This is a genomic window from Clostridioides mangenotii TR, from assembly GCF_000498755.1.
Lineage (GTDB): Bacteria > Bacillota > Clostridia > Peptostreptococcales > Peptostreptococcaceae > Metaclostridioides > Metaclostridioides mangenotii_A.
In genome coordinates, this window is record NZ_AXUS01000004.1 from 115343 (window position 1) to 165710 (window position 50368).

46 protein-coding genes and 4 pseudogenes (1 of these 50 only partly in view) are annotated in these 50368 nt (G+C 30.6%); 19 read left to right on the forward strand and 31 right to left on the reverse strand.

Translation table 11 applies throughout. The features are described 5' to 3' along the window. From pgsA to T473_RS0103380, 4 genes are all read right to left on the reverse strand, one after another. Nucleotides 1–97 carry the 5' end (the start) of a CDP-diacylglycerol--glycerol-3-phosphate 3-phosphatidyltransferase gene (gene pgsA / locus T473_RS0103365; protein ID WP_024620632.1) on the reverse strand. 446 nt of this gene lie to the left of the window's left edge, so the window shows 97 of its 543 coding nt (coding positions 1–97); it begins with the start codon at nt 95–97; its stop codon lies beyond the left edge, outside the window. Nucleotides 98–135: 38 nt separating this feature from the next. After that, nucleotides 136–1185 carry a tRNA 2-selenouridine(34) synthase MnmH gene (mnmH, locus tag T473_RS0103370; RefSeq protein WP_024620633.1) on the reverse strand — a complete coding sequence of 350 codons (1050 nt, stop codon included), beginning with the start codon at nt 1183–1185 and terminating at the stop codon, nt 136–138. After that, the gene (locus tag T473_RS0103375; RefSeq protein WP_024620634.1) at nt 1186–3627 is read right to left on the reverse strand and encodes an FtsK/SpoIIIE family DNA translocase; all 2442 of its coding nucleotides are present in this window, start codon (nt 3625–3627) and stop codon (nt 1186–1188) included. It abuts the gene before it with no gap. 151 nt (nt 3628–3778) lie between these two features. Further along, the gene (locus T473_RS0103380; protein ID WP_024620635.1) at nt 3779–4489 is read right to left on the reverse strand and encodes a ClpP family protease; all 711 of its coding nucleotides are present in this window, start codon (nt 4487–4489) and stop codon (nt 3779–3781) included. A 149-nt stretch (nt 4490–4638) separates the two neighbouring features. Between T473_RS0103380 and T473_RS0103385 the strand changes: the two genes are divergently transcribed. Beyond that, nucleotides 4639–5286, forward strand: coding sequence for a TetR/AcrR family transcriptional regulator (locus tag T473_RS0103385; RefSeq protein ID WP_024620636.1), 648 nt, complete (start codon nt 4639–4641; stop codon nt 5284–5286). A gap of 113 nt (nt 5287–5399) precedes the next feature. Continuing rightward, entirely contained in the window at nt 5400–5666 is a 267-nt protein-coding gene (locus tag T473_RS0103390; RefSeq protein WP_024620637.1) for a hypothetical protein, read from the forward strand. A gap of 120 nt (nt 5667–5786) precedes the next feature. Here T473_RS0103390 and dapG read toward each other — a convergent pair whose 3' ends face one another. The 23 genes and pseudogenes from dapG to T473_RS17140 all read right to left on the reverse strand — a co-directional run bounded on the left by dapG (nt 5787) and on the right by T473_RS17140 (nt 30907). Beyond that, complete coding sequence (gene dapG / locus T473_RS0103395) at nt 5787–7001, reverse strand: aspartate kinase (protein ID WP_024620638.1); 1215 nt, start codon at nt 6999–7001, stop codon at nt 5787–5789. A 9-nt stretch (nt 7002–7010) separates the two neighbouring features. Further along, the gene (locus T473_RS0103400) at nt 7011–7256 is read right to left on the reverse strand and encodes a YlmC/YmxH family sporulation protein (protein WP_024620639.1); all 246 of its coding nucleotides are present in this window, start codon (nt 7254–7256) and stop codon (nt 7011–7013) included. Between the two features lie 29 nt (nt 7257–7285). Next, nucleotides 7286–8533, reverse strand: coding sequence for a M16 family metallopeptidase (locus T473_RS0103405; RefSeq protein WP_024620640.1), 1248 nt, complete (start codon nt 8531–8533; stop codon nt 7286–7288). Nucleotides 8534–8625: 92 nt separating this feature from the next. After that, nucleotides 8626–9282, reverse strand: a complete 657-nt coding sequence (locus T473_RS16100) for a polysaccharide deacetylase family protein (RefSeq protein ID WP_242825847.1) — start codon at nt 9280–9282, stop codon at nt 8626–8628. 476 nt (nt 9283–9758) lie between these two features. After that, entirely contained in the window at nt 9759–9989 is a 231-nt protein-coding gene (locus tag T473_RS0103415; protein ID WP_024620641.1) for a PH domain-containing protein, read from the reverse strand. A 401-nt stretch (nt 9990–10390) separates the two neighbouring features. Next, nucleotides 10391–11122 (reverse strand): Rossmann-like domain-containing protein, encoded by a 732-nt coding sequence (locus T473_RS0103420; RefSeq protein WP_024620642.1) that lies wholly within the window; start codon nt 11120–11122, stop codon nt 10391–10393. Beyond that, a complete protein-coding gene (locus tag T473_RS0103425) occupies nt 11109–11804 on the reverse strand; it encodes an ABC transporter ATP-binding protein (protein WP_024620643.1) in 696 nt (231 codons plus the stop codon). The genes T473_RS0103420 and T473_RS0103425 overlap by 14 nt, the downstream gene beginning before the upstream one ends. After that, nucleotides 11804–12595 (reverse strand): ABC transporter permease, encoded by a 792-nt coding sequence (locus tag T473_RS0103430; protein WP_024620644.1) that lies wholly within the window; start codon nt 12593–12595, stop codon nt 11804–11806. The genes T473_RS0103425 and T473_RS0103430 overlap by 1 nt, the downstream gene beginning before the upstream one ends. Before the next feature lie 11 nt (nt 12596–12606). Beyond that, the gene (gene modA / locus T473_RS0103435) at nt 12607–13434 is read right to left on the reverse strand and encodes a molybdate ABC transporter substrate-binding protein (protein ID WP_024620645.1); all 828 of its coding nucleotides are present in this window, start codon (nt 13432–13434) and stop codon (nt 12607–12609) included. A gap of 433 nt (nt 13435–13867) precedes the next feature. Next, nucleotides 13868–15970, reverse strand: coding sequence for a polyribonucleotide nucleotidyltransferase (gene pnp, locus T473_RS0103440; RefSeq protein ID WP_024620646.1), 2103 nt, complete (start codon nt 15968–15970; stop codon nt 13868–13870). Nucleotides 15971–16079: 109 nt separating this feature from the next. Then, nucleotides 16080–16925, reverse strand: coding sequence for a DegV family protein (locus tag T473_RS0103445; RefSeq protein ID WP_024620647.1), 846 nt, complete (start codon nt 16923–16925; stop codon nt 16080–16082). 234 nt (nt 16926–17159) lie between these two features. Beyond that, the gene (rpsO, locus tag T473_RS0103450; protein WP_077065764.1) at nt 17160–17414 is read right to left on the reverse strand and encodes a 30S ribosomal protein S15; all 255 of its coding nucleotides are present in this window, start codon (nt 17412–17414) and stop codon (nt 17160–17162) included. A gap of 103 nt (nt 17415–17517) precedes the next feature. Further along, a complete protein-coding gene (locus tag T473_RS0103455) occupies nt 17518–18447 on the reverse strand; it encodes a bifunctional riboflavin kinase/FAD synthetase (RefSeq protein WP_024620649.1) in 930 nt (309 codons plus the stop codon). A gap of 25 nt (nt 18448–18472) precedes the next feature. Next, nucleotides 18473–19384 (reverse strand): tRNA pseudouridine(55) synthase TruB, encoded by a 912-nt coding sequence (gene truB / locus T473_RS0103460; RefSeq protein ID WP_024620650.1) that lies wholly within the window; start codon nt 19382–19384, stop codon nt 18473–18475. After that, entirely contained in the window at nt 19377–20369 is a 993-nt protein-coding gene (locus tag T473_RS0103465; RefSeq protein ID WP_024620651.1) for a DHH family phosphoesterase, read from the reverse strand. Before T473_RS0103465 ends, truB begins: the two co-directional genes overlap by 8 nt. Beyond that, entirely contained in the window at nt 20359–20739 is a 381-nt protein-coding gene (gene rbfA, locus T473_RS0103470) for a 30S ribosome-binding factor RbfA (protein WP_024620652.1), read from the reverse strand. Before rbfA ends, T473_RS0103465 begins: the two co-directional genes overlap by 11 nt. A 116-nt stretch (nt 20740–20855) precedes the next feature. After that, entirely contained in the window at nt 20856–22790 is a 1935-nt protein-coding gene (gene infB, locus T473_RS0103475; protein WP_024620653.1) for a translation initiation factor IF-2, read from the reverse strand. A 21-nt stretch (nt 22791–22811) separates the two neighbouring features. Beyond that, nucleotides 22812–23132 (reverse strand): L7Ae/L30e/S12e/Gadd45 family ribosomal protein, encoded by a 321-nt coding sequence (locus T473_RS0103480; protein ID WP_024620654.1) that lies wholly within the window; start codon nt 23130–23132, stop codon nt 22812–22814. Next, on the reverse strand, nt 23122–23397 hold the full coding sequence (rnpM, locus tag T473_RS0103485; protein ID WP_024620655.1) for an RNase P modulator RnpM: 276 nt from the start codon (nt 23395–23397) through the stop codon (nt 23122–23124). The genes T473_RS0103480 and rnpM overlap by 11 nt, the downstream gene beginning before the upstream one ends. A 22-nt stretch (nt 23398–23419) precedes the next feature. Then, nucleotides 23420–24652, reverse strand: a complete 1233-nt coding sequence (gene nusA, locus T473_RS0103490; protein WP_024620656.1) for a transcription termination factor NusA — start codon at nt 24650–24652, stop codon at nt 23420–23422. A gap of 33 nt (nt 24653–24685) precedes the next feature. After that, complete coding sequence (locus T473_RS0103495) at nt 24686–25147, reverse strand: ribosome maturation factor RimP (RefSeq protein ID WP_024620657.1); 462 nt, start codon at nt 25145–25147, stop codon at nt 24686–24688. A 139-nt stretch (nt 25148–25286) separates the two neighbouring features. Beyond that, nucleotides 25287–29583: pseudogene (locus tag T473_RS16105) on the reverse strand (PolC-type DNA polymerase III). A gap of 268 nt (nt 29584–29851) precedes the next feature. After that, complete coding sequence (locus T473_RS17140) at nt 29852–30907, reverse strand: N-acetylglucosaminidase (RefSeq protein ID WP_024620658.1); 1056 nt, start codon at nt 30905–30907, stop codon at nt 29852–29854. Between the two features lie 225 nt (nt 30908–31132). Between T473_RS17140 and T473_RS0103510 the strand changes: the two genes are divergently transcribed. Both T473_RS0103510 and T473_RS0103515 read left to right on the forward strand, forming a co-directional pair. Continuing rightward, entirely contained in the window at nt 31133–31870 is a 738-nt protein-coding gene (locus T473_RS0103510) for an NAD-dependent protein deacylase (RefSeq protein WP_024620659.1), read from the forward strand. An 86-nt stretch (nt 31871–31956) separates the two neighbouring features. Continuing rightward, on the forward strand, nt 31957–32274 hold the full coding sequence (locus T473_RS0103515; RefSeq protein ID WP_024620660.1) for a MazG-like family protein: 318 nt from the start codon (nt 31957–31959) through the stop codon (nt 32272–32274). 94 nt (nt 32275–32368) lie between these two features. On the opposite strand, the gene T473_RS0103520 is transcribed toward T473_RS0103515, so the two are convergent. Then, complete coding sequence (locus T473_RS0103520; protein ID WP_024620661.1) at nt 32369–32569, reverse strand: hypothetical protein; 201 nt, start codon at nt 32567–32569, stop codon at nt 32369–32371. A gap of 239 nt (nt 32570–32808) precedes the next feature. On the opposite strand from T473_RS0103520, the gene T473_RS17145 reads away from it, so the two are divergent. From T473_RS17145 to T473_RS0103535, 3 genes are all read left to right on the forward strand, one after another. Then, complete coding sequence (locus T473_RS17145) at nt 32809–34815, forward strand: cell wall-binding repeat-containing protein (RefSeq protein ID WP_051365859.1); 2007 nt, start codon at nt 32809–32811, stop codon at nt 34813–34815. Between the two features lie 180 nt (nt 34816–34995). Continuing rightward, on the forward strand, nt 34996–37875 hold the full coding sequence (locus T473_RS17150) for a cell wall-binding repeat-containing protein (RefSeq protein WP_051365860.1): 2880 nt from the start codon (nt 34996–34998) through the stop codon (nt 37873–37875). Nucleotides 37876–38534: 659 nt separating this feature from the next. After that, the gene (locus tag T473_RS0103535) at nt 38535–38921 is read left to right on the forward strand and encodes a VOC family protein (RefSeq protein WP_024620662.1); all 387 of its coding nucleotides are present in this window, start codon (nt 38535–38537) and stop codon (nt 38919–38921) included. A gap of 439 nt (nt 38922–39360) precedes the next feature. On the opposite strand, the pseudogene T473_RS16125 reads toward T473_RS0103535, so the two are convergent. Then, nucleotides 39361–39573 (reverse strand): annotated as a pseudogene (locus T473_RS16125) (helix-turn-helix transcriptional regulator). Nucleotides 39574–39577: 4 nt separating this feature from the next. After that, complete coding sequence (locus T473_RS0103550; protein WP_024620663.1) at nt 39578–39889, reverse strand: DUF6442 family protein; 312 nt, start codon at nt 39887–39889, stop codon at nt 39578–39580. A 491-nt stretch (nt 39890–40380) separates the two neighbouring features. Between T473_RS0103550 and T473_RS20065 the strand changes: the two genes are divergently transcribed. The 5 genes and pseudogenes from T473_RS20065 (at nt 40381) to T473_RS20215 (ending at nt 41644) form a co-directional block, all read left to right on the forward strand. Further along, on the forward strand, nt 40381–40593 hold the full coding sequence (locus T473_RS20065; protein WP_416386990.1) for a hypothetical protein: 213 nt from the start codon (nt 40381–40383) through the stop codon (nt 40591–40593). Between the two features lie 17 nt (nt 40594–40610). Continuing rightward, nucleotides 40611–40676: pseudogene (locus T473_RS20070) on the forward strand (SHOCT domain-containing protein); the annotation flags it as partial. 195 nt (nt 40677–40871) lie between these two features. After that, on the forward strand, nt 40872–41060 hold the full coding sequence (locus T473_RS0103555; protein ID WP_024620664.1) for a DUF6440 family protein: 189 nt from the start codon (nt 40872–40874) through the stop codon (nt 41058–41060). Nucleotides 41061–41275: 215 nt separating this feature from the next. After that, nucleotides 41276–41434 carry a hemolysin XhlA family protein gene (locus tag T473_RS16130; protein ID WP_242825848.1) on the forward strand — a complete coding sequence of 53 codons (159 nt, stop codon included), beginning with the start codon at nt 41276–41278 and terminating at the stop codon, nt 41432–41434. A gap of 120 nt (nt 41435–41554) precedes the next feature. Then, nucleotides 41555–41644 (forward strand): phage holin family protein, encoded by a 90-nt coding sequence (locus T473_RS20215; RefSeq protein WP_465220252.1) that lies wholly within the window; start codon nt 41555–41557, stop codon nt 41642–41644. A 41-nt stretch (nt 41645–41685) separates the two neighbouring features. Here the strand turns inward: T473_RS20215 and T473_RS16135 are convergent, their stop codons facing one another. Next, the gene (locus T473_RS16135; protein ID WP_024620665.1) at nt 41686–41898 is read right to left on the reverse strand and encodes a helix-turn-helix transcriptional regulator; all 213 of its coding nucleotides are present in this window, start codon (nt 41896–41898) and stop codon (nt 41686–41688) included. A gap of 1544 nt (nt 41899–43442) precedes the next feature. Here T473_RS16135 and T473_RS18430 point away from each other — a divergent pair. The 7 genes and pseudogenes from T473_RS18430 to T473_RS0103610 all read left to right on the forward strand — a co-directional run bounded on the left by T473_RS18430 (nt 43443) and on the right by T473_RS0103610 (nt 50270). Next, on the forward strand, nt 43443–43610 hold the full coding sequence (locus tag T473_RS18430) for a hypothetical protein (RefSeq protein WP_161627531.1): 168 nt from the start codon (nt 43443–43445) through the stop codon (nt 43608–43610). Further along, nucleotides 43567–44187 carry a hypothetical protein gene (locus T473_RS0103585; protein ID WP_024620667.1) on the forward strand — a complete coding sequence of 207 codons (621 nt, stop codon included), beginning with the start codon at nt 43567–43569 and terminating at the stop codon, nt 44185–44187. The genes T473_RS18430 and T473_RS0103585 overlap by 44 nt, the downstream gene beginning before the upstream one ends. Next, nucleotides 44169–44393: pseudogene (locus tag T473_RS17640) on the forward strand (ABC transporter ATP-binding protein); the annotation flags it as partial. The gene T473_RS0103585 and the pseudogene T473_RS17640, both read left to right, overlap by 19 nt. 342 nt (nt 44394–44735) lie before the next feature. After that, nucleotides 44736–45446 (forward strand): LytR/AlgR family response regulator transcription factor, encoded by a 711-nt coding sequence (locus T473_RS0103595; RefSeq protein WP_024620668.1) that lies wholly within the window; start codon nt 44736–44738, stop codon nt 45444–45446. Between the two features lie 578 nt (nt 45447–46024). Next, nucleotides 46025–46780, forward strand: coding sequence for a sensor histidine kinase (locus T473_RS19005; RefSeq protein ID WP_242825849.1), 756 nt, complete (start codon nt 46025–46027; stop codon nt 46778–46780). Nucleotides 46781–46960: 180 nt separating this feature from the next. Then, nucleotides 46961–49537, forward strand: coding sequence for an ABC transporter permease (locus T473_RS0103605; protein WP_024620670.1), 2577 nt, complete (start codon nt 46961–46963; stop codon nt 49535–49537). A 64-nt stretch (nt 49538–49601) separates the two neighbouring features. Continuing rightward, entirely contained in the window at nt 49602–50270 is a 669-nt protein-coding gene (locus tag T473_RS0103610) for an ABC transporter ATP-binding protein (protein ID WP_024620671.1), read from the forward strand. The last annotated feature ends 98 nt before the right edge of the window (nt 50271–50368 follow it).

Below are 50368 nucleotides of genomic sequence, written 5' to 3' on the forward strand. Positions count from 1 at the left end.
ATATAAGGAATCTATTTGGAACTTCTAATAGAATTAATAATACTAATACTGGTATCAATAAGATTCTAAATAAGGTCAACTTATTGGGTAAGTTCATATAAACATCTCCTCAAATTTACAATAATATCTTAAATTCTAATTATCTTTAACAATTAATCGATTGTAGTAATCTAATACTTTATCTAAAGCTTTAGATTCATCATCAAAATTTATAACTTCGTCGTATTCATACTTTTCTATAGAGTGCGTGTAAAGCGGATCGTAGTATTCAAGTAAATACCTCTCTACTACTTCTTCATATTTTTTAGTCTCTAAAAGTTCAATGTACTCATCTACTACTTTATTGCTTAGTCTTTTTCTAAATTTGTTTATGCACTCTTTAAGATCATCTATATTATCCTCATTTTTAGAATAAATATAATCTCTACACAACCTATCTACCCTGTTTTTTAGGCTGACTTCAAGTATTATATGTTGACAATCGCCTATCATAGACTCATATACCTCGTTTGGTACAGAGTTATGACCTACACGCTTACTTTCACTTTCAACAAAAATAAAATCTTTTTTTGAAAAATATAGTTTTTCAAATATCTCTGTCTCAAATAACTTTTGGGATGGAGATTTCTCATCAAACGTTATAAATCCAAAAATAGATCCGCTATTTCTAGCTATTCCTTCAAGATCTAGTACGTCTATATTTTTTTCTTCCAACATATGAAGTAAATCCGTTTTACCTACACCTGTAAGTCCATGTACTGATACAAGTTTCTTTTTCTCCATAGCAGTCTTAAAATAATCTAAAACGAGGTTTCTGTAAGACTTGTATCCACCTTCTAGTTGGTAGACATTTACGCCTAGAGATGATATGACATTGGTAATACTTCCGCTCCTCATTCCACCTCTTGCACAGTAAACAACCATATTATCGTATTCATTTGCAAGCTTAGAAAGCTCTAAGTACATATCTTTAAGTTTATATGATACGTAATCAAAGCCTTTCTGTATAGCTTCATGTTTCCCAAGCATCTTGTATATAGTACCTACTTCTTTGTGCTCATTGTCCATAAATAGAGGCATGTTTATAGCATTTAATATATGGTCTTCCTCATACTCGCTTTCCGTTCTTACATCTACAAAAATTACTTTTTCTAAGTTTAGAGCTTCTTCGATCTCTACTGTCATCTAATTTTCACCTTCTAAATCCTCTTTACTTATTAATACTTTTCTAGGTTTGCTTCCTTCACTTTGACCGACTATTCCTCTTTCTTCCATTGAGTCTATAAGTCTAGCAGCTCTGTTGAATCCTATTTTAAACCTTCTCTGTAACATAGACGCTGATGCTTGACCGCTATCTACTACAAGTTCTATAGCCTCATGTAGAAACTCATCTTCATCATCTATTTTAGAAGTAGTGACCTTAGAAATTGTCTCAATTATGTCTTCTTCATACTGTACTTCGTCTTTAACTTGATCTTTAACGAAATCTATAACTCTCTCAGATTCGCCTTCAGATATAAATGCACCTTGAAGTCTTACCGGTTTTGCTGCACCTAACGGGTAGAATAGCATATCTCCCTTTCCTAGAAGTTTTTCAGCTCCACCTGTATCTAGTATAGTTCTTGAATCTGTCTGCGATGAAACAGCAAAAGCTATTCTAGATGGTATATTTGCTTTGATTACACCTGTGATTACATCTACTGATGGTCTTTGAGTAGCTACAATTAAATGCATTCCAGCGGCTCTTGCCATCTGAGCTAATCTACATATATAATCCTCAACATCATTTGCACTCGCCATCATTAAATCTGCAAGCTCATCAATTATTATTACTATCTTAGGTAGTTTATCATCTACTACCTTCTCATTGTATCCGCCTATATCTTTAACTTGGTTTTCTGCAAATAGCTTGTATCTTCTATTCATCTCTACTACCGCCCAGTTAAGAGCATTTGCAGCTTTCTTTGGATCAGTTACAACTGGTATGAGTAAATGTGGTATACCGTTGTAGTTTGCAAGTTCAACAACTTTTGGATCTATTAAAAGAAGTTTTACTTCATCAGGATTTGCCTTGTAAAGTATACTACTTATTAGCGTATTTACGCACACACTCTTACCTGATCCAGTAGAACCAGCTATAAGAAGGTGAGGCATCTTTCCTATATCTCCAATTATTATATTTCCTGCAACATCTTTACCAAGACCCATTGCTAATGGAGAATTGAAGTTATTAAATTCATCACTCTCTAGTATCTCTCTAGCAGTTACCATTTGAGCCTCTTCATTTGGAACTTCTATTCCTATTGCGCTTTTTCCAGGTATAGGAGCTTCTATTCTTATACTCTTTGCAGCTAAGCTAAGAGCTATATCATCTGTCAGGTTAACTATCTTGCTAACTTTTACACCAGGACTTGGCTGTATTTCGTATCTAGTTATTGTAGGTCCAACAGTTACTTGATTGATTTTGGCTTCTACTCCGAAATCAGCAAGCGTCTTTTCAAGCAGGGCAGCATTTTTTAATACTTTCTTCTTGCCGTTTTCATCTGCTTTTTTAGGAGCCTTGTTTAAAAGATCTACGCTAGGCTTTTTGTAATCATCATAATTTGTTTTTTCAACTCCCATAGGTTGAGTTGCATCAAAGATCTTAATATCATCAGTACTGTTACTTTTTCTTGTTTTATTTAAATCAGCAGCTGTTGCATTATTTTTCTCTTCAACTTTGGCTGGTTTATCCCCAGCTTTTTGCAATTCTTTGAGTACATCTAATTCTGGCATACTTGCTGTTCCCTCTAATATTTCAAGGTATTCATCTTCTGCCTTATTAAATCCAACAATCTTAATAGTTTTATCATCTACATTGTCTTCTAAATCATCATCTACTACATCACTATCATCTACAGTTGTTCCTTCTTTATCTTTGTTTTTAGAAAACTTCTTCTTGAAAAAACCTGTCTTTTGAGGAACAGTAGCATCATCAACTTCATCTGTCATAATATTTACGGCTGACTTTTTCATACTAGCCATTTTTTCTTTAAAGCTAATCTTACTAGTTTCTGGATTGTTTGACATAAATTTAAGTCCATTTATCATATCTTTTATAGATATATTGAAGATAAATAAAACTGCTAATATAAGCATAAATAAACTTATAAGCCATGCACCAAATATGCCAAATACTTTAGTCATATAAAATGAAATTGTACTTGAAATAAGTCCACAACCTGTGCCCTTTACACCCATATCCATAACATCGCTTATCATGCTAGCCTTAAGTGGACTATCCACTGGAAGACTTCGCACATTTAATAAACCATAAAATACGAATATAAACAATATTGCTACATAGTATAGTTTAGTCTTTCTAAATCTGTATATGTATTCGTTGCCATCGAAAAATCCCAATATCCCTGTAAGGATAAATAAAAGAGGAATTACTATAGAAAGCCCACCAAATAGACCTTTAAATAGACTCTGCATCACTGATGGCAGCCATCCGTTCGTATTAGAATTTAAACTATATAAAAGAAAAATTCCTATAAATATTGTAATCAGATTATGGTATTCAGAATTAAAGCCTAACTTACTGCCTTTCTTTTTTTTCTTTTTCTTCTTAGTGTTAGTGGCCATAAAAAATCACTCCCCATTTTTACATGTTTAAGACTTAAAAACAAAAAGTGCTAATGTTTAAACACTAACACCTCAGTTTTGCTTACATAATTATAGCATAAAGTATCTAAAATAAACAAACTTATTTGATTTCGTTACAAATTAGTAATCTTTAAACCTCTTCTTCATTTATTAATTCTCTTAGTTTATTTATTGCGTCTTTAAGCCCACCGACCTCATCAATTAATCCATACTCTACTGCTTCTTTTCCAATTAGTACACTTCCTACATCGCTAACGAGTTCATCTCTAGAATGCATAAGTCCTTCTATATCCTCTTTCTTTATATTTGAAGTTCTTGTGATAAATTGTGTGATTCTCTCCTGCATCTTTTTAAAATACTCAAAGGTCTCATTTACACCTATTACTAGACCTGTTGTCCTAACTGGATGAATTACCATAGTTGCTGTTGGCGCAATAAAAGAGTAATCCCCAGCTGTAGCTAACGGGACACCTATGCTGTGGCTTCCTCCTAGTACGAGCGATACAACTTTTTTTGATAAACTGTTTATTAACTCTGCAATCGCAAGTCCAGCTTCGATATCTCCACCCATGGTATTTAATATAACAAGAACCCCCTTTGTTTCATCACTCTCTTCAACTGCATACAGAAGTGGGATTAGATGTTCATATTTTGTAGCTTTTTTTTGAGGGTTGTTCATATAATGCCCCTCTATTTCTCCGATTATAGTAATGCACTCTATATCTCTACTTGTTTCTGGGATTCCATTTGGCCTACCAAGTTCCTTTATATTCTCCAAATCTTCATCTCCGAAAGTATCCTCGGATTCATCTTCATTAAAATTATTCTTATAATTCTCCATAATAAATGCTCCTATCAATAAATATATTTAACTTAGTTTTACCAAAATCGCTAAATATATCTACTAAAAAATATATCTATTGACATTATTTAATTAGAATGTTAAATTAAACATACCAACGGTTGGTATAAAGGAGGCATTATAAAGCTATGGCAAGAAATAAATATCCAGAGCAAACTGTAGAGCAGATATTGTCTATATCTACTTCTCTATTTAATAAAAACGGCTACGAAAAAACTACTATACAAGATATTTTAAATGAGTTAAAGATGTCAAAAGGCGCTATATATCATCACTTTAAATCAAAAGAAGATATATTAAATGCGATTATAGAGAGGCGTTCTAGTTACGCGAAAGAACTTCTAAATAGATTGATTGTAAATACAAAAGCAGAAAATGCAAAAGAAAAGTTAAAAAAGATCATACTAGAAATTTCAAAAGATAAGGAGAACCATTCAATTGATAGCATTTTATCATCTCAAATAAAAAATCCTCAATTTGTAGTTGCTGGTATTCAAGCTTCTGTTATTGATGACGCTCAGATTATTTCTAAGTTATTTATAGAAGGGACAGAAGATGGCTCAATTAAAACCGAGTATCCTCTTGAATGTAGTGAAGTTTTTATGCTTCTTATTAATATTTGGATAAATCCAATTATATATAAACGATCCATTGTAGAAACAAAACAGAGGTTAATCGTACTACAAAACCTAATGAAACAACTTGGTGCTGATATAATAACTGATGAAATAATCGATATATTCGTTAATGCCTATAAAAATATGAATGCTTTTTAAAAATTAATCAATTTTCAATTATTCTTTTTGTAAAACTATAATTTTATGAAAAGAATATATTTTTCTTTTATACATACCAACGGTTGGTATAATAAATATACAACGGAGGCAAAATGAAAAATTATAACAAAAACTTAATAGATAAAACAAAAGACATATCTCAAAAGGCATTAGAAAAATCTTTTAACAAGGTTAATATTTTAACTTCTCCAACAGATCAGATCAATAGAATAGGCTGTAATGTGGGTAAAACTCTTGGTGTTATCATGATCGTGGTTGGAGCTATCGAAATAGTTAAGGGTAAGGCATTATTGGGCTCTGGTAGCTGTATAGCGGGTGTATCTACAATAGTTTCAAATTTTATAGCTCAGAATAAATAAAGAGCTTATACAAAATGGATTGAGTAATCGACTATATAATACATATATTAAATCTACAACTTTAATATATTATAAATAATCGAATACTCAATCCATTTTTATATTCTTTCTAAAAGTATTTTATTTTATATAAAACTCATGGTGAATTGCATGAACTGCTTTTTTCATATCTTCTCTGTTTACTAAGCACGAAATAGTCATATGAGAATCAGATGTCTGAAGTAGAGAAATTCCATCTTTAGATAAACCTCTCACTATTTTAGACATTATTCCAGGAACTGCAACTATCTTAGAACCTATAAGCGTTACCTTAGCACAGTCTCTTATTATCTCATAATCAAGGTCAAAACTATCAAGCACAACCTTTAATTCCTCGATATTTACTTCATCTATTACAAAAGTCTTTTCCTTTATAAAGAAGTTTATCATATCTATACTTATATGTTTATTTACTATCTCATCTAGTATCTCTGTAAACTTGTCTTCCTCAGTTTTAATTCTAACCTGTGCAATATTATCTTTATGAGCTACTGCTACTTTAAGTTCATTTTCTTCTTCGTACGCATCATCATTTAAAGTGTAGCTATTCATATATCCAATCTTAGTTCCTTTGTAAGTTGGATTCATGGCATTTTTAATGGCTAGCGTTATATTTCCACTCTTAGCAAGTTGAACTGCTCTTGGATGTATAACTTTCGCTCCTTTATCTGCCATTTGGAAAACTTCTTCATAATCTATAAAGTCTAATATCTTAGCCTCAGGCTCTATCCTCGGATCTGCAGTCATTATACCATCTACATCTGTGTAGATTTCTACAGTATCACATTCAAGTGCCTTTCCTATAGCAACAGCCGAAGTGTCGCTTCCACCTCTTCCAAGTGTAGTAATCTCACCTTCATCTGTAACTCCTTGGAATCCTGCAATAACTACAACCTTATCTTGTTTAAGAGCTTGTTTTATTCTACTAGGATTTATGTATTTTATTCTAGCATCTGAATAAGTATCTGTAGTTAAAATCCCTGCCTGCTGACCTGTTAGAAATTCAGCTTCTATTCCATTTTCAATAAGCATATTTACAAGAATTGTTCCAGATATCATCTCTCCACAAGACATTATAATATCCATCTCTCTCTTTGATGGATTTGGATTTATATCACTGCAGAGATTTATTAGTGTATCAGTTGCGTATGGAGCACCTTTTCTCCCCATAGCTGATACAACCAGTACCAAATCCAAACCTTTGTCTTTTTGAGTTTTTACTATTTGGCAAATTTTTGCCATTTTATCATATGATTCAACTGATGTACCACCATATTTCTGCACCAAAATCTCCATAATGTCCTCCTATATATGACCATCGTGTTCTATAATTATCATGTCGTTTCCGATTTTCTTAACATTTCTCCACGGAACTTCAAGAAATAAATCATTTCTTCTTCTACTAAAAAATCCTCTTTCTTGAGGTATTAAAAGAGCTAAAATACTCCCAGTTGTCTCGTCTAAAATCAGATCGCACTCTCCTATTATACCTAATCTCTCGCCAGTTACCAAGTTAACTATTTCTTTACCCGCTATTTCAGATAAATTCATAAATACCCCTCCACAGATTTACTTTAAATTTAATCTAAGCAGCCTATCTCTTCTACATCTCTTCCAACCAAACAAATTCCTTTGTTGGTTACATCAAAAACTTTATCTATAACGTTTTTAACTGTAGTTAAGTCGACCTTATTTATACAATCTAGTATTTCATCTGTAGTTTTTACTCTTTTATTTAGAAGCATTGATCTCCCAATCATCATCATTCTGCTGCTTGTACTCTCTAAGTCCAAAATATAGCTTCCTTTTAATTGCTCTTTACTAAACTCAAGTTCCTCTTCAGTTATATAATTGTTCTTTAAATCTTCTATTTCCTCTAAAATCAATTTGTATACTTCTTTTACATTTTCGTTGCTCATACTCGAAAATATACCTAACTCTCCACACTTTCTATAAAGAGTCTGACTTGAATATATAGAATAAACTAAACCTTGTTCTTCTCTTATCTTTTGAAATAATCTAGAGCTGATACTCGCACCAAATATGTTGTTTATAACTGATATCGCATAACTCTCTTTCTCGTCTTCCATCGGAATTCCCTTCAAACACAATGAAAGATTCACTTGCTCAGTGTCTTTATTCTTTGTTACAAAGCATGGCTTAAATTCAGCCTCTGTGAATTCTATACATACTTCTTTTTTCTTCCAATCTTTAAACTTATCACTAATATCTAAAACTATTTTATCAAAATCAAAATTGCCGGATATAGAAATAACAGTATTATTTGGTACATAGTATTCGTTGAAAAAATCGAATATTGAATCTCTAGTCATAGCTTCAAGTGATTCCTCTGTACCTATTATATTCATGCCTAAACTATGACCTTTATATATATTCTCAATCAATAGATCGTATGACAAATCATCAGGTGAATCCTCATACATTTTAAGCTCTTCAATTATTATAGATCTCTCTTTTTTTATCTCTTCTTCATCGAAATCAGAGTTTAATACCATATCGCTCAAAATATCTAGACCTACATCTATATGCTCATCTAATAGCTTTACATAAAAACATGTACATTCTTTACTCGTGAATGCGTTTATTTGTCCACCTATATTGTCAATTTCACTAACTAGTTCTTTAGCTGTTCTATTTTTGGTTCCCTTAAACAGTAGATGCTCTATAAAATGTGATGTCCCGCTAGTTGAAGTATTTTCCATGCGAGAACCAACATTAACCCATACCCCCATACTAACCGATCTCAAATACGGTATCTCTTCTCCTATAATGGTTAACCCATTTTCTAATGTCTTTACTTTATACATTATATTCCTCCAAAAATTTATTTTCTAGCTGAAAAATACATAAAGTTTTATAATTAATGACTTCACTGTAAATTTGCTAAGTTTTTCATCGATTACACCTCAGTTTTAAAAACATCACCAAGTCTTCCAGGCTTAAGTCCTTTGTCTTTAACTATTTTAATTATATCATCAATGCACTGAGTAGTCGCTTTAGTTGGATGCATTAATATTATACTTCCATCTTTTAGATCCTTACCTTTAATTCTATCTACTATTATATCTGGTTGTTCCCTATACTTCCAGTCAATTGTGTCAGCATCCCACTTAAAAGGAATATAATTCAACTTCTTTGCAGCTTTTACTGTCTCATCCCCAAATGAACCTGCAGGAGCTTGGAAAAATTTAGTCTCTTCACCTATAATACCCTCGATTATCTTTTTAGAAGTGCTTATCTGTTTCAAGTTATCCTCATAAGATAATGTTGAATAGTTCAAGTGTTCATATCCGTGATTTCCTATCTCATGACCAGCCTTTTTGATCTTCAGAAGCTCTTCTTTATTTTTTTCCGCCCACTTACCTGTAACATTAAAAGTGATCTTTACATCTTCTTTTTTAAGAACTTCTAGTATACCTTCTATGTACTCTGTCTCCCAACCTAAATCTATATTGCATGTAAGTGCAACATAACCACTATCTTTCTTGTTCCCCCTTTCATATGGTGCGTTTAAATCTAAAAATCTAAAAACGGTTTTACTGTCTTTATTTAACAAGAATACACCGCCTGCAATGGCCAAAACTAAAGCTAAGATAATTGCAATAATTTTTTCAGCTTTTTTTTAGTGAGAACCACCATCATCATAAATACTCCCCCAATCTATGGACAAATTTATTTCCTATTTAATACTATTAATAGACAAGTGTTTTTATGATATTATTTAGTGTATTTACTCCTTGTATATAAAGTTAAATCTATTATCTGACCAGGATGTAACTTCCTTTATTTTTATAGGCAGTGTAAAATAAAACCATGATTCTTGAAATTTCATGATGATCGCTACAATTAATACAAATAATGAGATTTTATAAATATAAAACTAACTGGGGGGTAATATGGTATATAATAACCTGTTTTATAGTTTAATAATAAGATATATCAATATAAAGTACGATAAGCTAACGTATAAAAAATGAGCTAAAATAGTTAAGCAGTATTTCAAATATCTCATTGCAGTTGTTTATAATCAGCTTATTTATCGAACGATTTTAACTTATTGTATATATCTATTACATTTACTTTTTTAGAAGAATTTACAAAGTAACTTCTATCTTCAGTCTTTAGATGAAGAATCGGTAAATTATCTTCGGTAAGATATAGTTCTGATTTTCCATATCCATTTACTTTAAAAGTTCCTATACACTTTTCTTTTAAACCTATACCGTTTAACCTTAATTGAACATCTGGATATTTATCCAGCAAATCGTACCTACACCTGACAACTCAATCTCTATCTCTAGGTATATCCTTGGGGTAGGTTTAAGGTGGTAAAAAATAAACATAATTTAGTAAGATAAGGTTACTAATGAAAAAGATATTTTTTAGATAAAAAACGATACCTTAGAAGCTATTAAAAAATAGCCTCTAAGGCACCACACTAAAAATCTTCTAAATTTTTTATCGATTATTATACTATATATAAATTACTTTGTAAAAATCATTATTTAATTTCAATTAATATAATGCAATTTAACTAACCTAATATTACTTAACAAAGTTACTACGCCTTTACTAAAATCGAAAAATATCTATTTTTCCTTCCTAAAGCACACCCCCAAAGCTTGACCCCGCTAAACTTATCGATAATTTAGCGGGCATAACCCTTACTGACTGCAAAAGCATAATCTCTCTAATCCTAGTATCTCTGCTGCACCAGCTATTGTAGTTCCATAGTAATAAACCGGTTTATCTAAATACATAAAATCTACAATAGAATTATTACATAGCGTACTTCCTGTACAGATTACAACGTCTGCCCACTCTACTACATCTTTGTAATCTTTTATTCCATCTTCTATTTTAACATTGTACTGTACAGATCCTACGAAATCCGGATTTAAATCTAAAACTCTAGTCTCATAAAAATCCTTAATATTGTCTATAATTGCAGGCTGATATCCTACTATCGCTACCTTTGGAGTATCTAATCTACTTTTGATAAATCCTGGGAAATTCTTCGCACATTTCTCAGGTTCGTTGTTTTTACAGTGAATAGTTCTATCTGTTTGATTTAAATATCTCATTACTGCATTTAGCGATGCTATAAATAAACTCCTATTGTACGGATTGTCATTTAAATCTAGTGTTAGTATTTTTTTTAAAGTCCCCTCAAACATAGATGGCGTTGATGTAAATGCCTGACCTTTTGAACCTTTAAAGTCTGCTTCAAGCATTATCTCTTTTCCTATTAATATTGGAAAATCTTTACGAGTTGTATCTCCTATTGCCTCATATGGCGTTAATGATTTCGATACTATACTTACCATATCTAAATCTAAATTATTTTTTTGCGCTTCTTTAATAAAATAATTCCTCAATGTATCAAATATATTCATAAAAAAAGGACTCCCCCTTCTGCTTTATTTCATCATCTATTTTAAAAATATGCTCTATTTTACCGTAGTTCATTATACCTATATTGTGGGCAAAGAACATTGCCTCTGATATATCGTGTGTGACATGAATAACAGTAGGTTTATACTCTGTATATACATCTTTAAGAATCCTACTCACACGTTTTTTGGTAATATAGTCTAGTGAACTCATTGGCTCATCTAACAAAAGTATAGATGGTTCTGCAACTAAAGCTCTCGCAAAAGCTACACGTTGTTTTTCTCCACCACTCAAATGCTTCGGATACCTATTTTTTAGATCTTTAATTTGAAGCATGTCGATTAATTTATCTACTTTTTCATTCTGTATATCTAAGTTTACTTTTTTTAATTTTAAAGGAAACTTTATATTTTCTTCTACATTCATATTTGGAAATAGCTCAAAATTTTGATATACAAAACCTATATCTCTTTTCTCTGGCGGTAAATCAGAAATAACTAAATCATTGTAGATTATCTTACCTTTTGCATCTTTATACCTTCCAGCTAGAGTTTCTAAAAATAGTGTTTTTCCAGATCCACTAGATCCCAACAATACAAAATATTTACAATCATCAATACTCAAACTATTCTCTCTAAGACCAAAAGAAGGGAGTTCGAGTGATAAATTTTTTATTTTTAACATTATCTTTCCCCGACCTCCCTATTAAATAATACTTCAAAAATTGTCATACATGTAATAGATATTATTATTAATATTACAGCTATTCCAACTGCTATATCTATATCTCCAGTTGACATATTTAAATATATCGACGTTGGAATAATTTCAGTTTTCATGCGTGTCGACCCAGCAATCATAGCAACTGCACCAAATTCACCTAATGCTCTCGACCAAGTCATTACAGTAGCTGATATAATTCCCCTTTTCAAGTTTGGAAGTGTTATATACCTAAATGCCTGCCAGCTATTACATCCAAGAGTCCTTGCGACAAATACCATCTTCTCATTGCTCTCACTCAAAGCAGTATTTAAAATCTTTATTGTGAGTGGTAAGTTAACAAATACCTGAGCGAGAACAATTCCTTGTTTTGTAAATACAAAATCCAGATTAAATATTTGCTGAAGATCATTTCCTATTCCCAATTTTCCAAATAAAAGAAGGAGTGCTATCCCCGAAACTAAATGAGGCAAAGACATAGGTAAATTTATAACCTGAACTACTAATTTTTTAAATGGAATATTTTTAGTATGTAAAAAATATGAAGTCGGCAATGCCAATATTAAACATATAACTGTAGATATAGATGACGTTTTCATGCTTAAAACTATAGCAAATTTCACTTCTTCAGATCCTAGACATACAGGCACATAGCTAAGACCTCTTATTATGAGCACTCCAAGCGGAGATACAATAAATAATAAAACTAATACAAAAAATACTGTCAATAATATATCAAAAATTTTATTTTTCAAACTTTACACCACTACTTAACTGGTTCAAAACCATATTTTTTAAATATTTTTTTTCCTTCATTTGACGCTATAAAATCTATGAATTTTTGTGCCATATCTTTTTTATCACTGTATTCAACAGTTCCACCAGATATAATTTGATCTATATTTTTGTCTGGATCTATCTCAACTACTTCGACGTCATCATTTCCAAATACTGAATCTTTAGTAGCTATAGTAGCATCGGCATCACCCGCTGTCAGCTGCATAACCATTTCGTTTACAGTTGCTGCTGTAGATACTACATTGTCGTTTACTGATTTTAAATCGTTCTTTTCAAGTATTTTTTGAGTAGTTTTTCCAATAGCATTCGCTTCTTTATCTCCTAGTACAAGTTTCACTCTATCTTTAGCAAGGTCTTCTAATTTTTCAATTTTAGCTGGGTTTCCTTTTGGAACAACTATCGCTGGTGTATGGTGAGCTACTACTTTATGATCGCCAACTAGTTCTTTTTCCACTGCTTTTTTGTAAAGAGGCTCAGATCCAACTACAAATGCGTCTCCTTTTTGGCTTGTCTCAAGTTGAGCTATAAGTTGAGCCGATCCAGCATAGCTGTACTCGATTTTCACATTATTTTCATCACCAAACTTTTGTGCTATTTCATCCATTGGCTTTTTAAGCCCTGCACCTGAGTAAACAAAAAGTGTCTCTTGTTTCTCTTTATCTTTTGTATTTGCTTCTTTATTAGTAGAATTTTCTGTCTTAGCCTTATCGTTTGAATCTTCACCTTTTGAATTACATGCAGTAGCTCCTATTGATATAAATAGCGCTAAAGCAATTACTGAAATCTTTTTTATCATAATCTTTCTCCCTTATTTTTATAATTTAAATTTTCTTATCTAACTTTAAATTCAAATTCCTTTTTTAGTATATCATAATGTGAAAACGATGTCTAAGCTTTTTGTATTGTTTTGTTATGTTTTGTATTGTTTGATCTCATTTGTATTTTTATTGTCATATTAAACAAATTATTTTACTTTCAAACATAATATATAATTTACAATATAAAAAAAACTGCTCATATTAAACAACAGTCTCATTAAACAATTATTAAGATTTTAAAATAAATATTATCTATCAAAATCCTCACTTAGAAAATAAATTAAAAAAATACATAAAAATAGCTGAATAGCGTTTTTTAACTGACTAAAATCAAATACATTCTAGTCAGTTGAAACAACTAATCAGCTTATTGTCCTTTTAATTAAACCACTCTTTTCAATACAAAAGTGTTTATTTTTGAGGCTTTGGAAGTAAAACTTTTCTAGATAAGTTTACTCTACCTTTTTCATCTATCTCAGTTACTTTAACTTCTACTTCATCTCCAATATTTAAAACATCTTCAACTTTAGCAACTCTCTCATGAGCTATATGAGAAATATGAAGTAACCCTTCTTTTCCTGGAAGTATCTCTATAAAGGCACCGAAGTTCATTATTCTACTTACTTTACCTTTATAAACCTGTCCAACTTCTGGCTCCACAACTATATTGTTTATTAACTCTTGGGCTTTAGCTATCATTTCAGCATCTATTCCTGAGATGAATACTTCACCTGTTTGCTCTATGTCTATTTTAACTCCAGTTTCGTCTATTATCTTAGTTATAACTTTTCCACCTGGTCCTATTACGTCTCTGATTTTGTCTGGATCTATCATCATCTTAACGATCTTAGGAGCGTATGGAGATAATTCTGATTTTGGAGCTGATATCGTCTTTCTCATTTCGTTTAGTATATGAATTCTACCTTCTTTAGCTTGAGCTAAAGCTCTTCTAAGAACTTCTTCATCTATACCAGCGATTTTTATGTCCATTTGTATAGCTGTAACTCCATGCTCTGTACCCGCAACCTTGAAGTCCATATCTCCTAGGTGGTCTTCCATACCTTGTATATCAGAAAGTACTGCTACTTTACCATCTTGTTTGATAAGACCCATAGCTATACCTGCAACCATATCTTTTATAGGTACACCGGCATCAAGAAGTGATAGTGTAGATCCACAAACACTCGCTTGAGATGTAGATCCATTTGAACTAAGTACTTCTGATACTAATCTTATTGCATATGGGAAATCTTCTTTTGAAGGTATAACTGGAACTAATGCTCTTTCTGCTAAAGCACCGTGACCAATCTCTCTTCTACCTGGACCTCTAGAAGGTCTTGCTTCACCAACACTGTAAGCTGGGAAGTTGTAATGGTGCATGTATCTTTTGTTTTCTTCTTCATCTAGTCCATCAAGTTTTTGAACATCACCTAACGCACCTAGTGTTGCAATATTTAATACTTGAGTTTGACCTCTTGTAAATATAGCTGAACCATGAGTTCTTGGAACCATTCCAATTTCTGACCATATAGGTCTTATCTCTTCTGGTTTTCTGTTATCTGGTCTAAGGTTATCGTGTACTATAGACTTTCTTACTTCTTCTTTTATTATGCTTTGTAGAACTTCTTCTATATCGCTTTGGAAATCTTCGAAGTCTTCTATTTTCTCTGCAAAATGACCTAGAGTTTCTTCTTTAACTAAGTCCATCTTCTCTTGTCTTTCCATCTTTTCAACTGTTTTTACTGCTGCACTCATCTTGTCAGTTGCAAAGTCTCTAACAGCTTTATCTATGTCTTCATTTACACAGTGTAATTCTATATCTAATTTTTCTTTACCTACTTCTGCTACTATACCTTCTATAAACTCAACAACTTTTTTGATTTCAGTATGAGCAAATAGTATAGCTTGTAACATAACATCGTCTGGAACTTCATCAGCACCAGCTTCAACCATCATTATCGCATCTTTAGTACCAGAGACAACTAGATGCATACTGCTCTTTTCTCTTTGCTCTACGTTAGGATTTACAACAAAAGCTCCATCAACAAGCCCTACACAAACTGATCCTGTTGGTCCGTTGAAAGGTATCTCAGATATTGATAATGATATTGATGATCCTATCATAGCCATAATGTCAGGTGTACAATCTTGGTCTACAGATAAAACTGTAGCAACAACCTGCACATCATTTCTAAACCCATTTGGGAATAATGGTCTTATAGGTCTATCAATTAATCTAGAAGTAAGTACAGCCTTTTCAGAAGGTTTTCCCTCTCTCTTTAAAAATCCTCCAGGTATTTTACCTACAGAATATAACTTTTCTTCAAAATCCACACTTAGTGGGAAGAAATCTATCCCAGCTCTTGGTTTAGATGATTTACTTGCATTCACCATTACCATACTGTCACCGTATCTTACTATACAACTACCGCTTGATAGTTCACAAATCTTGCCTATTTCAACAGAAAGCTCTCTTCCTGCGAAATCCATTTTATAAATTTTATGTTCAAACATTAATGCTTGTCCTCCTCTTATATAAAAACACGTTCATAGTCCTAAGTAATATATTATCAAAAATAGTATAATTAAACAATATAAATATACTTGTATATCAATAAAACACTTAATTTGAGCAACTTATAGCAAGTATATCCGGACCTGTATGAGAACAAATTGCAACTCCACCTCTTGTAAATAAAAGCCTTCTACAATTTATTCTCTTCTTAACTTCTTCTTCTAATTTGTCTATATCCTCTATATTATCTCCACAACCAATAGTAAATATCATATTTTCTATATTTTTTCCTTCGCAAAGCTCTAAGATCATATCCACTAGTTTAGTTGCAACTTGCTTTGTACCTCTTACTTTATTTACAAGCTTAGCTTCTCCATCATCAAAGAAAAATATAGGTTTAATGTTTAACATATTTCCTACTAAAGCTGTTGTAATTGGTACTCTACCGCTTTTCTTTAAAAAATTTAGAGTGTAAGGCATAAATATTAGTCTAACACTGCTATAAATTGTCTCTAATTCTTCAACTATCTCATGTACATCCATTCCGCTCTCAAGCAGTTCACATGCTTTAATTACATACTGTCCACTTCCTAGAGATAAATTGCGTGTGTCAAACACATGTATCTTATCTTGATCTGTATCATTTTTAGCTAATGTTGCGCTTTGAAATGTTCCAGAGGTATTCGCTGCACCTGTCAGGCAAATAATTTCATAACCCTCTGCGATATACTTATCAAAAACCTCTTTAAATTCCATATATGTGGCTTGAGACGTTTTTGGTATAACATTTATTTTTTTTACCAAGTCGTAAAACTCTTGTTTATTTATATCAACGCCTTCTCTAAATTCCTTATCATCAACCATTATAGTAAGCGGAACTATTTCAATGTATTCTTTCTCCATTATTTCTTTTGGTATATCACACAGACTATCACAAACTAATTTTATCTTCAAAATAATCTCCTCCTTCATATAATAAAATTTCTATATAAGTTATGTTATTCCTCTATAAGTTCAATATGTACGAATTTCTATTAATAAATACTAAATAATTTAAATATTGTATACGACTTATACACTATACCTCTTAAAAATCGGAAATTACTTAAAATATGTAGATATTTTGGATTTCGATAAAAATTACAAAAAAGCAGGTATCTTAAATACCTGCTTTAATATAGAAATAAATTACTTTCTTAATCCTAATTTTGCTATTAATGCTCTGTATCCTTCAAGATCTTTTTCTTTTAGGTAAGCTAATAAATTTCTTCTTCTACCAACCATTTTAAGAAGTCCTCTTCTTGAGTGGTGATCTTTTTTATGAATCTTTAAATGCTCGTTTAATTCATTGATTCTAGTAGTTAATAAAGCTATTTGTACTTCTGGAGAACCTGTGTCTCCTTCTTTTCTTGCATATTCATTTATGATTACTTCTTTGTTCATTTGTAAAACCTCCATTATATTTAATAATCGCCAAATACTAAGCATTGATTGGAGTATTCAAATGCCGAGTAATGGTTATTTTCCTAAACTATTTTAACATAAATTATTTTATTTTGCAAACATAGTTTCTCTTAACGTAATCTACGTCCTTAGCAAGTTGATTTTTAAGACCTTCTAAACCGTCAAATTTTATTTCATCTCTTATCTTTTCCAAAAATTCAACTTCTATAACTTTTCCATATATATCTTTATCAAAGTCTATTATATTGGTCTCTAGAGATAAGCTCTTTCCATTTACAGTAGGATTATATCCCACATTAGTCGCTCCAAAATACAACTCTTTATCTATATTTACTATTGATGCGTATATTCCAATGTCTGGCGTAAGCATACCTTTGTCCTTGCTTATATTTGCAGTTGGAAATCCGATGGTTCTTCCTAACTTTTTTGAATGGATTACTTCCCCACTCATTTTATAGTTTCTGCCAAGGTATTCTTTTATTTCTTCTACTCTGCCACTTGATACTAGCTCTCTGATATATGTACTACTTATCCTTTTGCCCCTTATCATAATTGGCTCTACAATTTCTACATCGAATTTGTATTTATCCTGTACACTCTGTAAAAACTTAGAGTTTCCCATTTTTTCTTTTGCAAAACTAAAGTCATGGCCTATAATAATAAACTTAGCATGCAGCTTGTCTACTAAAATATCCTCTACAAATGCAGTCGGATCTACAGTAGTCATATAATTGTCAAATGGAACAATTACAGCTACATCTACGCCCATAGACTCAAAAATTTTGAGTTTATCCTCGTTGCTAATTATATTTTTTACAGCATCTGGCTTAAAAAAGTTTACTGGGTGATTTTTAAAAGTAAAAACAACACTCTTTACGCCGTTTTCTTTGGCGGCTTTTACAGTCTTATTTATCAAAACTTGATGCCCTTTATGTACTCCATCGAAATTCCCTATGGTTACAGCACTGTGTGAAATATCTTTAATTTTATCTAATGATTTAATAATTTCCATATAAATATCCTCGTCAAAATATAGTCTACACAAACATTTTAACACTTTTAACTGTAGTTATGTTATTACTTTTAGTCAATTTCCCAATTCCTATAAACTCATCTTTGCTATAAACCCTTACAAATTCATCATTATCTCTGTAGTCTGATTTTAAAAATCTTCTCTCATCAATAGCGCCGCCATTTGTATAGTATTTTAAGGCATTGTCGTTTAACAAAATATATTTATACTCTCTAAGTACAAAGTCTACATCTCCATCTTTAAGAAAATCCTCAAGGGATCCATCTTTAAATTTGGAATCTAATTCTTCAAGTGTAATTGAATCTTCTAACTTGAACATTCCTGAAGAAGTCCTTATAAGCAGAGACATATGGGCTCCACACCCCAGCTCTTCACCTACATCATGGCATATACTTCTAACGTATGTACCCTTTGAACACTCTACTTTAAACACAACTTTATTACTTATAAATCTAAGAATTTCTATATTTTTTATATTTACTTTTCTAGATTTTAGTACGATCTCATCTTCTCTACCACTTCTGACTAAATCGCACATTCTCTTTCCATTTATCTTTAAAGCCGAATAAACTGGGGGAAATTGTTCTATTTCACCCCTCTGTTTATCAAAGGCTTTTTCTATATCTTCTATATCATATTTTATATTATCTGATCTATTTAAAATAGCTCCAGATGAATCATAAGTGTCTGTACTTATTCCTAAAGTCATCTCACAAAAGTATTCTTTATCTTTACTTAGTATAAATTCACTTATCTTTGTTGCTTTCCCTACACATATAGGAAGTACTCCTGATGCATCTGGATCAAGTGTTCCTGTATGACCAACTTTTTTAGTGTTCAAAATCTTTCTAACTGCACTTACAACATCATGAGATGTCATACCAGTTGGTTTTAGAATATTAATAACTTTATTCATTAATCTCACCTTGTAATATATTTAAAACTACATCTAATACTTTCTTTTTAGCAACATCTACAGAGTCTGCTATAGTACATCCGGCAGCTCTTGTATGACCTCCGCCTCCAAATACTTGTGCAATTTTGCTAACGTCTGTATTGTTTTTAGATCTCAAACTTACTTTAACTTCATTTTCATTTCTCTGCTTAAATAAAATACCTATATTTATACCTTTAATATCTCTAGTGTAAGTAGTTATTCCATCGACATCATTGTAACTGATATCATTTTTATCCAGCATATCCTTAGTCAAGGTTATACATGCAACTTCTGAACCGTACACTTCTAATGTATTTAGAGCTTCACCTAACAACTTATAGTAGTTAAATGAATTACTTTGAAATACATTGATTATTATATCTTCTTTTTTCGCACCCATCATTAGAAGGTTTCTAGCCACTTCAAAGCTCTCTTCATCTGCATTTGTATAGGAGAAGTTACCTGTATCTGTAACTATACCTGTATAGAGTGCTGTAGCAATTTTCTCATCTATAAGATTGACTCCGTTTAGTTTTTTATATCTACTTAAAAGTCTATATACAAGCTCACATGTAGATGAAGCCTCAGTATCTATAAAGTTTATATCGCCATATCCATTGTTGCTTGCATGATGGTCAATAGTAACAAGTACTTTCGTACCGTCAATTAAAGTTTTATCTATACATATTCTATTTTTGTCTCCACAGTCTAATGTAATTACTACATAGTCAGTTTGACTAAAGTCCTGTGAACTAAGTTTTTCTACTCCATCAACTAAAAAATTCATATTTAGAGGAATAGTATCATCAAGCACATAAAATACTTTTTTACCTAGTTTTTTTAAAGCATAGAAAGTAGCCAGTGTAGACCCCAGATTGTCTCCATCTGGGCTGACATGTGATGTTACAAGAAAAGTTTCATTTTCTTTTATACACTTTAGTATATTGTCTATACTATTTGTCATCGTCTTCTACCTCTTCTTTATCTGAGCTTTTTTTATTTACACTATTTATAAGTTTTTCCATGTACATTCCTCTCTCTAAAGAGTCGTCAAACTTAAATATTATCTCTGGAATGTATCTAAGTTTTATACTTTTACCTAATTCTCTTCTTAAATATCCGCCTGCACTTTTAAGTCCCAAAAGAGTCGAATGTTGATCTCCTCCAAGTATACTTACATAAACATAAGCGTATCTAAGGTCGTTTGTAACCTCTACATCTGTTACACTTACCATAGAATTTATACGTGGATCTTTTACTCCACTTATCAACATTGTGCTTACAACTTTTCTTATTTCTTCAGCTATTCTAGCTGTTCTATTGTATGATGCCATGCTATCAACCTTCTTTATACAAAATTTGGCCTATAACTATTAATACTGATTGTATAATTTTTAAAATTACTTCTCTAACCTTAAATTATCCGATGATATTTTAGGTATTTAATATCTTATAATTTTCTCTGTACTTCTTTAGTTATATACGCCTCTATAATATCGCCTTCTTTAAGATCATTATAGTTGACAATACTAATACCACATTCATACCCAGTATTAACTTCTTTAACATCATCTTTAAATCTCTTAAGTGCAGCGATTTCACCTTCATGAATTATAATACTATCTCTTACTATTCTAACCTTACAATTTCTAAATATCTTACCAGAAGTTACATAACATCCGCAAACTGTACCGATTCCAGATATTTTGTATATTTCTCTGATTTCAACTTTACCAGTTTCTTCATCAACGTACTCTGGGTCTAACATACCAGTCATTGCTTGTTGTATATCCTCAATAGCTTTATAGATTATAGTGTAAGTTCTCACATCTACTTTTTCTTTTTGTGCTAATGATTCAGCCCCTGGAACTGGTCTTACGTTAAATCCTATGATTATCGCATTAGATGCAGCTGCAAGTAGTACATCTGACTCTGTTACAGCTCCTGCTCCACCGTGAATAACTTGAACTTGGACTTCTTCATTTGAAAGTTTTTCTAGTGATTGCTTAACAGCTTGTACAGAACCTTGTACGTCTGCTTTTATAACTATGTTAAGGTCTTTTACATTTCCTTCGTTCATTTGTTCAAATAGTGCATCTAGAGATAATCTTTGAGAAGATTTCATTTGCTCGTCTCTTTGCATTTGTCTTCTTCTATCAGCGACGCTTCTAGCTATTTTATCAGTTGGAACCTCAACGAATTGATCTCCACCTTGTGGAACTTCAGAAAGTCCTAATATTTCAACTGCTGTAGATGGTCCAGCCACTTTTACTCTCTTACCTTTTGAGTTTATCATAGCTCTTACTTTACCACTTGCAGCTCCTGCAACTATTGGATCTCCTACTTCAAGAGTACCTCCTTGAACAAGTACAGTTGCAACTGGTCCTCTACCTTTATCTAACTCTGCCTCTATTACTGTTCCAACAGCTCTCTTATCAGGGTTTGCTCTCAATTCTTCAACTTCTGCAACTAAAAGAACCATCTCAAGTAGAGTGTCTATTCCTTCTCTCTTTTTAGCTGAAACTGGTACTGATATAACTTCTCCACCCCAGTCTTCAACTAGTAAACCTTGGTCAGCAAGCTCTTGTTTCACTTTGTCAGGGTTTGCTTCTGGTTTATCTATTTTGTTTATTGCTACTATTAGCGGAACTCCAGCAGCCTTAGTATGGTTTATTGCTTCAACAGTTTGAGGCATTATACCATCATCTGCAGCAACTACTAGTATCGCTATATCTGTAACCTGAGCCCCTCTAGCTCTCATTGAAGTGAAGGCCTCATGTCCAGGTGTATCTAAGAATACTATCTTTTGACCATTTACCATTACTTCAGAGGCACCTATATGTTGAGTTATTCCACCTGCTTCTGCCGATATAAAATTCGATTCTCTTATAGCATCAAGTAGAGAAGTCTTACCGTGGTCAACATGACCCATAACTGTAACTACTGGTGGTCTAGGTTTTAAATCTTCCTCTTTATCTTCTTCTATTTGCATTAATTCTTCTATTTCTTGAACTTCTTTCTCATCGTTTTCTGACTGAATTAATTCAAATCCATACTCATTTACTATTAAAGAAGCCATCTCAAAACTAATCTCTTGGTTTATTGTTGCCATTGTTCCCATTTTCATGAGTTTCATTATTATTTCTGAAGCTGGTTTATTTAATTTCTCAGTTAAGTCCTTAACTGTTATTACACCTTCTACTACTATTTTATTTCCATTATCTTCGTCTTCTGACCCAAATAATTCCATAGCAAGCTCTAGGTTTTCATCTTCTAGAACATCATCTTTTACTACGTTTATATCTATTTCAGCGAGTTTTTTTATTAAATCCTCCGTAGATACATTTAAATTCTCTGCTACCTGGTATACTCTTGTTTTTGACACAAGATCACCCCCTATTATATTTTAAACTTCCATTAATCGCTTAATACTATCTGCAAAACCTTCATCCTTTATTCCAACTACGGCTCTAGGAGATTTTCCCATAGATAATCCCATATCGTTTTTAGTTAAACAGATTACATATGGTATATTTCTATATGATGACTTATCTTTGAATAGTTTTTGAGTGTTTTTTGAAGCATCTTCAGCTATTAAGACCAATTTAACTCTGCCTTTCTTTAATTCTAACAGAGTTGAATCATCTCCTGATACAACTTTTCCTGCTCTCATAGCAAGCCCTATAAATGAACAGACTTTTTTTGATTTATCTACATTATTTATCATCGCTGTCTAACTCCGATAATATACTGTCATAAACTTCGTCTGGAATCTCCATTTTGAAAGCCTTGTTTAAAGCTTTGCTTTTAATAGCTTTTTTTATACATTCTTCACTTTTACAAATATAAGCTCCTCTTCCATTAGCCTTCAAAGTTTTATCCACAAAGATTTCTCCATCTTTGTTTTTAACTATTCTCATAAGCTCTTTTTTAGAATCTCTATCTTGACATGAGATACATTTTCTTTGAGGCACTTTCTTTACCTTTTTCAAAAATAACCCCTCCTTATTATCTCTAATCGTCTAAATTATCATCATCTATTTCATTTTCTTGAACTTCATCTATCTCATTCTCTTGAACTTTATATAGCTCATCAGTATCTACTGCTTCGTTTGCATCTTCAAAAATCATTGCTTCATCTAATTTGTCCTCATCTTCAACATTTTCAGATAAAACTTCTTCTTTTTTAGTTGCTGCTGCCAGCATCTCCTCTTCAGATTGAGATTCACTCTTTATATCTATCTTCCAGTTAGTAAGTTTAGCTGCAAGTCTCGCATTTTGTCCCTCTTTACCTATGGCTAATGATAATTGATAGTCTGGAACAATTACTAGAGCTGATTTCTCTGCCTCGTTTACAACAACTTTAACTACTTTAGATGGACTAAGTGATGCTGATATAAATGATGCTGGATCTTCGTCGTACTTGATTATATCTATTTTCTCATCGCCAAGTTCGTCTACTATGTTTTTTACTCTAAGTCCTTTTGGACCAACACATGCTCCAATTGGATCTATCTTTTCATCAATAGATCTAACAGCCATCTTAGTTCTAGATCCAGCTTCCCTAGCTACTGATTTTATTTGAACAATTCCTTCGTATATTTCAGGTACTTCTTCTTCAAATAATCTCTTAACAAGTCCTGGATGACTTCTAGACACAACAATTTGTGGCCCTTTATTAGTTTTCTTAACTTCTAATATAAAGAACTTCATTTTTTGTCCTGCTTTATAGAACTCTTGAGGTATTTGCTCACTTTGAGTCATAACACCTTCTATTCTTCCTAAGTTTACATGAACAACGTTTTTGTTTGCTCTTGCAACTTCTCCTGTTACTATTTCATTTTCTTTTTCTATAAATTCATTGTATACTATTTCTCTTTCAGCTTCTCTTATTCTTTGAACTACTACTTGCTTAGCTGTCTGAGCTGCTATTCTTCCAAAGTCTCTAGGAGTAACTTCATTTTCTATTATATCCCCTAGTTCATAGTTAGGATTTATCTTTCTTGCATCTTCTATATCGATTTCTAGAAAAGCATCGTATAAGTCAGATTCATCCACTATAGTTCTCTGAGAAAAAACTCTTATTCCATTTTCTTTGTCAAACTCTACTCTAACATTTTGAGCTGATCCAAAGTTCTTTTTGTATGCAGTTAAAACCGCTTGCTCAATAGTGTCAATTAATATGTCTCTGTCTACTCCTCTATCAACTACTAATTCATCCAATGCTTCCATAAACTCGTGATTCATTTTCCCATCTTCCTCCATAGTTTTATTATAACTTTAAAACTTAATCGCTAATCTTATTATAGCGACATCTTTTTTATCAAATTCAACTGTACTTCCATCTATCTCTAATTTTATTATATTCTCTGGTGTCAATTCTAAAAGTGTCCCTTCGAATTGCTTACTGCCATTTAAAGGTTTATAAAGTTTAAGTTCAACCTCTCTACCTTTATATCTAATAAAATCTTTTTCTTTTTTAAGAGGTCTGTCTAGACCTGGCGAAGAAACCTCTAAGAAGTAGTTCTCTTGTATTGGGTCTTTTTCATCAAGTATGGGACTAAGCTCTCTGCTTATTGTTTCACATTCAGCAAGTGATATTCCCTCTGGTTTATCTATATATATTCTCAGGTAGAACTCCCCTGACTCCTTTACGTACTCTACGTCTACTAATTCAAATCCATGACTGTCTGTAACTTCCATTACTATGCTTTCTACTATAGCTTCTAAATTCTTTTTCATTTTAAACCTCCTTATTCAATTGTAATAAATCCATCATATCATAAAACAAAAGAGTGAGAACCGACGCCCCACTCTTATTTTTGACCAAGTATGATATTTTAATTACATAATATCACACATTTACTGGATTTGCAAATTTTTAAAATAAAGAAAGCTGATTTCTATCGCTCATTCGCTCTAGCGATCCGTGGTTTGTAAGAACTTCTATAACTGGTTTTGAAACTTTGGCTCTCTTTCTAAGGTCTTCTTTCGAAATGAATTCTCCTTTTTCGCGTTCATTTTGTATATTTATAGCAGCATTTTCACCAAGCCCCTGTAGAGAAGTCATTGGAGGAAGTAAGTTTTTTCTCCCAGTACTTTGAATTCTTTAGCGTCAGAATTATATATATCTACTGGTAAAATATTTATACCTCTTGCATACATCTCTAGTGCAACCTCTAAAACCGTGTACATTCCTTTTTCTTTAGTTGTCGCATCATTACCTAAAGCTTCTATTTCATGCATCTTTCCTTTAATTGCGTCCATTCCTTTCACAACCAAATCGGCGTCAAAGTCCTCTACTTTGGTTGTAAAGTATGTAGCATAAAAAGCTTCAGGATAATTTACCTTGCAATATGCAAGTCTAAATGATGTCATAACATAAGCAACCGCATGTGCTTTTGGGAACATGTACTTAATCTTTTTACACGACTGAATATACCAATCTGGTACATTATTTTTAATCATTTCTTCAACATGCTCTGGTTTTAGACCTTTACCCTTTCTAACATTCTCCATTATAGTAAAACTCATCTTTGGTGGAAGCCCTTGGAATATAAGGTAGTTCATTATATCATCACGTGTTGATATAACGTCTTTAAGCCCTACTATATCATCTCTAACCAAATCTTGAGCGTTATTTACCCAAACATCGGTACCATGTGAAAGCCCAGAAATCCTAGCCAGCTCAGCAAATGTTGTCGGTTTGGTATCTAATAGCATCTGTCTAACGAACTTAGTCCCAAACTCTGGTATAGCTAAACAACCAATAGGGCAACCTATCTCTTCTGGAGTTATCCCTAAAGCTTCTGTCGACGTAAACAAAGACATTGTCCTTTGATCGTCCAGTGGTATATCTAATATATTTATTCCAGTAATATCTTCTATCATTTTTATAAGTGTCGGACCGTCGTGTCCAAGTATATCTAGTTTAAGAATTCTACCACTTATAGAATGATAATCAAAGTGGGTAGTTATAACTCCTGATTCCCTATCGTTAGCTGGATACTGAATTGGTGTAAAGTCGTAAACATCCTTATAATCCGGTATGACCATAACGCCACCAGGATGCTGTCCAGATGTACGTTTAACTCCTGTACATCCACTTGAAAGTCTTAATACTTCTGCATTTGGTACAGTAATATTGTTTTCTTCTATATACTTTCTTGCGTATCCAAAGGCAGTTTTATCTGCAACTGTACCTATAGTCCCCGCTCTATATACATACCCTTCACCGAAAAGCTCCTCAGTGTATTTATGTATAGTAGGTTGATAGTTTCCTGAAAAGTTAAGATCTATATCTGGCTCCTTATCTCCCTCAAATCCCAAGAAAACTTCAAACGGTATATCCTGACCATTCTTAGCAAGAGGTCTTCCGCATTTAGGACAGTCTTTAGCAGGCAAATCTATACCAGATCCCCACTCACCGACATCGTAAAAATACGAATACTTACAGTTCTCATTTTCACAAATATAATGTGCGGGAAGTGGATTAACCTCTGTTATGTCACTCATTGTCGCCGCAAAAGAAGACCCAACAGATCCCCTAGATCCAACTAGATAACCGTCCTCCATAGATTTTGCAACTAGTTTTTGGGCAATTATATACATAACTGCATAACCGTTGCTTATTATAGAGTTCAACTCTCTATCCAATCTCTTTTTAACAATATCAGGAAGAGGATTACCATAAATCCTAATCGCATTTTTATAACAGATCTCCCTAAGTTCAATATCTGATCCCTCAATAATTGGAGGATATGTAGAATCAGGTATAGGTTTTACATCTTCGACCATATCTGCAATTTTATTGGTATTTTCAACCACTACTTCATATGCCAACTCTTCTCCCAAATAGCTGAACTCCTCAAGCATCTCATCAGTGGTTCTAAAATGAAGGTAAGTTTCCTCTTCATCATTTTTAAATCCTTGTGAATACTTCAATACTGTTCTAAGAATTGCTTCATGTTTATCTAAAAAGTGGACATCTCCAGTTGCAACTGGTATTTTGCCAAATTTTTTTGCTACTTCTACAAGTTTTCTGTTGATATCCCTTAACTCTTCTTTGCATCTTACTTCACCTTTATCTATCATAAATTGATTGTTATCAGTTGGCATAACCTCAATGTAATCGTAGAGTTCAAGTATTTTTTCTAACTCTTCATCAGGTGTATTTTTCTTTACTGCTTGATACACTACACCAGCCTCACAAGCTGACCCGATAATTAATCCTTCTCTATATTCATTTAAAACGCTTCTTAATATCCTTGGAGCTCTGTAAAAGTGATTTATATGTGCATCAGAAACTATTTTGTAAAGATTTTTAATCCCTGTTTGATTTTGAGCTATAAGCGTTATGTGATTAGTGTTTAACTTAGTGTAGTCTATCTTTCCGAGTACATCATTAACCTCGCTTAAAGTATTTGCTCCCATCTCTTTTAACATTTCTAAAAACTTAATAAAAATAAGTGCAGTGGCATCAGCATCATCTACAGCTCTATGGTGATTTAAAAGTTGAATCCCCAAAGCTTTTGCTACAACATTTAGTCTATGCCTTTTTAATTCAGGAAGAAGTACTCTTGCAAGCATCAATGTATCTACGCTTTTGCTCTTGTAATCTAAGCCCATCTGTCTGCACTTTTCTGATATAAATCCAGTATCAAATTCTGCATTATGTGCAACTAATACGCTATCCCCTATAAACTCCATAAACCTAGGAAGTACTTCATCAATAGTCGGTTTGTCCTTTACTAGATCATTGGTTATCCCAGTAAGTTCTTGTATTTTATAGGATATATCTTTTTCTGGATTTACTAGTTGACTAAATCTATCTACAACTTTAAAGTCCTGTATTTTAACTGCACCTATCTCAGTTATTTTATCATTTGTATTAGAAAAACCTGTTGTCTCAATATCAAATACTACAAATGACTGGGAAAGTTCTTTGTCATTTGCACCTTCTATTATCTTAAAATCATCTTCTACTAAATATCCCTCAACTCCATAAAGAACTTTTATATCATTTGCCTTAGCAGCAGACATCGCATCAGGAAAACCTTGAACTACACCATGATCGGTTATTGCAATAGCTTTATGACCCCAGGATGCGGCTCTATTAACAAGCTCTTTAACTGAACATATAGCATCCATAGAAGACATCTGAGTATGTGCATGTAATTCAACTCTTTTTTCCTCTGATTTATCAAATCTCTGAGGTCTCTCTTCTAATCTAATACCACTTATAGTCATACTTATCTCTCTTTGGTAAGTATCGAAAATTACATCCCCTTTAATTTTTAGATAAGTTCCCTTTTTAACACGATCAAGTACACCATCTTTATTAGTATCAGTTAAAAACAACTTACACGCTATAGAACTCGTATAGTCTGTTATAAGCGCTATCATTAATATCTTCCCGTTTCTAAGTTCTTTTATCTCAACATCGAAAATATCGCCCATTATACCGACTGTACCTGAAGACTCCTTTAAACTATCGATAGAATCCACCGGTGCATTTACATTGTCGCCAAAAATCATATTTTCATCGACTTCATCGTTTAAAACTGCACAACCTTGTTCAGTTTCTTGATCTATTTCAGACTCCTTAAGCTCGAGTGCCTTTATTCTTTCCTCAAGCTCACTGTCGCTGTTTTTAATAATGCTATCTATATCAATCTCTGAATCAACCGCTTTTTCAAGTGTTATATTTAAATCCATACCTAATTCTTCTATAAAAACATTGTTTAATACATGAATAGCATTTTTACTCATAAGTCTATCGTAAAAAATATTCTTTGGAAGTTTTATTTTTAAGTTATTGCCTAGACACATGTACTCAACCTGTTTTTGCAACCTGCAATGGCTGGACACATGCTCTTTAGTATATAGAGAATATTGCTCCAATATTTCTTCACTATATCTTTATTCTTCGCTCTGTCTAAACCTGTAAATTTAATTTTTATCTTAATCTTTCGAAAATAGCCAAGCTTGTTAGATAGCTCTTTACTAAGCATGTCTAAAAAGTCGTGAAGGACTATATCCTTAGATGTAAGGTGAAAGTATACAATTTTATCTTCCTTAAAGTAGACTACACGCTGAATATACACTTCTTTCAACTGCCTATCGAGAATACTGTTGTTTATTTCAAGTTTGTCCAAATATTCTTTAACACTATCCATTTAATCATTCCTTTCCAAAGAGATATTGCGTCATTTGTTTATGTGATTTATAAATAATATAAACCAATAAATTTAGATTATTATTTATATATTTAACTTGACTCAACGTAAATTATATCATATAAATTTGATTCAAAATAAATAAAGGCTATAGAAATTTATGTAATCTCTATAACCTTATACCCAATTTACATCTCAGTACCTAAATACTAATATCACTATATTAACTTTTATATAATCTATGTAAAATTATCTATATTAATTAATTTTATTTACAATACTGTGGTATTTCAAATTCTAAAACAGCGTTAGGGTCGTAAATATTTATTAATCCGTACATAACACCTGAAATTCCGTTAGCCCAGTTTACATCTGTAGCATATTGATGCCAAGTTATATCGTAATTCCATCTCATCTTATAAACACTATTTTGATTGAATTTAGTGCTATTTGAGTAACTATCAGATATCCACTTAGCTGATCCATCTATAGTTGCATCTATAGTAGTCCATCCATTTGCATATGCAGCTTCTGCTCCAGATAGATTGGCTGTACCATCTACTGCTCCTATACCAAAGAAATTGTAAACCATCACTGGTTTTTCTAATTTTTCTCCTTTGAACGTTGTTAAAAGCTGACCTTGTGCTAATGTAGATTTTCCGTATCCAGTCTCCCACATTGAGTGAGCCACAAAATAAACTGGATCTATATTGTACTTCTTAGCTGCATCTTTAAAGGCTTGTCCTTTATTGTGAAATATATCTGTTGTCTTTGAATTTAAGTATGTATTTAATCTATCAACAGATACTTCTCTGTATGAGTTAGTCTTTAAAAACTGCATCATACCTTTTTCTGTATCTGTAAAGTTATAAGGATTTAGGTAATACTCCAAATCAGTCTTCTCTGCATTTACATAAGATCTAGATAATTGTTTCATCATATAAGTAGTCAACAAATTGCTACTTTTAGAAGCATTTTTATTCACTAAATTATTTCCTTGAGATAATTGTCTATCAACATGATTTGATAATGAATAGTTAAGAGGATTGTGGTTTACCACTGCTCCATCCATATCTATTACCTTACCGTCATCTTCCCCTGAATTGCCTTCTCCTGTATTGCCGTTGCCAGAATTTAAAATTCTATCCCCTATTTTTCCAGCCTCAACCATATTTGTATAAACAGAATCCCATTTTGATTTCGATGTGCTTTGAGCTGTCTTATTAGCATTATTATCTAAAGCCGTCTGATTACCTGTTGCATTGACACTAAGAGCTGTCATCTGTAAAACTATCAGCGTAGTTATAAAAGTCTTTTTATTCACTCTATCCCCCACCTTTTTCTTGTTTTGTAATAATTTTGTAACTATTTCTTTTATATTATACGACAATTATTTTAAAAGGTAAATACAGAACACACGTTGTCCATGTATATTACTTTGAAAAATACAGTGATTTCAATAACTTTACTAGTTTGATATAATGTAATAATAAGCTAGTTATATGCTAGCTAATAAGAATTAAGTATTTGTTACAGAAGGGAGATCAATATGTGTATAGATAAATTAAAAGAACTTATAGATATATCGAATAATATAGTGTTTTTTGGAGGAGCTGGAGTATCTACAGAATCATATATCCCTGATTTTAGAAGTGCCTCAGGGCTTTTTAATGATAAGCTAAATAAAAACTTTTCTCCAGAAGAATTGGTATCACACTCTTTCTTTGTTATGTATCCTGATGAGTTCTACAAATTTTATAAAGACAAACTAATATACAAAGATGCCAAACCAAATAATGCACACAAAGCTCTTGCAAAACTAGAAGAATTAGGAAAATTAAAATCTGTGATCACTCAAAATATAGATGGATTACATCAAATGGCCGGAAGTAAAACTGTGTACGAATTACACGGTTGTGTCCATAGAAACTACTGTATAAACTGTAATAAATTTTTCGATTTAAACGAGATGTTAAATTTAGAAGGAAGTGTACCGCACTGTGATGAATGTGGATCTATAGTAAAGCCAGATGTTGTTCTATATGGAGAAGGACTAGACAATACCGTAATAAACAATGCTATAAGAGATATACAAAAAGCCGATCTTTTGATCATAGGGGGAACCTCTCTTGTTGTATATCCCGCTGCAAGCTTTATATCCTATTATAAGGGAAAAGATATAGTACTTATAAACAAAAGTAAAACTGGATACGACGGAAATGCTAGTGTCGTAATCAATGAACCAATTGGAGAGATATTATATAAGGCAGTTCTAGAATCAAACTAGATTAATATTTGATATTATTATACATCTTTAGTATAATGTCTAAAGGATTTTGATAGTATAAATTAATCCACTGAAAGGAGATAATTATGAAATTAAAGACGATTTCCCTGCCAGAGCTAAACAACCTAAGCCCAACTTTAGAATCTACATTTATAAAAATGGGTGAAGAACAAGGTGAATTAGCTGAATGTATAGGTAAATACAGGAATTTAAGCGGAGAAAATAACTCTCTAGATGAAATAGAAATAATAGAAAAAACAGCAAAAGAATTAATGGATGTAGCTCAAACTTGTATCACAATGATGTTTAAACTTGAAGAACAATACGGGATAAATATAGAAGAAATAAGAAAAGAGCATATAGCTAAACTTGAAAAAAGAGGCTACATAAAGAAAAAAGATTAGGTTTATAAATTTTCTAGGCAACCTAATCCTTTAATTAGACTTTAGAATAACAATTTATAGCTTTTAATAAGTCATGAAACAGATGTTTCATGACTTATTTGTGTAATGTATTAACATCTATGTACTCTTTAGCCTCAACTTCATTTAAGCAAATTACACCTAACATTTCATCTTCGCCTACACAAATTTTATATAGTTCCCCATTTTTTATATCCTCTTCAAAACTCTCCTTCATCGGATATTTATCATCCCACAGCGCATTGTGTTCATTTATCATTAATTTTTTATTTTCCATTACCATTCTATATTTTCAGGAACTGCTTTTTTTATTTCCAACTAAATTACCTCCTTTATCATATGTTTATACTTATAATATATAATATTTTTTTAAAATATTATATTTAGGGTGAAATATATTATTTAATCAAAGATATATTAATAGTACTAATATAAGAGAATTCTGGAATGAGTTAAAGGTGAATTATGATAATATCAATGAAAAGCTAGAAGAAATCAATTTGGGAGGAGAGTAATATGAGAAAATATGTTAAAAATTTAGTAGTTATATTAGTTGGGGTATTAATAGCTACTAATTCACAAATTGTGACACCAACACATGCATTAGAAGATAATGCGAATCAAACTAAACTGGATACAAATATTGAAGGAAATGTGCATAAGGTTTCTAATTATGCAGTAGATGAAATTGCAGAAGTAAAGACAGCGAAGGAACTATCACTAGCAGCAAAAGACATAAATATAAAATTAATAGATATAAAGAGAGATATAGTATTAACCACTCCAAACGAAAACTATTATGAGATATTCATAAATGGAAACGGAAAAGAAATAAGGGGAAATGGGTATACAATAAGTGGTAAAATGGGGCTTTATGGTGGAGCGTTATATATATATACAAATACAAAAATAGATAATTTAAAACTTGATGGAATGCGTATAGATTATAGGAGAACTGATAATGCTGAGTCGATAAATGTAGAGTTAATAAATAAAAGCGAATTGAAAGACTCAATAATATATACATATTCTAGGGAATATAACGGGAATGTTTTTTTAGAAAATGCAAATATAAATAATTCAGTAATATATGGTAACGGAAATTTGGTTGTGAATTCAAGTAAATTTAACAACAGCACAATTCAAATTGAAAGTTATAATGGTAAAAATGGGACAGTAAGGATCTCAAATACAGAAATATATAGTAATAAAGGTACAGATATTATAGACAAAAGTCAAAAATATAATTCACCGATAATTTTTTGTTCAGGTAATATGGAATTAGAGAATGTAAAAATAGTAAATCCAGGAGAGTATGCAATATATGCAGAAGGAAATAATGAAGAAAGCAGAAATATAATAGTAAAAGGACTATTAGAAATAGATGCCGCAGAAAAAGAAGCAATTGTTTTGAAAAAAACTGAAAAAAGTAATAAAGAGAATCCATTAGAGCTATATATAGATGGGGATATAAAGCAAAAAGGTGATACATATACAATAAAAGCAGAAAAAGAAGGTACATATTCCAAGGTATATTATAATGATACTAAATTAGAAAAAATAACTAATAAAAAGTTAGATGCGTATTATAGTACAAAAAATAGAGAAGGAAATAAACCAACGTTTACTATAAATGAATTAACTGGAAAGGATAGATATCAAACCGCTGTAAATATCAGTAATGAAGGCTGGGATAAAGCGGATAATGTTGTAATAGTAAACTCAGATTCAATGGTAGATGCACTTAGTGCAACACCATTTGCTAAGTCTAATGACGCACCAATACTTCTAACAGAAAGCAATGGATTAAATAGTGAAACTAGAAAAGAACTATTAAGGCTTAAACCTACACACATTTATGTAATAGGTGGAGAATCATCTGTTTCATATTCAGTTATAATAGACTTATTTGATATAACTAGAAATGTAAATAGAATAGGCGGAAATGATAGATACGAAACATCTTTAAAAATAGCTAAAGTACTAGGAGATGTATCAGAAATAGCAGTTGTAAATGGCATAAAAGGTCTTCCTGATGCAGTAAGTATTGCACCAGTTGCAGCAGATAAAACAATGCCAATAGTATTAGCATCACCAAACGAAGGAACTAAGGTATTTGACCAATATATAAAAGATAACAATATAACAAAATCTTACGTTATAGGAAGAGAAGGATCTATATCAAATGAAATAGCTAATAAGTTACCGAGCTCAGAAAGAGTAGGCGGAATAAATAGAAATGAGACCAATGCAGCTATATTAGACAAGTTCTATACAAGCGAAGAATTAGAGAACATATATGTTGCAAAAGATGGAATGAAGAAAACTGATGATTTAATAGACGCATTGGCAGTAGGTGTATTAGCAGCTAAAGAAAAGTCACCAGTAGTGATAGTTGGAAATGATTTGAATGATAAGCAAGCGAGTTCATTATCTAAAAAGCAGCCTTTAGAGATAACTAAAGTTGGTGGAAACGGAAATGAAAATGCATTCAATAAATTGGTAAGTATGTTTAAGAAATAATTTGGGGATTATATTATAATCGTGGGTAATACTTCTACGATTCGTCTCCACCATTAAAATCCACGAAAAGACATTGATAACTCTGTTAATGTATTTTCGTGGATTTTAACATATAAAATTTCTAACAAAAAGGGTATAATTAATCTTAATTGCATTTATTACAAATAGGGGGATATTAATATGAGAAAATATAATAAAAAAATAGGAATTATTTTATCAGGGGTAGTAATAGCTACGAGTACACAAATCACAACGCTGTCACATGCATTAGAACCTAATACAATCCAAACTACACTAGAAAAAAATATAGAAGAAAACGTTTCACAGACTTCTAATTATACAAAATCAGAGGTTGTAGCAGTAAAAAACGAAAAAGAATTAATAGCAGCATTAGAAAATGAAAATATAAAAACAGTAGAGATAAAGAATGATATAGTCATAAAGGGAAACCCAAATTATGCATTCTTTATAGAAGTAAAAGGAAATGAAAAAGAAATAAAAGGAAATGGACACACAGTAAGTAGTATCAAAACAGACACATCAATGAGCATATATACAAATACAAAAATAGATAATTTAAAACTAAATCAACTAAGAATATATAATCACAATGGAATTAATTTAGATATAGTAAACAACAGTGAAATAAACAATGGAAGCGCAGATTTTTACGGGAATGCAACATTAGCAAATGTAAAAGTAAATAATACAGTAATACGTACTAACAAAAACTTAGTTATAAATTCAAGTAAAATGAAAGATAGCTCAATTAGATATTATGGATCCAACGGTACAATGGCAAAGATAATTAATACTGAAATAAATGGTAGCAAGGAGACGATTGAAACAGGTATTAAAATCGGTAAAACACCAATATATTCAAGAGGAGGTAATATAGAATTAGAGAATGTAAGAATAACAAATCCAGGTAGTCACGCAATATATGTAGCAGGAGAATACTCAACATATGAAGTAGAACAAAAGATAAGAATAAAAGGAATATTAGAGATAGATGGTGCAGAAAAAGAAGCAATATTGTTGAAGATGGAGTATGGTAGTAATAAAAAGAAGCCATTAGAGCTACATATAGACGGGGATATAAAGCAAAAAGGGGATACATATACAGTAAAGGCAGAAAATGAAGGTACATATACTAAGGTATATTATGATAATAGAAAAATAGAAAAAGGAACTGACGTATGGTCAAATGCATATTACAATACAAAAAATAGAGAAGGAAATAAGCCAGCACTTCCTAACCATGAAAATCAATTTGTACAAGTATTTGATAGAGATCAGTTACTAAAAATATTAAAAGACCCTAGTATAAAAGCAATAGAACTAATGAATGATATAGACATTAAATCAAGTGAAGGTGAACCGTTCAGTATAGATATAAAAGGTAATGAAAAAGAAATAAAAGGAAATGGATACACAGTAAGTAATAGTACAGGAGCAAATTGGTTCGAGACATATGCAAATACAAAAATAGATAATTTAAAGCTAAGTGGCGGAACTATATACACTGTAGAAGGAAAAAACTTAGATATAGTAAATAACAGCGAAATTAACGGTTTATCCATAACTCCGGAAGGAAATGTATCATTAGAAAATGTAAAAATGAATAACGCAGCAGTAAATGGTAATGGGAATTTACTTGTAAATTCATGCAAATTAAAAAATAGTTATATTTCAATATCAGATGATAAAGATAAAGGTGGAATAGCGAAGGTAATCAATACTGAAATAAATGGTGATTACTATGGTGCACCAATACGTTTAGATGGAGGAAGTATTGAATTAGAAAATATAAAAATAACAAATCCAGGAGACCATGCAATATATGCAGAGAGAAGCAAAAAATCAGGGAGTAAGATAAGAGTAAAAGGAACATTAGAGATAGATGGTGCAAAAAAAGACGCAATAGTTTTGAAGAAAGGCGATAATAGTAGTACAGAGAATCCAGTAGAGCTATATATAGATGGAGATATAAAGCAAAAAGGAGATACATACTCAGTAAAAGCAGAAAAAGAAGGTACATATACAAAAGTATATTATGATGAGAGTAAAATAAAAAAAGTACTTGATAAATGGTCACATGCGTATTATAGTACGAAAAATAGAGAAGGAAATGAACCAGAGTCTATTGTATATGAAAATAAGCTAGTTGGAGAGGATAGATATAAAACTGCTGTAAAAGTAAGTAATGAAGGATGGGATAGCGCACGTGGGGTAGTAATAGTAAACTCAAATTCAATAGCAGATGCACTTAGTGCAACACCATTTGCAAGACTTGAAGGTGCACCAATACTTCTAACAGGATCAGATAAATTAAATAGTGAAACTAAAAAAGAAATATCAAGACTTCAAGCTAAAAATATTTACGTAATAGGTGGAGAAAGTGTTGTATCAAATTCAGTTATAAATGAATTAAAGTCTATGAATCTTAGTGTAGAGAGGATAAGTGGAAAAGATAGATATGAGACATCTTTAGCGATGGCTAAAAAATTAAATGAAAGGTCATCACCTATACAAGAAATAGCAGTTGTAAATGGGGAAACAGGGCTTTCTGATGCAGTAAGTATTGCTCCAGTTGCAGCTGAAAATAGAATGGCAATAGTATTAGCATCACCAAAAGAAGGAACTAAGATATTTGACCAATATATAAAAGATAACAGGGTATCAAAATCTTATGTTATAGGAAGAGAAACATCTATATCAAATGAAATAGCAAATAAACTACCAAATCTAGAAAGATTAGGTGGGATAAATAGAAATGAGACTAATGCAGCTATATTAGAAAAGTTTTATACAAACGAAGAATTAAATAATATTTTTGTTGCTAAAGATGGAATGAAGAATCCAAATGAATTAATAGATGCATTGGCAGTAGGTGTATTAGCAGCTAAAGAAAAGTCACCAGTAGTTATAGTAGGAAATGATTTAAATGATAAGCAAGAAAGCTTATTATCTAAAAAACAGCCTAAGGGGATAACTCAGGTTGGTGGAAATGGAAATGAAAATGCATTTAATAAGTTAGTAAATATGTTTAAGAATTAATTTGGAGATACTATTATAATCGTGGGTATTATTCCTATGATTAGTCTCTATCATTGAAAGACACTGGGATAATAGTATATAGAGAGTACATTGAAATAATATTCAATGTACTCTTTTATTTTGATGACGAAAATAGTAAATATACATAAAAAGCAGGGATTTTTATATTTAAAGAGAATATCTAGTTAATGGGGTGAGGGTGGTGCCTCACTAAATAGGTAATGGTAAAGTAGGTTAGGCTCCTACATCTTACTACCTGTTTTCCTCCTTTGATTATATATAGTTGAAGAAAGACTTAGATTTATTTCTAGGTCTTTTTTATTATAATTTAAAGTGTATATATTACTTTAGAGAAGACTATTTCTTAATAATTTATTAATATAGAAAAAAAATTATATTAAGTAATTTTAATACGACAAATGACAGAACGGTTAATTTCATACTTATCACAACTACCTTCTAAATTAAATTTTTAAGTACTAATAGAAATGAATTTATAATTTCATTTTTCCTAGCCAAATTTAATTAAAAGTTTCAAAATTATATAATAATTTATTTTAATTTTATATATAAACAAATAAGACAATTGTATTGTGAAAAAGATGATATAATGGAATAAATAAAATTTACTATAATAATTCATATGGAGGAACACTTGCATGAAGTCGCAAATTAATCTTATTACAATATGGACAAATAATATAGATCAAATGAAGATATTTTATAAGGAAGTACTTGGTTTCGAGATTATAGAAGATCTTGGAGGTTATGTTGAATTTAAAAACAAAGAAGTAAGATTTGCGATCAGTGAACGAAGCGTTATGGATATTTATAGCAATGATTTTAAGGAAAAAATATCTGGTCAAGCATTCGAGTTAGCTTTTCCATGCGAAGATCAAGATGATGTTGATGAATCATTTGCTCGTTTAGTTACTCTTGGAGCAAGACCTATTAGTGAACCTCAAAATATGCCATGGAATCAAAGAACAGCTTTATTTGCAGATCCAGATGGCAATATACACGAAATTTTTGCTGACATAAAATAATACAAAGAACATTTATATAAATAATAAAATTAAAAGAACTCTAAGAATAGGGTTTTTTTTATGCAATAAAGGAGAGGATAATGAGTAAAAAGAAAGTTTGGGTTGATGCAGGACTTATTGGTATGACTATAGATTTGTCTAATAAGAAATTAAGTTAGATAAGCAAGGAAATGAAGAAGATGCCTAAGAGTCCAAAGGTGGAGAGGAAGTACAATAATAAAGAAATAAGCTTTTAATTATAGAAGCTAAGTGGAAGAGAAATCATTATTCAAATGAAATGGATATTATATATATAAAAGTAGATAGAGGTTCATTAAGACAACCAGTTTTAAAAGGTATTAGAGAAGATAAGTTACCAACAGAATGTAGAGAATAACAAGACCCGAAAACTAATCCAGGTCTTCTTTGTTTATTTTAATTCTCTTAACTAATTATTTTACTATTCCTCAAAATAGAACAATTCTTCAAATTTTTTATCCAATGCTATACACAAAATAAGAGCTAACTTTGCTGTTGGATTAAATTGTCCTGTTTCTATTGAACTAATAGTATTTCTTGACACACCTACCATTTCTGCCAATTGAGTTTGGGATAATTTATTTTCTGCTCGGACTTATTTTAAATGATTTTTTAATACTAATTCTTCATTCATATGCCTATCCTAATGATTCTATAATGAATCTAATAAAATTATCAACCATAGCCATAAAAGTAATTACAGAAAGAAATAGATAACTTTTTTTATGATTAAACCTAAATAGTGTAAAAAAACTAACCGTTGAAAAAACCCATAATAATGTAAATATAGAATGGCTTTCTTTACCATTAAATTTATTAAATAGAACCATGAAAGCAGCTACACACCAGAAAATAATATATCCTATTTTTCGTCCCTTATTATCGAAATATTCAAACCCTTCATCACTACTCGAATTACGGCTCTTATTTAAGATTTCTTGTTTATCCATACAAAAACCTCCCATCAGATGACAAGTATACTTGTTATAAGTATTATAACATGCCAAGTTTTATTGTCAAGAAAAATTGACAAGTGTTATTGTCAAATATAAATCGTTTTATAAAATCCAAACTCTCATAAATTGAGTTCTGCCTTTAAATAAGAATCTGTATTAATAAGACTTATTGCAACTTCGACATATTATTGCAATTAATTTCCTTTCTTATTGATATAATGAAGCCACGGTATTATGTAGAGGATATAGTTTTTATGCCTTTATTTAGGGAATAAAAAAAGATTTCATTAGGGGGTTTTTATGAATATTTCAGATATGAAAAAGTACTTTTTAAATTTTTGCAAATATAAAACATAATTTTTTTTATTTTATAGAAGCCGCTTTAATTACACCCTTTATAGAAGAATTAATTTTTAGAGGTATTTTTTTTAACATTACCTTTAATTTGTTGGATATGGAGGATAAAGTTATAAAAAATTGCAATTATAACTAATATTATGTTATTTGGAAGCATTCATTATATCAATCATGGTTTTGCTGATTTCAGCTCTATTTTTTACTTATTTATAGCAGTGTTTCCAAGATTGTTAATATCAATTTCTTTAATATATGTTTATTTTAAAACGATGGATATTAAATATAATATTATTTTGCATTTATTATATAATTCCATTTTCGTTTTATTGGCATTTATTTAAATTATAAAAGTTATTAGCTAGACATAGGAGCAATAACAGAGGACGAATTTAATACTAAGAAAAAAGAGTTGTTAGGAATATAAAACTTTGGTGGAGAACTAAAACGTCTCCACCAAAGTTTATTGAATTTATTGTTTATGACCACCATATGACCACCTCGGTGGGAGGGACAACTAAGTAGAGTTCTTTTTTTTATGAAATAAAACAATAAATAAAAGCATAATAATATTGTATATATGATAATATATAGATAAAAGTAATTTGGAAAGGGGATTTTTATGGGGAAATCAAATGTAAGATTTGAAAAAATTTATAAAGAAGGAAAACTTGCCGCTTTGACAGAAATTTGGGTTGATAGAGAAACAGGCGTGAATTATTTATATCACGTAGATGGTTATTCTGGGGGATTGACTCCTCTGCTAGATAGAGACGGAAAACCCGTTATTACTCCAATCGACAATAAATAAATTTAAATTTGTAGATAATATTAACTTAAGATAAAAATAATTGTATACAATATATACACAGGATAATGGGTTCACTTAATCGTATTTCTCCTAACATTTTGAATGTAATATATATTCATGAAAAAGCACCTCTTTATGTGGTGTTTTTTTATTGCAAATTTTGGGGTAGATTAGTTTATCCCTTATATAAATTATAAAGATTCGGAGATGAATAAATGAATGGGGAACTGATTAAACATCAAATCGATACTCATAAATGTAGAATCGATAACCACTCAGAAAGATTAGATAAGCTAGATCAGCAACAAGCTGCTTTTGCTATACAAATAGAAACATTATGTAGTGATTTAAAGGGATTAAACAGGCGTACTTAAATGGTTAATAGGCGAAATGATAACATCGCTTATAGGGTTCTTTATATATATAGTGCAATCAGGATTAATTAGATAGAAAGGGTGATTTATGGATATTATGAGTTTTATACCAATCAGTTAATGACAATAGTAGTAACGTTATACGTTCTAGGACTTGCATGTAAGAGTACACCTTATTTAGATGATGGATATATACCTATTATCTATTAGCTATAGGAATATATTTAGTATATTCTTGGTCGGGTTCAATATTACGTTAATAATGCAAGATATATTGTGTTGGGGTGTGATTCTTCTACTGTAACATCTAATAATATAGATAGTTTAATTGCTAATTCTAAAGAGGGGTTATATTTTTTATTCTCTATTGCATTTATCGTTTGTCTAGTAACATTTAGTTTCTTTGCAACATCCTCCTGGATAAGATTTAAATTCTTTCTATAATTTTTAATATTGTTTTTCATTCTATTTATACTTCCTTTTAAAAAAATATTGTGATCCGAGCAAAACAAGATTTTGAGTTATGAATATAAAGAAGGTTAACCCCCATTCCCCTTCAGTGAAATAATCATAACAAGTCCGTATAAACAAAAACATGATTGTATAGATCCAAGCAATTTTAATACTTTTAAGTGAAATTTGCATTTCTAATTCATCCATTTTTTTAAAGCCATCCATAATTATACCTCCAATAAAATGTAAAATACTCTTTACATTTTTGTATATATTGTGTCACTTAATGTCAAGAGTTCTTTACAATTTATGTTTTTGATAAAAGTAACTAAATTTGTAGGTATGTTAACAATATTTATCTTACTGGTCATTTAAAAGACATAACTGGAAATTTACAAATAGAAATAAACCAATGTTAATATAGCGGATGTGCAAGAGGCTGCGAATTAATATAAATTAGTTGCTATTTTATTTTTAATTTAAAAATAAAAACTCTTTTCGACACATTTTTTAAGCTATTTTTTTAATACATTGATATAATAAAATAGTTATTTACTAAATTGATATAATATTAGTTGAATTAAGGATTTTACCAGAAATACAGTCAGTTAGGGGGGCAAGGTGCTTCATTTAAATTATTTAGAAAACTGAGTACCGAATTTTAATGAGAAATAAGTTAACTTTTTCAAAAAAAAGAAAAACAATATATTCTTTTTTCTGTAATAAAAATGATTCAATAGAATTTGCACTAACTTTCATACCAGCTTCTATTATTATATCTATAATTGAAGATAATTTGAATTTTAAAAAGACACTTATTACTGGTGTGATTTATTTTTTTATATTTATGGCTATTTTTATGTTTATAAATTTTTGTATAAAAAAAGTATTAAAATATTTATTAGAGACTTATCATTACAGCATTTTTTCAAAAATAACAACTTGGGCATTATGTGCTTTAGCATGTTTTATTTACATTTTCATTATTTTAATAATTCTCATAGTAATTTGGATTGGATTCTGTTATTTTAAAGATATACTTTAGATGTAAGCCAAAACTTATTAATATAAATATAAAAAGACTGAAATACCACCTATAAAAGAAGTTCCTACTGGAAATGAAGATTCGGTTTGGATAGAACCTACTTGTATGCACAGTAGAGTACATGCTAAACGATAGAGGGGCATTAAGGCAACCAGTATTAAAAGGTATTAGAGAAGATAAGTTGACGAATGAGTGTAGAGAATAAAAAAAGCCTAGTTAATTAATCTAGGCTTTTCTTTTGTATAGTTATTTTATTATCTTCAAAAGTCACCTCAACCTCACGACTATCTTCATTGATACCCATTTCTTTAATCCAACTAATTGGTATTGTTAAGCGAGTAGTCGTAGAACCAGAGCCAATTACAGAATTGTGAATAATGAAAGTTTTCGGATGCAGTACACTTTGGGTAACATCAGATTGCTGCAATCTAAATTGTAAGTATTGCTATGAGGGGTTAGAAAAGGAAAAACAATATATGTCTAAAGATATTGTAGATAAGTGTATAGACTATGCATTTAAATATCTATGTGAGTTCAGATGGAACAAAGGAAACAAAAAGAGATTACATATTAGGTTATTCTAGCAAGATAAATGAAGAATGTAAAGGTCGTAAACTATATAAGGAGGGTGCAGATGAAAAACTTGAAACTAGTTTTAAAATATTTAAAATCATATAAGTCAAGTTCTATAGCAATTATGATAAGTATGATATTTTCTATAAGTCTAATTGTAGGTGTTGGAACACTTAGAGATACAAATAATAATGTAGAATTACAATCTATGAAGTATAAGACAGGTCCATATCAAGTTTTATTTAATGGAATTAATAATAAACAACTTGAAAAAATAAGTTCAAATAAGAATATAGAGCATTTAGGAGTACAGTACCTATATAAATCAACAGCAAAAGAAGAAAGACAAAATATTGATATAATGGGTGCTAATAATGACTATATACTAAGTAGTTCAAAAGTAAAAGAAGGAAGACTTCCAGAAAATAAAAATGAAATTGTGGCAGAAGAATGGGTTTTAAATCTTTTAGGAATTGAATTGAAGCCATATCAGGAAATTACATTAAAAGTTGAAAATGGAAATAAGGGTTATAGTGTTAAGACTTTTAAATTAGCAGGAATATTAAACGATATGGCTGTAAATAAACTTAACGGTAGAAGGAATTTATTTATAAAACCAGATATAAAAAATAATGATGTATTATTTGCAAATGTGGAATTTAAAAAAAGAGGGTTGCAATAGGACGAGCTTTAGCTACTAAGCCAAGTATAATTTTAGCAGATGAACCGACTGGAAATCTAGATAGCAAAACTACTGAAGAAGTACTGAATCTCTTGAAAATGTCTAGTAAGAAGTACAACCAAACACTTATTATGATAACACATGATAGCAACATAGCTAAAAAAGCTGATAGAGTTATTCAGATAGTAGATGGAGAAGTATTTTAAATGAAGTTTCAAATGTGGTTAAAAGCAAATTTAGATCATTGTGTAGGAATGGAGCTAATATGATAGGAGTAAAAAAACGTATTGGTATTTAGTGTAGGTAATATGATAGATCCTATGGCAAACACGTTATACTAAAAAAAGAGAATCCTTATGAGGCTAAACTGGTTCTAGAAAAACAACAAGATATGAAACAGTAGAGGTGGAATATCTAGATAAAACTTCAAGAAGTTTAAACAAATATTTACGGGATTTACTTCCAGCATGAAGTAGATCATTTCGTAGGTATAATAATCTAATAGAGAATATTATTTGTAAAAACTGCACAAAGGGGGAGGGGAATTGATGATTAAAATAGCAATTTGTGAGGATGAAAAATATCAACAAGTATTATTAAAAGCTCATATTGAGCAAATATTTAAAGAGTTGTCTGTCAAATATAGTCTAGATGTATTTAACTCAGGAGAAGAATTACTCGAAAATTATCATAAAGATATTGATATAGTCTTTCTAGATATACAATTAAATGAAATTAATGGAATGGATACTGCTAGAAAAATTAGGATTTCAGATAATAAAGTAGAAATTCTTTTTATTACATCTTTGATAGAGTATGCGCTAGAAGGTTATGAGGTAAGAGCTTACAGATATTTAATAAAACCAGTAAAATATGATGATTTAAAAGAGTATATTATAAATTGTATAAAAGAAGTAGATATAAAAAATAAATATATTATGATAAAAGAACAAGGCTGTAGAATTAAGATAGATATAAATGAAATAACTTACATAGAAGTACAAAAAGAAAATTTAACGATACATACTTTAAACCAGATTTATAAAATAAAAGGAACTATAAGTAATATTGAGAAGGAGATAAACTGTAGTAGATTTTGTAGGTGCCACAAGAGCTTTTTAGTTAATTTAGAGCATGTAAAATCTATAAAACAGTATGCTTCAATACTTGAAAATAGTGAGGAAGTACCTGTTAGCAGGTATAGGTTTAAGGAGACAAAAGATAAATTTTTTGACTTAATAGAGGATAGATTATGTTAGTAAGTGTAAGTATCTATTTTTTAGCTGTTTTAAACATGGTAATGTTTGTAGTTTTATTTTTTATGCTAATGAATAAGAAAGGTTATGTCTATCAATATAAATTTGAGAGTCTATTTATACTTACAAGTATATTCTTATTTTTTACAATTATAATGGGATTAGGCTTTGGAACAATATCTTTACAATTGATATTACGGATGTTTTTAATGATATATTTAATTTGTAAAATTTTTTATAAAATTAATACAAGAAAATCTACTATTATCTCAGTAATATATAGTTTAATTTATATTTTGGTAGAGAGTAGTATTTTTTGGTTTTTACATTTTTCATTGAATAGACTAGATTATATACTTGAAATGATTCTTGTAATTAATTTTATTATTTTTTTTGTAAGTATATCTTTTTTTAAGATGCTCCAAAATATTTATAAAAATAAGAAATATTATTTATATGTCATATTAACTACTACAATTAATTTATTAATAATAGTATTTATAAATAAGTCATATACAGATATAGTTAATTTATATGATCTGGCACTTAAAAATAATGTTCATTTTTATGATGTTTCAGACATGCTTAAATTTTCAGCTACTATTAAGGAGACATTTCCTTATCTATTAGTTATAGTAAATATATTATTAATATCTATATTTTTAAATTCTATAAAATCAGAAAAAGCTAAAGCTAAAGCAGAGTTTGTAAACGAAAAATTAGATATGCAGTATAAATACTATCTAATGGTTAAGGACTCACAAGAAAAAATGAAACGAGTATATCATGATATGAATAGCCATATGGAAAATATAAAATCATTAAAAAATAGTTATGAAGATGTAAATAAATATATTAACAATATAGAAGATGAAGTAAAAGGAAGTAAAAATATTTATAACACAGGAAATGTACTACTAGATATTATCTTTCATGAAAAAAGAAAAGTCTGTATGGAAAATAATATAGATTTTAACGTAGGCATAGATTTTAGTAAATGTGAATTTATAGAAATGATTGATATAAGTTGCATATTTTCAAATTTAATAAATAATGCAATAGAAGCATGCAATAAAATAGATGATGATAATATAGAAAAATACATAACTATAAAAAGCACTTTTATAAAAGGGTATTATGTAGTCAGGTGTGAAAACAGTAAGATAAATAAAGTAATAATTAAAAGTAATAAGATTTTTACTTCTAAAAAAGATAAATTTCTTCATGGGATAGGTCTTGAAAGTATAAAATCTTCAATAAAAAAATACAATGGAGAATTAAAAATTAAGGATAGCGAGCATAAGTTTATAGTCACTGTTCACATACCTGTTGAATAAAAATTTAATATTATTATTCATTTAATAAAGTTGCAAGTTTGGTTTAGTATGCTAGTTGTCGGTGAAAAAATACCACTTGTCGGACTTATATTGAAGCAAAATTTTAGAAATGTTACCTTTTATACAAAGAAGGTAGCATTTTTTATGCGAAGATTTAATACAAGAAAGGGAGATAAAGTTTTGATTACATTTAAACTAGCAATATCGTATATGAAAAAACAAAGAGGAAAAACAGTAGCTCTATTATCAAGTATTGCACTTTCAGTGATGCTTATTTTCTCAATGATTGTAATTAGGGACTCAGGATATGATTCTCAAATACAAGAAGCAAAAAATTTGCATGGGGACTATCAAGTATGGTCTGAGGGAATTGATATAGATAAAGCAAGAGAACTAGAAAATGATAATGAAGTTAAAAAATCAAGCAGAGTTAAATACTTTTGTGAAGCAGTCAATAAATCAAGTGGTGTTAAATTTGATTTGAATTCATTTGATAAAGATTTTATAGATTCTCTTAACTATAAGATGGTGGGAAGAAGTCCAATAAGAGATGGAGAAATAGTTATAGAAAAAGAAACGGCAGATCAGATGGGAATAAATAATCCATTAAATAAGAATATTGATTTAATGTTGATGAATAAGTACGTTGATGATAATGAAGGAAATAAAATAGAGAGTGTTAATAACACATTTAAAATTGTTGGTGTTATTGAAAAGCCAGATAGATATTATAGTTCTATATCTGGTGCAATTGGAGGAACTGAGACTCAAGCCTTTATATATAAAGACTCAAAGCTTTCATTAAAAACTGAAGATACCTACAAAGGAACAATATACCTTAAGTCAGAAAAAAATACATTTAAGTTTCTAAGTAAAATGGAAAAGAAGCTAAATCTTAGTTGGGACTATTTACATGAAAATACGGAAGTTAGAGCAGCTAATCTATTAAAGTATATATCTACTAATAATAAAGAAAATCTTCAAAATATGGTTCTTTTAGTTTTTGTATCTGTTCTTGTAATATACAATATTTTTAATATTATACTACAAGATATGACAATAGAAATAGGGCTTATGAGAGCAATTGGTATGTCCAAAAATAAAATAAAAAGCATGTTTGTAGTATTAGGCCTTATTTATATAGTTTTAGGTACGGTAATAGGTATATTAATTGGAATTATTTTATCATACGTGGGAGTTAGAGTAGTATATGGATATAGTTCTATGCTGACTATAAATATGCAAAGTATAATTTATTCTTTTATAGTTTCAACATTATCTGTATCTATAAGTAGTTTTATAGTAGTTAGAAAAGCTATGAAGATTTCTATAATTGATTCAATAAGAAGCAGTGAGAAGTATGAAAGAAAATTAAAATATAAAAAAATAAAAACAAATAGAACACAGGGAAGTATAATTCTAAGTATTGCGATTAGAAATGTATGGAGAAATAAATCCAGAACTATTATAACAATGCTTGCAATTACCATGGTTGGAACCATGTTTATATTTAGCTTTGCAGTAAAAAGCACATTAAACACCAATATAGAAGCAGGAATAACTGGTGGAGGCTTTGGAATGTCATATGGAAGTGTAGATAAAACTGTAAATGGTAGTTACAATGGTACAGATAGTTTATTTTATAAAGTTGATAAAAATATGATAGAAAATGTGAAAAATATAAAAGGTGTAAAAAGTATAGAGCCAAACTTTTACAATCCTAATGGATATATTTTAGCTCCTAAAGATAAAATATCTAAGGCTTATCAAGAGGAATTAAAAAGAAGAAATTCACTATTTCAAGAGGAACATAATAAAGAATACCCACTTATTATAAGGGGATATAGAGACGAGATGTTAAAGCGTAGAGAGTCATTTATTGAAGAAGGACAAAACTTGATAAATACTAAAGAAGGACAATACAAAAAAGTTATACTAGTAAATAACACGAATTCACAAGTTACGCACTCATTTGAAGCAGAGGTGATTGATGATGTAAAGGTTGGAGATGTTATAGATATAAAATTACCTGTATATAAAGAAGGTGTTAAAAAGTATGAAACATTTAAGGTTGAGGTTAGTGCTATTATGAAAGAAGTTTATGCAGCAGCTCAAGATGGAAATGTTGATGCAGCAGGTGCACAGGTAATATTTAGAGAGGATGACTATAGAGAATTAACAGGTCAAAAGGATTATAACAAGATTTATGTAATGACTCAAAAAGGTGAGTTATACCCAGTTGAAAAAAGATTAGAGAAACTGACAAAGGATTATGCCTTTTCATCAATTGGTGGAAAAGGTGAAGACATGAAATTTATTGGAGCACAACAAAGTTCTGAGGACAGACTTGCAGGAATATATCAGTGTTTACTTATACTTATACTTTCTGTAAATAGCATTTTTATTATGAGAAGCAATATTATTGCAAGAAGAAAAGAAATAGCAACACTAAGGGCAGTTGGAATGAGTATAAAAGATATAAAAAAGATACTAATAATTGAAAGTGAGTTTTATGGACTGGTAGCGTCTACAATAGGAGCTATAATTGCAACAGTTTATCATAACTGGGGGATTTCAAGAGCGAATAAAACTCTTTTAGCAGGAGGATTTGAAAGGACTATAAAGCATAATATTCCTTTAGAACAAATAGTTATACTCTTTGTAATTTTTAGTATCATAGGACTTATTGCAGTGTATTTATCTAAAGATAAAATAGAAGGTACATCAATAACTGAGGGAATTTCACGAAATGATTAACAATATGGAATTCTATAAAATATAAATATATCTAAACAGACAGATGATATATAAGGAGGCTATTATGAAAAAATTAAGAGCATTAAGTTTAAATAAATTATATGGAAAAAATGATAATGAGGTTAGGGCTATTAATGAAATAACTTTAGAAATAGATCCTAATAAATTTACAGCAATAATAGGGGCAAGTGGCAGTGGTAAAAGTACATTACTTCACTGCATGGCAGGACTTGATAAACCTACTTCTGGAAAAGTAATGATAGATGCTTTAGATTTATATACTCTAAATGATGACAAGCTATCAAAGATAAGAAGGGAAGAGTTTGGGTTTATATTTCAGAGCTATAATTTAATACCAGTTATAAATGTTTATGACAATATAGTTCTTCCTGCCTCAATAAGCGGAGGAAAGATAGATAAAGAGTATATAGACGATTTAATAGTCAAGTTAGGAATAGAATCTCAAATTAATAAATTTCCTAATGAATTATCAGGAGGGCAGCAACAGAGGGTAGCAATTGCTAGAGCACTTGCAAATAAACCTTCAATAATATTTGCAGATGAGCCTACTGGAAACCTAGATAGTAAAACAACTGATGAAGTCATGAGGCTTCTAAAGTTTTGTGTAGATGAGTATAAACAGACGTTAGTAATGATAACTCATGATGATGAAATAGCTAATAGTGCAGATAATATTATAAATATTAGTGATGGTAAAATAGTATCAATGTAATTATATAGAAGGTGTATTTTAATTAATTCAGAAAAATACTTAAAAATAGAAGATTTAATAGAAAAAGGGTAAGCAATATATAGACTGTAACAACTAAA

Excerpts from the sequence above, each read along its gene's own strand:
- T473_RS16130 (WP_242825848.1), top strand. The coding sequence starts at position 41,276 with ATGAATGGGGAACTGATTAAACATCAAATCGATACTCATAAATGTAGA.
- T473_RS18430 (WP_161627531.1), top strand. The coding sequence starts at position 43,443 with ATGCATTTAAATATCTATGTGAGTTCAGATGGAACAAAGGAAACAAAA.
- T473_RS0103520 (WP_024620661.1), bottom strand. The coding sequence starts at position 32,569 with ATGGAAAATAAAAAATTAATGATAAATGAACACAATGCGCTGTGGGAT.
- T473_RS0103405 (WP_024620640.1), bottom strand. The coding sequence starts at position 8,533 with ATGTATAAAGTAAAGACATTAGAAAATGGGTTAACCATTATAGGAGAA.
- T473_RS0103555 (WP_024620664.1), top strand. The coding sequence starts at position 40,872 with ATGGGGAAATCAAATGTAAGATTTGAAAAAATTTATAAAGAAGGAAAA.
- T473_RS0103480 (WP_024620654.1), bottom strand. The coding sequence starts at position 23,132 with ATGATAAATAATGTAGATAAATCAAAAAAAGTCTGTTCATTTATAGGG.
- T473_RS0103585 (WP_024620667.1), top strand. The coding sequence starts at position 43,567 with ATGAAAAACTTGAAACTAGTTTTAAAATATTTAAAATCATATAAGTCA.
- T473_RS17145 (WP_051365859.1), top strand. The coding sequence starts at position 32,809 with ATGAGAAAATATGTTAAAAATTTAGTAGTTATATTAGTTGGGGTATTA.
- T473_RS0103510 (WP_024620659.1), top strand. The coding sequence starts at position 31,133 with ATGTGTATAGATAAATTAAAAGAACTTATAGATATATCGAATAATATA.
- modA (WP_024620645.1), bottom strand. The coding sequence starts at position 13,434 with ATGATAAAAAAGATTTCAGTAATTGCTTTAGCGCTATTTATATCAATA.
- T473_RS17150 (WP_051365860.1), top strand. The coding sequence starts at position 34,996 with ATGAGAAAATATAATAAAAAAATAGGAATTATTTTATCAGGGGTAGTA.
- T473_RS0103380 (WP_024620635.1), bottom strand. The coding sequence starts at position 4,489 with ATGGAGAATTATAAGAATAATTTTAATGAAGATGAATCCGAGGATACT.
- nusA (WP_024620656.1), bottom strand. The coding sequence starts at position 24,652 with ATGAATCACGAGTTTATGGAAGCATTGGATGAATTAGTAGTTGATAGA.
- truB (WP_024620650.1), bottom strand. The coding sequence starts at position 19,384 with ATGAATAAAGTTATTAATATTCTAAAACCAACTGGTATGACATCTCAT.
- T473_RS0103550 (WP_024620663.1), bottom strand. The coding sequence starts at position 39,889 with ATGGATAAACAAGAAATCTTAAATAAGAGCCGTAATTCGAGTAGTGAT.
- mnmH (WP_024620633.1), bottom strand. The coding sequence starts at position 1,185 with ATGACAGTAGAGATCGAAGAAGCTCTAAACTTAGAAAAAGTAATTTTT.
- T473_RS0103385 (WP_024620636.1), top strand. The coding sequence starts at position 4,639 with ATGGCAAGAAATAAATATCCAGAGCAAACTGTAGAGCAGATATTGTCT.
- T473_RS0103375 (WP_024620634.1), bottom strand. The coding sequence starts at position 3,627 with ATGGCCACTAACACTAAGAAGAAAAAGAAAAAAAAGAAAGGCAGTAAG.
- T473_RS0103515 (WP_024620660.1), top strand. The coding sequence starts at position 31,957 with ATGAAATTAAAGACGATTTCCCTGCCAGAGCTAAACAACCTAAGCCCA.
- T473_RS20215 (WP_465220252.1), top strand. The coding sequence starts at position 41,555 with ATGACAATAGTAGTAACGTTATACGTTCTAGGACTTGCATGTAAGAGT.
- T473_RS0103390 (WP_024620637.1), top strand. The coding sequence starts at position 5,400 with ATGAAAAATTATAACAAAAACTTAATAGATAAAACAAAAGACATATCT.
- T473_RS0103400 (WP_024620639.1), bottom strand. The coding sequence starts at position 7,256 with ATGAATTTATCTGAAATAGCGGGTAAAGAAATAGTTAACTTGGTAACT.
- pnp (WP_024620646.1), bottom strand. The coding sequence starts at position 15,970 with ATGTTTGAACATAAAATTTATAAAATGGATTTCGCAGGAAGAGAGCTT.
- rbfA (WP_024620652.1), bottom strand. The coding sequence starts at position 20,739 with ATGGCATCATACAATAGAACAGCTAGAATAGCTGAAGAAATAAGAAAA.
- T473_RS0103425 (WP_024620643.1), bottom strand. The coding sequence starts at position 11,804 with ATGTTAAAAATAAAAAATTTATCACTCGAACTCCCTTCTTTTGGTCTT.
- T473_RS0103495 (WP_024620657.1), bottom strand. The coding sequence starts at position 25,147 with ATGAAAAAGAATTTAGAAGCTATAGTAGAAAGCATAGTAATGGAAGTT.
- T473_RS19005 (WP_242825849.1), top strand. The coding sequence starts at position 46,025 with ATGCTTAAATTTTCAGCTACTATTAAGGAGACATTTCCTTATCTATTA.
- T473_RS16135 (WP_024620665.1), bottom strand. The coding sequence starts at position 41,898 with ATGAAAAACAATATTAAAAATTATAGAAAGAATTTAAATCTTATCCAG.
- T473_RS0103595 (WP_024620668.1), top strand. The coding sequence starts at position 44,736 with ATGATTAAAATAGCAATTTGTGAGGATGAAAAATATCAACAAGTATTA.
- rpsO (WP_077065764.1), bottom strand. The coding sequence starts at position 17,414 with ATGAACAAAGAAGTAATCATAAATGAATATGCAAGAAAAGAAGGAGAC.
- T473_RS0103420 (WP_024620642.1), bottom strand. The coding sequence starts at position 11,122 with ATGAATATATTTGATACATTGAGGAATTATTTTATTAAAGAAGCGCAA.
- T473_RS0103455 (WP_024620649.1), bottom strand. The coding sequence starts at position 18,447 with ATGGAAATTATTAAATCATTAGATAAAATTAAAGATATTTCACACAGT.
- dapG (WP_024620638.1), bottom strand. The coding sequence starts at position 7,001 with ATGGAGATTTTGGTGCAGAAATATGGTGGTACATCAGTTGAATCATAT.
- T473_RS0103465 (WP_024620651.1), bottom strand. The coding sequence starts at position 20,369 with ATGACAAATAGTATAGACAATATACTAAAGTGTATAAAAGAAAATGAA.
- T473_RS0103610 (WP_024620671.1), top strand. The coding sequence starts at position 49,602 with ATGAAAAAATTAAGAGCATTAAGTTTAAATAAATTATATGGAAAAAAT.
- T473_RS0103535 (WP_024620662.1), top strand. The coding sequence starts at position 38,535 with ATGAAGTCGCAAATTAATCTTATTACAATATGGACAAATAATATAGAT.